The 57,671-nt window shown below is 40.7% G+C and carries 51 protein-coding genes, 1 pseudogene and 1 CRISPR repeat array (1 of these 53 running past the window's edge); of the genes and pseudogenes, 24 read left to right on the top strand and 28 right to left on the bottom strand.

Annotated features, from left to right (window positions below):
* Both V7K56_RS04870 and dndD read left to right on the top strand, forming a co-directional pair.
* Positions 1–98 carry the end of a hypothetical protein gene (locus V7K56_RS04870; RefSeq protein WP_334908151.1) on the top strand. It extends 157 nt beyond the left edge of the window, so the window shows 98 of its 255 coding nt (coding positions 158–255); its start codon lies off the left edge, out of view; the stop codon is at positions 96–98.
* A 112-nt stretch (positions 99–210) separates the two neighbouring features.
* Positions 211–2,199, top strand: coding sequence for a DNA sulfur modification protein DndD (dndD, locus tag V7K56_RS04865; protein WP_334908149.1), 1,989 nt, complete (start codon positions 211–213; stop codon positions 2,197–2,199).
* 26 nt (positions 2,200–2,225) lie between these two features.
* Here the strand turns inward: dndD and brxL are convergent, their stop codons facing one another.
* Genes brxL through V7K56_RS04840 form a run of 5 tightly spaced genes read right to left on the bottom strand, consistent with a single transcriptional unit; the run spans position 2,226 to position 11,108 of the window.
* A complete protein-coding gene (gene brxL / locus V7K56_RS04860; RefSeq protein WP_334908147.1) occupies positions 2,226–3,674 on the bottom strand; it encodes a BREX system Lon protease-like protein BrxL in 1,449 nt (482 codons plus the stop codon).
* On the bottom strand, positions 3,646–5,853 hold the full coding sequence (locus tag V7K56_RS04855) for a hypothetical protein (protein ID WP_334908145.1): 2,208 nt from the start codon (positions 5,851–5,853) through the stop codon (positions 3,646–3,648). The genes brxL and V7K56_RS04855 overlap by 29 nt, the downstream gene beginning before the upstream one ends.
* Positions 5,854–5,858: 5 nt before the next feature.
* A complete protein-coding gene (locus V7K56_RS04850; RefSeq protein WP_334908143.1) occupies positions 5,859–9,821 on the bottom strand; it encodes a hypothetical protein in 3,963 nt (1,320 codons plus the stop codon).
* A 32-nt stretch (positions 9,822–9,853) separates the two neighbouring features.
* A complete protein-coding gene (locus V7K56_RS04845) occupies positions 9,854–10,294 on the bottom strand; it encodes a hypothetical protein (protein WP_334908141.1) in 441 nt (146 codons plus the stop codon).
* Entirely contained in the window at positions 10,284–11,108 is an 825-nt protein-coding gene (locus tag V7K56_RS04840) for a DUF4007 family protein (RefSeq protein WP_334908139.1), read from the bottom strand. The genes V7K56_RS04845 and V7K56_RS04840 overlap by 11 nt, the downstream gene beginning before the upstream one ends.
* 229 nt (positions 11,109–11,337) lie before the next feature.
* Here V7K56_RS04840 and V7K56_RS04835 point away from each other — a divergent pair, with 229 nt between their 5' ends.
* Entirely contained in the window at positions 11,338–11,619 is a 282-nt protein-coding gene (locus V7K56_RS04835; RefSeq protein ID WP_334908137.1) for a hypothetical protein, read from the top strand.
* Between the two features lie 7 nt (positions 11,620–11,626).
* Here the strand turns inward: V7K56_RS04835 and V7K56_RS04830 are convergent, their stop codons facing one another.
* The 3 genes from V7K56_RS04830 to V7K56_RS04820 all read right to left on the bottom strand — a co-directional run bounded on the left by V7K56_RS04830 (position 11,627) and on the right by V7K56_RS04820 (position 14,009).
* Complete coding sequence (locus V7K56_RS04830) at positions 11,627–11,872, bottom strand: hypothetical protein (protein WP_334908135.1); 246 nt, start codon at positions 11,870–11,872, stop codon at positions 11,627–11,629.
* A gap of 221 nt (positions 11,873–12,093) precedes the next feature.
* Positions 12,094–13,773 (bottom strand): tetratricopeptide repeat protein, encoded by a 1,680-nt coding sequence (locus tag V7K56_RS04825; RefSeq protein ID WP_334908133.1) that lies wholly within the window; start codon positions 13,771–13,773, stop codon positions 12,094–12,096.
* 2 nt (positions 13,774–13,775) lie between these two features.
* Positions 13,776–14,009, bottom strand: a complete 234-nt coding sequence (locus V7K56_RS04820; RefSeq protein ID WP_334908131.1) for a hypothetical protein — start codon at positions 14,007–14,009, stop codon at positions 13,776–13,778.
* 873 nt (positions 14,010–14,882) lie between these two features.
* Here V7K56_RS04820 and V7K56_RS04815 point away from each other — a divergent pair.
* Positions 14,883–15,065: a CsbD family protein gene (locus V7K56_RS04815; protein ID WP_334908129.1), complete on the top strand. Its 183-nt coding sequence runs from the start codon at positions 14,883–14,885 to the stop codon at positions 15,063–15,065.
* Positions 15,066–15,736: 671 nt separating this feature from the next.
* Here the strand turns inward: V7K56_RS04815 and V7K56_RS04810 are convergent.
* A complete protein-coding gene (locus tag V7K56_RS04810; protein WP_334908127.1) occupies positions 15,737–16,831 on the bottom strand; it encodes a hybrid sensor histidine kinase/response regulator in 1,095 nt (364 codons plus the stop codon).
* Positions 16,832–17,505: 674 nt separating this feature from the next.
* Here V7K56_RS04810 and V7K56_RS04805 point away from each other — a divergent pair.
* From V7K56_RS04805 to V7K56_RS04790, 4 genes are all read left to right on the top strand, one after another.
* The gene (locus V7K56_RS04805; protein ID WP_334908125.1) at positions 17,506–18,225 is read left to right on the top strand and encodes a response regulator transcription factor; all 720 of its coding nucleotides are present in this window, start codon (positions 17,506–17,508) and stop codon (positions 18,223–18,225) included.
* Between the two features lie 118 nt (positions 18,226–18,343).
* Complete coding sequence (locus tag V7K56_RS04800; protein ID WP_334908123.1) at positions 18,344–18,532, top strand: hypothetical protein; 189 nt, start codon at positions 18,344–18,346, stop codon at positions 18,530–18,532.
* 229 nt (positions 18,533–18,761) lie between these two features.
* Positions 18,762–19,208, top strand: a complete 447-nt coding sequence (locus V7K56_RS04795; RefSeq protein ID WP_334908121.1) for a transposase family protein — start codon at positions 18,762–18,764, stop codon at positions 19,206–19,208.
* 112 nt (positions 19,209–19,320) lie between these two features.
* A complete protein-coding gene (locus V7K56_RS04790) occupies positions 19,321–19,911 on the top strand; it encodes an ISAs1 family transposase (protein WP_334908119.1) in 591 nt (196 codons plus the stop codon).
* A 390-nt stretch (positions 19,912–20,301) separates the two neighbouring features.
* Here V7K56_RS04790 and V7K56_RS04785 read toward each other — a convergent pair whose 3' ends face one another.
* The 4 genes from V7K56_RS04785 to V7K56_RS04770 form a co-directional block, all read right to left on the bottom strand.
* The gene (locus V7K56_RS04785) at positions 20,302–22,182 is read right to left on the bottom strand and encodes an ABC transporter ATP-binding protein (protein WP_334908117.1); all 1,881 of its coding nucleotides are present in this window, start codon (positions 22,180–22,182) and stop codon (positions 20,302–20,304) included.
* A gap of 111 nt (positions 22,183–22,293) precedes the next feature.
* Positions 22,294–23,292: an aldo/keto reductase gene (locus V7K56_RS04780; protein WP_334908115.1), complete on the bottom strand. Its 999-nt coding sequence runs from the start codon at positions 23,290–23,292 to the stop codon at positions 22,294–22,296.
* A 300-nt stretch (positions 23,293–23,592) separates the two neighbouring features.
* Positions 23,593–25,131, bottom strand: coding sequence for an amidohydrolase family protein (locus tag V7K56_RS04775; protein ID WP_334908113.1), 1,539 nt, complete (start codon positions 25,129–25,131; stop codon positions 23,593–23,595).
* 232 nt (positions 25,132–25,363) lie between these two features.
* A complete protein-coding gene (locus tag V7K56_RS04770) occupies positions 25,364–26,728 on the bottom strand; it encodes an LLM class flavin-dependent oxidoreductase (protein WP_334908111.1) in 1,365 nt (454 codons plus the stop codon).
* Positions 26,729–27,684: 956 nt separating this feature from the next.
* Here V7K56_RS04770 and V7K56_RS36935 point away from each other — a divergent pair.
* Positions 27,685–27,951, top strand: a complete 267-nt coding sequence (locus V7K56_RS36935; protein WP_442939912.1) for a pentapeptide repeat-containing protein — start codon at positions 27,685–27,687, stop codon at positions 27,949–27,951.
* Positions 27,952–28,066: 115 nt separating this feature from the next.
* Positions 28,067–32,584: a metallophosphoesterase gene (locus V7K56_RS04765; protein WP_334908109.1), complete on the top strand. Its 4,518-nt coding sequence runs from the start codon at positions 28,067–28,069 to the stop codon at positions 32,582–32,584.
* A gap of 119 nt (positions 32,585–32,703) precedes the next feature.
* Here the strand turns inward: V7K56_RS04765 and V7K56_RS04760 are convergent, their stop codons facing one another.
* Complete coding sequence (locus tag V7K56_RS04760; protein ID WP_334908107.1) at positions 32,704–33,453, bottom strand: sucrose-phosphate phosphatase; 750 nt, start codon at positions 33,451–33,453, stop codon at positions 32,704–32,706.
* Between the two features lie 183 nt (positions 33,454–33,636).
* On the opposite strand from V7K56_RS04760, the gene V7K56_RS04755 reads away from it, so the two are divergent.
* Both V7K56_RS04755 and V7K56_RS04750 read left to right on the top strand, forming a co-directional pair.
* Positions 33,637–35,463, top strand: coding sequence for a metallophosphoesterase (locus tag V7K56_RS04755; RefSeq protein WP_334908105.1), 1,827 nt, complete (start codon positions 33,637–33,639; stop codon positions 35,461–35,463).
* Between the two features lie 25 nt (positions 35,464–35,488).
* On the top strand, positions 35,489–35,641 hold the full coding sequence (locus tag V7K56_RS04750) for a hypothetical protein (RefSeq protein ID WP_334908103.1): 153 nt from the start codon (positions 35,489–35,491) through the stop codon (positions 35,639–35,641).
* Positions 35,642–36,035: 394 nt separating this feature from the next.
* Here V7K56_RS04750 and V7K56_RS04745 read toward each other — a convergent pair whose 3' ends face one another.
* The gene (locus V7K56_RS04745; protein ID WP_334908101.1) at positions 36,036–37,019 is read right to left on the bottom strand and encodes a CHAD domain-containing protein; all 984 of its coding nucleotides are present in this window, start codon (positions 37,017–37,019) and stop codon (positions 36,036–36,038) included.
* Between the two features lie 280 nt (positions 37,020–37,299).
* On the opposite strand from V7K56_RS04745, the gene V7K56_RS04740 reads away from it, so the two are divergent.
* A complete protein-coding gene (locus tag V7K56_RS04740) occupies positions 37,300–38,367 on the top strand; it encodes a DUF3616 domain-containing protein (RefSeq protein WP_334908099.1) in 1,068 nt (355 codons plus the stop codon).
* A gap of 68 nt (positions 38,368–38,435) precedes the next feature.
* Here the strand turns inward: V7K56_RS04740 and V7K56_RS04735 are convergent, their stop codons facing one another.
* Positions 38,436–38,840, bottom strand: coding sequence for an NIL domain-containing protein (locus V7K56_RS04735; protein WP_334908097.1), 405 nt, complete (start codon positions 38,838–38,840; stop codon positions 38,436–38,438).
* Positions 38,841–39,191: 351 nt separating this feature from the next.
* Between V7K56_RS04735 and V7K56_RS04730 the strand changes: the two genes are divergently transcribed.
* Positions 39,192–39,413: a hypothetical protein gene (locus V7K56_RS04730; RefSeq protein ID WP_334908095.1), complete on the top strand. Its 222-nt coding sequence runs from the start codon at positions 39,192–39,194 to the stop codon at positions 39,411–39,413.
* A 600-nt stretch (positions 39,414–40,013) separates the two neighbouring features.
* The gene (locus tag V7K56_RS04725) at positions 40,014–40,547 is read left to right on the top strand and encodes a sterol desaturase family protein (RefSeq protein ID WP_334908093.1); all 534 of its coding nucleotides are present in this window, start codon (positions 40,014–40,016) and stop codon (positions 40,545–40,547) included.
* Between the two features lie 307 nt (positions 40,548–40,854).
* Here the strand turns inward: V7K56_RS04725 and V7K56_RS04720 are convergent, their stop codons facing one another.
* Positions 40,855–41,157 carry a hypothetical protein gene (locus tag V7K56_RS04720; RefSeq protein WP_334908092.1) on the bottom strand — a complete coding sequence of 101 codons (303 nt, stop codon included), beginning with the start codon at positions 41,155–41,157 and terminating at the stop codon, positions 40,855–40,857.
* A 310-nt stretch (positions 41,158–41,467) separates the two neighbouring features.
* Positions 41,468–42,337: a 3-deoxy-7-phosphoheptulonate synthase gene (gene aroF, locus V7K56_RS04715; RefSeq protein ID WP_334908090.1), complete on the bottom strand. Its 870-nt coding sequence runs from the start codon at positions 42,335–42,337 to the stop codon at positions 41,468–41,470.
* A 778-nt stretch (positions 42,338–43,115) separates the two neighbouring features.
* Here aroF and V7K56_RS04710 point away from each other — a divergent pair.
* Positions 43,116–43,610 (top strand): hypothetical protein, encoded by a 495-nt coding sequence (locus V7K56_RS04710; protein WP_334908088.1) that lies wholly within the window; start codon positions 43,116–43,118, stop codon positions 43,608–43,610.
* A gap of 201 nt (positions 43,611–43,811) precedes the next feature.
* Complete coding sequence (locus V7K56_RS04705) at positions 43,812–44,483, top strand: pentapeptide repeat-containing protein (RefSeq protein ID WP_334908086.1); 672 nt, start codon at positions 43,812–43,814, stop codon at positions 44,481–44,483.
* Positions 44,484–44,922: 439 nt separating this feature from the next.
* On the opposite strand, the gene V7K56_RS04700 is transcribed toward V7K56_RS04705, so the two are convergent.
* The 4 genes from V7K56_RS04700 to V7K56_RS04685 are packed head-to-tail and all read right to left on the bottom strand — an operon-like array spanning position 44,923 to position 46,926.
* On the bottom strand, positions 44,923–45,834 hold the full coding sequence (locus V7K56_RS04700) for a metallophosphoesterase family protein (RefSeq protein WP_334908084.1): 912 nt from the start codon (positions 45,832–45,834) through the stop codon (positions 44,923–44,925).
* 14 nt (positions 45,835–45,848) lie between these two features.
* Entirely contained in the window at positions 45,849–46,256 is a 408-nt protein-coding gene (locus V7K56_RS04695) for a cupredoxin domain-containing protein (protein WP_334908082.1), read from the bottom strand.
* A complete protein-coding gene (locus V7K56_RS04690; RefSeq protein ID WP_334908080.1) occupies positions 46,253–46,543 on the bottom strand; it encodes a peptidase in 291 nt (96 codons plus the stop codon). The genes V7K56_RS04695 and V7K56_RS04690 overlap by 4 nt, the downstream gene beginning before the upstream one ends.
* A gap of 26 nt (positions 46,544–46,569) precedes the next feature.
* Positions 46,570–46,926 carry a hypothetical protein gene (locus V7K56_RS04685; RefSeq protein ID WP_334908078.1) on the bottom strand — a complete coding sequence of 119 codons (357 nt, stop codon included), beginning with the start codon at positions 46,924–46,926 and terminating at the stop codon, positions 46,570–46,572.
* 580 nt (positions 46,927–47,506) lie between these two features.
* On the opposite strand from V7K56_RS04685, the gene V7K56_RS04680 reads away from it, so the two are divergent.
* From V7K56_RS04680 to V7K56_RS04665, 4 genes are all read left to right on the top strand, one after another.
* Positions 47,507–48,178 carry a sigma-70 family RNA polymerase sigma factor gene (locus V7K56_RS04680; protein WP_334908076.1) on the top strand — a complete coding sequence of 224 codons (672 nt, stop codon included), beginning with the start codon at positions 47,507–47,509 and terminating at the stop codon, positions 48,176–48,178.
* Between the two features lie 4 nt (positions 48,179–48,182).
* On the top strand, positions 48,183–48,914 hold the full coding sequence (locus V7K56_RS04675; RefSeq protein WP_334908074.1) for an anti-sigma factor: 732 nt from the start codon (positions 48,183–48,185) through the stop codon (positions 48,912–48,914).
* A 143-nt stretch (positions 48,915–49,057) separates the two neighbouring features.
* Entirely contained in the window at positions 49,058–49,912 is an 855-nt protein-coding gene (locus tag V7K56_RS04670) for a DUF72 domain-containing protein (RefSeq protein WP_334908072.1), read from the top strand.
* 83 nt (positions 49,913–49,995) lie between these two features.
* The gene (locus V7K56_RS04665; RefSeq protein WP_334908070.1) at positions 49,996–50,436 is read left to right on the top strand and encodes a hypothetical protein; all 441 of its coding nucleotides are present in this window, start codon (positions 49,996–49,998) and stop codon (positions 50,434–50,436) included.
* Positions 50,437–50,553: 117 nt separating this feature from the next.
* Here the strand turns inward: V7K56_RS04665 and V7K56_RS04660 are convergent, their stop codons facing one another.
* The 4 genes from V7K56_RS04660 to V7K56_RS04645 form a co-directional block, all read right to left on the bottom strand.
* A complete protein-coding gene (locus V7K56_RS04660) occupies positions 50,554–50,961 on the bottom strand; it encodes a VOC family protein (protein WP_334908068.1) in 408 nt (135 codons plus the stop codon).
* 92 nt (positions 50,962–51,053) lie between these two features.
* The gene (locus V7K56_RS04655) at positions 51,054–51,464 is read right to left on the bottom strand and encodes a VOC family protein (RefSeq protein ID WP_334908066.1); all 411 of its coding nucleotides are present in this window, start codon (positions 51,462–51,464) and stop codon (positions 51,054–51,056) included.
* 152 nt (positions 51,465–51,616) lie between these two features.
* Positions 51,617–52,060 (bottom strand): YybH family protein, encoded by a 444-nt coding sequence (locus tag V7K56_RS04650; protein WP_334908064.1) that lies wholly within the window; start codon positions 52,058–52,060, stop codon positions 51,617–51,619.
* Between the two features lie 35 nt (positions 52,061–52,095).
* A complete protein-coding gene (locus V7K56_RS04645; protein ID WP_334908063.1) occupies positions 52,096–52,455 on the bottom strand; it encodes a YciI family protein in 360 nt (119 codons plus the stop codon).
* Positions 52,456–52,603: 148 nt separating this feature from the next.
* On the opposite strand from V7K56_RS04645, the gene V7K56_RS04640 reads away from it, so the two are divergent.
* On the top strand, positions 52,604–53,902 hold the full coding sequence (locus V7K56_RS04640) for an RNA polymerase sigma factor (protein ID WP_334908061.1): 1,299 nt from the start codon (positions 52,604–52,606) through the stop codon (positions 53,900–53,902).
* Positions 53,850–54,368 (top strand): CRISPR-associated endonuclease Cas2, encoded by a 519-nt coding sequence (cas2, locus tag V7K56_RS04635; RefSeq protein ID WP_334908059.1) that lies wholly within the window; start codon positions 53,850–53,852, stop codon positions 54,366–54,368. Before V7K56_RS04640 ends, cas2 begins: the two co-directional genes overlap by 53 nt.
* 221 nt (positions 54,369–54,589) lie before the next feature.
* Positions 54,590–55,363: direct repeats of the CRISPR family, unit length 37 nt; unit sequence GTTTCCAAAGCCTATTACCCCGCAAGGGGATTGAAAC.
* Between the two features lie 166 nt (positions 55,364–55,529).
* On the opposite strand, the gene V7K56_RS04630 is transcribed toward cas2, so the two are convergent.
* Both V7K56_RS04630 and V7K56_RS04625 read right to left on the bottom strand, forming a co-directional pair.
* Positions 55,530–55,802, bottom strand: coding sequence for a XisI protein (locus V7K56_RS04630; protein ID WP_442939919.1), 273 nt, complete (start codon positions 55,800–55,802; stop codon positions 55,530–55,532).
* Positions 55,803–55,858: 56 nt separating this feature from the next.
* A pseudogene (locus V7K56_RS04625) lies at positions 55,859–56,269 on the bottom strand (XisH family protein).
* A 415-nt stretch (positions 56,270–56,684) separates the two neighbouring features.
* On the opposite strand from V7K56_RS04625, the gene V7K56_RS04620 reads away from it, so the two are divergent.
* Positions 56,685–57,440, top strand: a complete 756-nt coding sequence (locus tag V7K56_RS04620) for a hypothetical protein (protein ID WP_334908056.1) — start codon at positions 56,685–56,687, stop codon at positions 57,438–57,440.
* Positions 57,441–57,671: the final 231 nt, after the last annotated feature.

Raw genomic sequence — 57,671 nt, 5'->3', positions numbered from 1 at the left:
TGGGTTTTGCTCAAGTTAATGAATGGAGTCCTTTATTACCTAGTCCCAACCCTGGAGAAGTGATGAGTATCTTAACTAGGCACATTATGACAACGTGACTGTAATTCAACTAGTAAAAAATATGGTAGGGTGGGCAATGCACACCCTATAAAAATAACGGAACAATGTTGGGTGAATTCCATTGGCCATATATTTTATTCTTAAATATCAATGATATTTCTTGAACTTGTACTACAAAACTTTGGCCCTTACTCTGGAAGACAAGTAATCAATCTTGACCCAAGAAAAGATGAATATCTGCGCCCAATTATCCTTTTAGGTGGAATGAATGGCGGGGGAAAAACTACACTGATGGATGCTATTCGCCTAGCTCTTTATGGACATCGCGCTCAATGTTCTACCCGTGGTAATTTGAGTTATAACGATTTTTTGAACCAATGTGTTAATAGTAAAGCTAATCCTGCCGAAAAAACTCGGATTGAATTAGTTTTTGAACACATAGAAGATGATAAACCAGTAAAATATCGGATTGTCAGAACTTGGGAAAAAAATCCTAAAGATGGTAAAGATTCTTTGGGAATTTTAGGCGATGATGATACTTGGCCTGTTGATTCTTTGGTAAATACTTGGGATGACTATATAGAAAATCTGTTACCGTTAGGAATTTCTAATTTATTTCTCTTTGATGGTGAACAAGTAAGAAACCTTGCAGAACAGGAATCACCACCACTAATTGTAATTGAAGCTATTCGTGGACTTTTAGGGCTAGAATTATCTGACCGTTTAGCAGTTGATTTGGAGATTTTAGTCAACCGTAAACGTAAAGAAATGGCTGACAATAAAGATTTAGCGAATATAGAAGAAATTGAAAAAAGGTTAACGCAGCAGCAAGAAGATTACCTAGTTATAGAAGAAAAATTAGCCCATTTCAAAAATCAACTTGAAGAATTAGAAACCATACAGCGAGAAGTTTTAGATAAATTCGTTTCAGAAGGAGGTAAAATCGCTGCCGAACGCAATCAACTAGAACAACAACAAAAAGAGAAAACTGCCGCAGCAGAAAACATTCGGCAGTCAATGTGTGAATTAGCTGCTGATGTGTTACCTTTAAAGCTAATTTCTAATTTACTGAATCAAGTACAAGCACAGGGAGCAAATGAATTTCGTTATCAACAAGTACAGTTAGCTAGAGATGTTTTACTTGAACGAGACAAACGCTTACTCAACTGGCTAAGTGAATTAGCGATCGCTTATGACAAAGTTGATAAAATTAACTCTTTTTTAGCTAACGATATTGATAATTTATATACAGCCAACTCCCAATCAGAATTACCCTGGTTATTAACTGATGAGGAAAGTTTGAGTCAATTAGATAATGTCAGATATTATTTGCAAAATGCTTTAAATACTACCAAAGAAAAATTAAATGTTCTCAAAAATTTAGAAGAAGAAATTATCAATTTAGCAAGACAAGTACAAACAGCAGCAGAACCAGAAGCCTATAAAAAGCTGCGTGAAGCTGTAGAAGAAGCACAAAATCAAGTTTCTGAAGCTAAAGTAAATTATGAGATAACTCGCCAGAAGTTAGCTGAGTTAGCAACTGCACTTGATAAGACCAAAAAAGAATTACAAGAATATACTGTAGAAAATATTGAACGTAAAAATAAAGATCATATTATTACCTCTGCGGCGAAAGTTCAAGAAACACTCAAGATTTTCCGGGAAAAACTAACCCTCAGAAAGCTCAATAAATTAGAGGAAGAAGTTAAAAATTGCTTCCTTTATCTCCTCCACAAATCAGACTTAGTGCATCGCATCACCATTGATACCAATAGTTTTGGACTTTTCCTGTATGATTTCAATGGTCAACCCGTCCCCAAACATCGCCTCTCTGCTGGCGAAAAACAACTACTTGCGATCGCTTTCCTCTGGGGTTTAGCAAAAGTCTCTGGACACCGCCTACCAGTAGCTATCGATACACCATTAGGTAGACTAGACTCCTCTCACCGCAGTAACTTAGTTGAACGTTACTTTCCATCCGCCAGTCACCAAGTCATTTTGTTATCTACGGATACTGAGATTGGCAAGAAAGAAGTTGAAACACTGCGAGAAAACGAAGCGATCGCTCGTGAATATCTGCTCAAATACGACTCCTCCACCCGCCAAACAACAGTAGTAGAAAATCAATATTTTTGGTAATTCTTTTGGTGAGATAGATATAGTATTTACTTTGTCTCCACATAAATTTCTCTACCAAACTGCCTGAATTCATCATCTAGATAATATAGCGAATTTCGGATTGCTTGGCGTAGTTTACAAGCAGGTTCCAGGCAATCGCGCTCGTAGTCCATTAATGTTAGTTCTAAATGAGGATAGAGAATTTTTAGAAAACCTGATGCTGATTTTAAAATAGCATTTTGGTCACGAATAGTTACATTTTTGGCAAATTTAGTATGCTGTTCTACGTAGAACATGAAGCGATTGTCTTGGCGTAGAGATAGCAAAACTTCACCAAAAAAATCCATTTTTAAACCAACTTGAGAAGCTGCCATTTGTCTTTGAAACTTCGGAATTTTCCAACCGGGGACAATACCAGATAATCGGTCTAACAATGCAGTTTCAGCAAAAAACTTGGGGAGATTAGCAATTAAATTATCTTCATTGCGTGGTTCTAATTGATCGTCTAATTCAATATTAGCTAGCATCACTAACCCGCAGTCACTAGAAATATCTGCAAAACCAGAGCGATTATAACGACCGCTAGCAAGATAATTTTTGAGTGGGCCAATGACCTCTTCAGGATTATCGAAGGTTAAACTTTGAACTTCATCTAGAACCACAACTTCATGACGACCGAGTAACCCAACTTCTTTAGTTCTCCCATTGATAAACAATTGAGCAGGAGTAACTTTACCACCACTAATTAAAGTAACTTTACTACTGATATTTTCAAAAAAGAAGCTTTTGCCAGTACCTTTAGGAGCTAGTTCTATTATGTGATAATTAGCTTCCACTAATGGTAATAACCTAGCTAATATCCATGTTTTAGCTTCCTGCTGATAACTAGGATGCTGAGGGTTAAAACCCATTGAGCAAAATATTAAATCCCGCCATTGTTGTGTATTGAATTTTGCCCGGCATTCGCTGTAGCCTTGTAAATCAACTTGTGAACATTGAAATGGTTCAAAATCCATCACTTCCACTTTGCCATCAGGAAGCATAGCTAGAGTAACTTTGCCCCAAATTCCTTGGCGTAAAAGTTTTTTATAACGTTCGACAATATCAGTCGCAATGCTACATTCAGTCAAATTTAATACAGGGATTTGTGCCAATGGTTCAGGAATTACTCTTCCTCCCTGTTCTAATTTAATCCGTACCTGCATTAAAGCAATGAGTTTTCGGATTTCCCCTTGAGTGAGGTCAAAAATAATTTCATTCCGGTCATCTTTACGTGGAAAGGCTTTTTTAATAAAGCTATTGATTTTCTCTAATTCTATTGATGTAAGTGTTCCTGAACCGGGCACTATTTTATCTAATAACCATTCAGCCACAAAACTAGGCACGCCAATAGAACTTAATCCACTAGATGGTAGTCTAGTTTTATCAATACAGAGATTTCCGAAAACCTCACGAACCAAATCATTATTATAGGTTGTTGCTTCCCAAGAATTCATCTATATCAAATCCACTACTATATATTTGGTTAATAATAATTTTTGAGTTAGGAGTGAGGGCAGTGCTTTCAATTTCAGCGCAGGCAAATCTAAAAGTTAATTTGCCAGTTAAAGATAGGTTATTTCCCGGAGAATTTGGAGGCAATGTGGGTACTTCGGGAAATACTACCTGAAAACTGAAACGCTGATTAGCAGGAATTTCCTGTTCTAATAGTTTTCCCTGCTGAAAATCTGGTAATTCATGAATATATACGCAAAGGTCTGTTAGGGGTACTGAGTTAGGATTCTCAATAGTAATTTCCAGTTCTCCTGTCTGTCTGGGTTTGCCTTCACCAAAGCAAAAAACCAGCACAGGAAGACGTTGGATCGATTTTCGCAGAATAGATACGCCGACCACAACTTCTTCAGGAAATAGCCCACCGTGAGAACCGATAATTTTTTTATTGCTAGTGTAGCTAAAAGAACTTAAGCTAGCGGAGCCTTTGACAATACTAATATCGTGGGGAAGACTGTAGCGATCGCCTTCTAAAACCACAAACCTGCTATCATCAGTTTTACCAATAGCCATTCTCCCCTTGGGTTCTAGTTCTGAGGGGCAGTGGGTGATTTTTTCGGAAGTACCCATCATTTGACCGTGGTCGCTGGCAATAACGATTCTTAGTGCATCTGGATTAGGGTATTGTTGCAAACAGTAATCAATTTTCTTGGCAATGCCTTCTAGGGTGTGCGGACGGTCAAGTTGGTAAAGGCTTTGCCAGTCTTTTTGACTGTGATAAAGACTATCGAAGATATCTGTATCCCAACAATACAACTTAGAAGTCTTTTTTCTCAAAGCGCTGTAAAGTTTGTCAACTTGTCTATCTGTATAACGTTTGCCCATGCCCATTTTCACAAAAGCTTTGCCAGCATCAGCAACCCAAGTAGAATCACTGGGCAATAATTGAGCATATAAGCTCCATTTGGCATACTCTGTCTTAGTAGGCAGGATACTAAACCGAGGCTCAAGGGCAGTTTCTACAGCAAGTTTGTAATTATTTGTTAGTAAAGACAAAAGTTCTAGATGATCTAACCATCCTAAGCCATCGACCACAACCCAAAAGACAGGACTTTCTTGGCAAAGATTTTGCACTTTTGCTGCAACACTGTAGTTGAGGTAGGAATTTTCTACTGAGTCTACCTGCATCTGAGGGTAGTGCTGAAGCATCCACTCGACAAAGCTATCCGCCAAACTATCACTAATTCTTGGTGCAGAGGAAGGTTGCTTAATAACTTCCCAGGCACGGAAGGGTAGGTAATCTTTTGTTGCCCAAGCTAAAGCTTGCTGAGGAGTAGCATCTAAAGCCAGGGGTTGAGGTGGATGTTGGTTAAGACTTAATTCTTGCTTCTGCTGATAGTTAAGATAGGGGGTAACTTTGATTTCCCTGGCTTGATTAATCCAGTTAGGTCGATTGCCAAAAACCTTGTAAGCACAATTTGCAATTCGCTCCATACCTACTTGGTTGGCAGGCGTTAGGGTATCCAAAACTTTACCTTCGGTGCGGGATATAAGTTGTTCCCAGTAGCTGTCAAACTCTTGTCTGAGGAAGTCGGGAATTGGCAAGGGATACTTGCCGATGTCATTGAAGACTGGTTCTGCTATGCCTAACCAGCGACGCAGGAACAATAATTTATCTTCAGTCTGGTAATAGTTTGTTAACTCATGTTCCTGGAACTGCTGCTGCCAAACTCGCTCTAGGGGTTTGTACTCTTCTGGAACTAAAATTGACAACCAAGCGGCGAGATGTGAGATGGAGGCTTGGGCAAACCATATCTGTCCGTTACTGTTAGTGATGTTGTCTGCCAAAAAGTGGGCAATGGAGTTGTCTTGGGGATAAGAATCTAACTTAGTAGCCAGAATCAGTAGTTGCTCGTCAGTCCAGTCATGGGGTAACGGTACAGTGGCAAACAATTGCCCTAGTATGTAGCGGGGATGTTGCTTAATCTCCGTGATTTCCTCAGTTCTATTCCACGATCGCAGCCAAGTTTCTGCCCATTTGCATAATCGCTGACCTCTTACCCAGCAAGGATCAGTACTGACACCAAAGAACTGTATCCATTCCACCTCTGTTGTAATTCGGATATAGCCGGAGGGAATATCGTACAATCCAGTAGGGTCTAATATCATATGTTTATCACTCATCCCTATTACTCCTCCGTCTTTTCTGAGAGAATGTGCCCTAACCTCTCGTACACATTTTGTTGCTCTAAACGCGGAAGTTGCCGTAACAGTACGAAAATTTGATTGATTATATCCTTACAACTGGCAATAGAATCACTTTGTTGATAGCGAATTTCTAGACTTTGTATCTGCTCTAGGTCATGCTTTAAACTCTGGATTTGTGGTTGTAGTTGTTGATAGTCTTCGTAGTCAGCCGAATCTTGAAAGACAATATCAAGTTTGGCATATTCTGTATTAAGAACATCTAATTCTGTGAGACTGTTTACTGATTGTAGTTGAGTGTGAAGATTTGCCAAACTATAACGATCGCTAGTGATTTTTTTTTGAATTGACTGCACAATTTCAGTAACTTCATACTGAAATTTATCAGGATAATTGAAGCGAGATTGTAAATTTGCAATTTCTTGAAGCGCTGCTTGAGAAAGATAAATAGTTTTAATTTTTGTTGCAGAATTACGAATATTCTGGATAATTTGTGTATCTTCAGCTTGCTTTTGTTCTTCTTCTGCCTGCTGCCTAATATCTGTTAATCTGATGTTGCTGGTATGGAGGGCATTTTGCAAACTCTCAATTAAGTGGGGAGGCAAGTCTGCAATTTGGGTAATCTGGTCAATAATTCCTTGAATCTCAATTTTATAAGTATTGCAAGCTTGTTCGCTAGATAGTGACTCAGCACGCTTGTTTTCTGCTGCTACAAGTTGGTCAATTTTCTTACTGACAGTTTGAAATGCTTGAGAGAAGCGATCGCATTGTTGTTGCGTTGGTAAAATTAAGTTGTTTGGCGATCGCTTCCGCAGTTGGGGGTAAAGTGGTAAAAGTGCTGCCAATTGTGCCTCACGAGGTAAGTTTTCCACAGCTTGCACTGGTTGAAACCACTTGTCAATTTCAGCAACCGCAGCACTCACCTGCTTTCTATTCTTAGTTAATTCTTCTTTTTCTAACTCATCCGGTTCATTAGACTCTAAAAAAGCAGTAACTGCCTCTAGATACTGCTGCGCCTCATCGTAATAGTTTATTAGCGATACTGAAATTGGCCTTTCTGCTTGTTGGCGACGAATCAGTTTGGACTTTTGTTTAACAATCCAGTCATCAACAAATGCGGTGGGATTTTGGAGAATATCAGTATTACCCCAGTCTTTTAAGGATTGTGTTTTCAACGTCACATTTAATCTTTTGGAACTAAGTTCGATATAGCCCTTGAGAGATACTTCTTTACGGTGGATTGCTAGCCATCCTGCTAGCAAAATGGTAAAGTTATATTCGCTATAACCAAACGGTGGAGTAGAGAGGACTTGCCAAATTTTATCCAGGTCAATAACTTTTTGTGGCAAACCTTCTAAATCAGTCATTTCAGAAATTTCGTCCCAAGCAGCGCGGATTTTTTCATGAGTTGGTTCTTGAACGATATATTTATCAGATGTTTTCTTGAATAGACCCCATAACTTGACAAAAATCTGGTCAATAACAGTACTGTAAGAACGGTCAGGTAGCGTCTGTTGACTGAGATTATCTTCTATAAAGATTTGTTTGGCAGTCCAGCCGACAATTTTTTTACCTGTGAGATGTCCTGAACGCATTTTATCGATTTCATCCACAGGAGGAACGAAGGAATATAAATCTTGTAAAAGTACACTGATTACCCGTTGCGCTTTGCGTTGTTCAGCAGATGGGATTTTATCGATTCCTACACAATGATAAGTACAATCATTTAATAACCTCTTTAACCGTGTGTTTATTTCTTCTTGCCAACGCTGAAGAAGTTGTTTATAAGCTGTTCCAAATAATCTTTTGTCAGCAGCGTCGGTTTCGTCTAGAACTTTTATTTTCAGAATTACACGGGCTAAATTTCCGGTTTCTTCTGTAGGAATGGCAACGGCAATGCGATTTTTAATTGGTGATTTAGACAAATAATTAGATATAGTATTACGAAATACTTGCAACTCTTCTTGAGTCTCTGCTAGGACATAAGCTAAAATTCCCCTTTCTTTGGTGTCTCTGATAGTACGATTGTTCTCTAGCGCTCTAATAAATTCATCAATACTATATATCTTTAATTCAAACCGCCAATCTTCACTTACTAATTTATTATTTTTAACAAAATGTGTAGCAGTCATTGTATCATTAGACGGATATTGTTTAAGAATACTAATCTGCCCACAGTAAGTAACAACATCATTAATTGATGTTGTCTGATATTTTATTTTTTCTTCAATTTCTTCTTGAATCCCTGTAGGGTTAGTTCCTTCCCAGAAACGATAAAGCTTAATTTCTGGTCGGTAGTAAATTAAGTCTCTTTCCTTTTCTAGTTTATCTAGTGCTGTCTGGAGTTTTAATTTAGTTAAACCAGTCAAAGCTACCAGAATTTCTTGATGATCTTCCCGGTCGGACTTGGTAAGGTTTTCTCCACTAGCTTCATATAAAAATAATGCTTTTATAACAATTAATTCATCAGGGTTCTCAGCACCTGCAACCAACTCTACAGCTTTTTTATAATTGGTATAAACAGGGTAGTTAGAAAAGTTTTCAATAAAGGTATCTACTAAAGCAATGGGATAAATGTAATTAAGTTTTCCGACATTTTCTAGAGGTTGAATTGCGATAAAATTTTTGACATAGCCTTTTATAAACTGAATAGCAGTCCGATCTTGGGTAAAATCAAGGTTACACAGCAGATATGCTGTAAGAGGATGGAGGGGAAAACAACCCTCGGATAAGTGGGTATAAAATTCTTCAAAAGACCAGCCTTTATTTTTATAAATTTTAATTCTTCGCTCGAAAGCTGTTTCAGCTTCTCTCCTCAGAGTGTTATGCCATTGGGAACGAAATGTTTGCCAAGTAGATGCATTTTTTACCAACAATAAATTCTCTATAACCAGTTCCAAGCTAGAAGTAGGGTTATCGTAGGTAGTGCCATCTTTTGGTGCAAGGCGAGTTGCTATCTTTTGGTACTCTGGTATAGCATTTGCAGAAATCCCCAATGCCCTACCAGGATGAATTTGGGTAAAACTTAGTAGAGCAATTTTTCCTTTGTAGTTTTCGCAAATGTTTGTAATGTTTTGTAGTGCAGTGCCCCCAGCACCTATGTCATCTGCTGCCCAAGATTTCAGATAGTAATTTAGCTCATCAAATAAAATTAAAATCCCCTGGAAATGGGCATTTTGTCCAGTGCAATAATTTTTTAACAAGTCTTCTATAATTACTTCAATATTTATATCGGCAGTAAAATCAGGAGTAAATCCCGTGATTTGAAAGGCAACTTTTTTAACAGACGATAGAACGCCAGAGTTATTTTCTCTGAGTAAGCGAATGAGAGAATTTAAATCACCATCAGGATTACTAATATTTTGTAAATATTGTTCTGCCTTTGCCCTATTCTCTGGATTCAAACTTTCTAAGTAGCGTAGAGGTTCACTGCATATATGTTGTGCTAAGGAATCCTGAATACCTGCTTCTTCCAAATTTTTGACGAGTTGTTGCAAGAATTGCTTCCTAATGTCACCGCCTTGATCACCACTAAGACAGATAACCAAATGTTGGTGGCGTTGATTTTGTTTAAAAAGCTTCAATCCTTCAGAGATAGCTTGATTTTTGGCAGATGTCGCTTTTTCTACTTGTGACAAAATCCCTTGTACTTCCTGACTGTGGAAGGGTTTTTTGAAAAAATTGGCTACAGCGATCGCAAAATGAGACTTACCCTTACCATATTGTTGAATCATCAAATGGATATTCGGCTGATTTGGACTATGATAGCTACGGCGCACCGCATCCAAAATACCAACCGTCGATAACTCAGGTTTTGTTGAGTCGTAATTAAAGATAAAACTCTCACACAGACGCAAATTCTTCTCTAAATCATCCAACATCCCAAAGTTGACAGAACTAGCAATACTACCCTTTTCGTTGATTTCAACAAGTTGGTTGAGGAGCATAATCAATTAAAATAGCAAATGCAAGGTGATAATTATCCTGAAGGAATACGCTTAATACGCTCTGATGACCAATTTTTGGGTGCTAGTTGCTGGGGTAGCAGTATCCACAAAAGTTTTTCTAGCTTGCGAGTCTCTTCCAGTTGCTTCCAAAAAAGGGTAATATGACTGCCAGATGTAACCTGTAAATAAGTGATCAGACAATCTAACCCTTCTAGTAAAACAACCTGCTTGCTAACTCCAGAACACATTAACTTGATCGCATCCAATTCCAGATCCAAATTATGATGAAGCGTGAGAAAGTTTTCTCCCAGATGAATCCTTTGTAACAAATTTTTTCGGTAGTTGACCCGTTGAGCATTATTGTCAAAAGCGATACGTACTAGTTCGTTTTCGTCAGGTGTGTCCCACAGTAGCAAGTGAATTCTGTCATCGGGTCTGGCATTTCGCAACAGGAAATCAGCTTTATCCGTCATAGGCCTTTTCCAGTAGTGCCAAAGGTTCATCCCAGCGCGGAATCACTTGGAAAGGAGGTACTGCCCGTCGCTGTTCGATGATCCCGTAAGCTTCTAGTGCATTTAGCTGTTCCTGTAGTGCGTCTGCTTTGATCCCCAGTACAGCAGCAATTCCCATTTTCTGGTTCAAGATGGACTCAGTAAGAACTGAACCTTCGCCTTTAAAGTCACGTTCCCACAGCTTGGCTAGGAAATATCCCACCAGGTAAGAGTTAGGTAAGTGGGCATTTCCAGTAACATATTTATCCTCTTGTTGAGTGATAAACTTGCAGGATGCTAAAGCTTGAAACTCAGTGTATGCCCGCAAGATAAATTTGATTCTGTCAGCAATCACTTTGCTTTTTTCTTCAAACTCTGAACCAATATGATACAATAATTCCTCGCTAGTAAATTTACTATAACCAGGCAAGAACTTATATATAAAGTAAGACCATCCACCCCAATCAGCAGGATTTTCTGGTGTTTGTTGTAGTCCTTGATCACCAAAACTTAAATAAAAGTGCATCAACCAGTCTGTAATATTTGACTCCAAACCGGAGTCTAGTCGCAAGACAATTTCCCCTTCCCGACTGGGGCGATTATTCTTAATTAACCCTGCACGTACTGCCCAACTTTTTACTCGTCCTACTTTGCCATTACCTAAACTTGTTTTCTCCATCAAATTAGGCAAGCTATCATTTAAGCCTTTTTCTTGGGCAGAAGCATGAAAAAGTCTATTTATTTCGTCTTTTTTTAGGGCAAAAGAGCCATTAAAATGTAATTGCAATTTAGCCATAATATATTTTTAAAATGCGAAGTTTAATTAAATACATTTTCCTGGTATTAGTTAAATTTACAAAATATGTATGAGATATTTACTGCCAGAATTTAGATAACTATTAAATTGTATATTATTAACTAACCCAAGTTGCGGGTTATCTACCTCTGGATATTTCGTACTCAAAAAGTCGTGCGATGCCTTCGGTTTTTGCTAGCCTACGCTTACGACAAAGTATGCAGTGGCGATGAAAAGTGCTAAATCAGTTCCTCCTATCTTTTGTCTAGCTACAAAATCAAAAGTTATTGAATTTAAATTTGCTCCTAAGCAAGCAATCAGCTTATACCATTTCTTTGTGAGACTGCGCCAAATCCTTTTAACTTCTTTCTTTGTGTTCTTTGCGCGGCAGTTGCTTCAAGTCGGGGAACCCGCCCAACGCACTGCCTTGTCTTTGCGGTTCGTTTTTCTTTCTTGTACTTATGGTTTAGCGCATCTTCATACAGAATTGGTATTAGTATTTGAAGGATGACAAAATATCAATGGATAAAACCTGTCCCTAGCTGTATTAGTGCTTTTTCTACCCCATCTCGGAGTCTGTCGCGTACCCGTGCGCCCTGTTGCAGTGCTTCTTGGTGGTAATATTCCAGCAAGCACTTATCCGCATCGTCCATATCTTCAGGCAAACGGGAACGGTAAAATAACCGATAAAATAGCCCAAACTCGGCAAAGTTCTCACCGTTGAGAATCTGTTCTTCAAATTCGATATATAGCAGTCGAAGCATAGGTTAGGACTATGTTGGTTGCTGAAATCTTTGATAATACTGAGTAGAAACTCAGCACTTTGCTATAAGTCAGACGCGTCATCAATGAAGAGTCGCGCAGTAACCGCCAGCGAAAACCGTTAGTTGTGATCGCCTCTTTTTTAGGATACAACGAGGCAAGAAAACACGCCCTAGCCTCTTTTTTTGGAAAAGGGGAGTAAGTGGCGTAATATCATGTTTGACTAATTAACCCAAGTTGCAATGTTAAATTGCCTAATATCACCTTTCCAAGCTGTCTCCAATTCAGCTTTGACAACTTGAGCGGCCTCATCTTTGCCTAGTGCCTGCAAACTTGTCTGCAAGCCAAATAGAGAACGTCCATTATGGGGATATTTTTTTAAATCGGCACGAAAGACTTTCTCAGCTTCTCTATAGTCACCCTTAGCTAAAAGCACATCACCCAAAGATTCCCGCGTCGGAAAATACCAGTCTGGTGGTTCCACGTAATCGAGGGCATCTTCTGCTGCCACCGCTTTTTCTAGCAATAAAATGGCAGATTCATAATCATGCTTTTCTCTGGCAATTTTAGCGTCTAGAACTTTTGAGGCAATGTCTAAAATGCGACTAGCAAAACTGAATCCAATGGTTGCTTTGGTGGAAATTCCCTGTTTGGCAGCCAGTAATGCCCGACTTTCACTTGCTGCATCTTCAAGTTTGCCTGTAGCTGCGCTTGCCATACCGCGAGCAAAATGCCAAAGTGCTGTGGTAGTGGGCAATTTAGCTTTGGGAGCAGGAGTTTTTAAGATGGCATCCCAATCACTAAAGCGTGTCTGAATCAGCATTTTGCTGCCGAGGAATCCCTCAAGCATTGGTGCATACGGGTCAATTGCAGTAGCATTTGCGACTAGTTTATCTGCGGATTTAAGAGCATCTTCATATCTTCCTGCCATGCTGCTGGCCACCATGAGAAAATGTAGGTTGTGGTTGTAATACATCATGGGGTAAGTGCCCTGGACTTGATATTTTTTGATGTAAATATCATCTTGAGCGATCGCCTGCTCATTTGCCTGCATTGCCCCTTCATAATCTCCCACACGAAAATAAATATGAGCAGGCATGTGTACCAAGTGTCCCGCCGCTGGCGCTAGAGTTCCGAGTCGCTTAGCACTCACAAGGGCCCGTTCTGGAGAAGATGAGGCTTCCACTGCATGGATATAGTAATGATTAGCTCCTGCATGATTCGGGTTACGTTTGAGAACTGATTCTAAAACAGCCACAATTTCTTCTGTATCTGGCTGTGGCTTACCATCTTTAGTCCAATGCTGCCAAGGATGCAGATCCATCAGGCTTTCTGCATAAAGTGTCGCTGCATCCAAATCATCAGGATAGCGCTTGACTAGGTTTCCCATTGCTTTTGCGTAGTCTACCGCTAGTTGATACAAATCAGCACTGGCATCTTGAGAGTAACGTTTTGCTAAGGCGGTAATGTAGTCTCGTTCTTGGGTGGAAGCTTGGGTAGAAAGTGCCAAAGCTTTCTGTACCGCTTGGTAAGCAGCTAATTCCCGATTGGGGTCTATTTCTGAATTAATGTTGGGCCCCAAGGCTAAAGCAACACCCCAATATGTGATCGCTAAATGCGGATCGAGTTTGGCAGCGTATTGAAAAGAACGCACTGCCTCATCATGATTGAAAGCGTAAATTAAATTTAATCCCTGATCGAAAAAGTCTTGGGCTTGAGGATTAGAAGTAGAAACTGGATGCTGGATTGTGCCAAGTCCAGATATTAAGTTGTATGGCTGTTTTACTTCAGCGTAGACGTGTTGGTGTAGGCTCTTGTCGAGAAGCAGCTTGTTGTCAGATATCGCCGCAATAAAAGCTACTAAAGAGAATATAAGCACCCAAATTAGAAATAAATACTTCATGATTATTTTTCTTCAAGCTCTTTTTTAATATTCAAATGCCACAGTTTTTCTAAATAAGCAACTTGTCGGCAAAAAACAGCAGCTCGGTGTTTCTTATATAAATTAAACCCTACAAATATAATTATTGGAATCAAGACAGAACATCCAATGAAAATATTAACAGATGAATCAGTTTGCATCCTATAGTTTATATATTGGGAGTTGGGAGTTGGTTGAGTACTAAAATTTGATTGCATAAATATCTTCATAAATACTACAAGTAAGAAGCTATAAATAAACGTGGATAATTGTTCCTGCTGTCTTTGAGCAGAAATTAGTCACAAGTTCTATGAGGTACTTCAAAGCCACTGCTTAGACTTCTCTATGCCTTCTTGCACTAGCTAAACTATTCTTCAGTTAAAACCTGAAAAATTATGTTGATTTCTGCTAATTTTTGTGACAAAATCCTTGTTCTACAAGCTACTACTCCTAAAGTATTTACTGAAATTTAAACTATTTTTGGTGTTAGTTATTTCTAATACTTGCTTAAGTAGTTAAAGTTGCAGAAGTAATATACAGCAGATTGCAAGTTCATAAGTGAGTGTTAAGAAAGATGTGACTAATGTATAACCAAGCTATCGGGCACTCTCCCCGATAGGGCAGGTGGCAATACTTTTCGCTTTGTGCATTTTTAATTCGGAATAGGGTTTTGGGAAAAGGTTATTGGGTTTTGGTTAAAGGTTTTTTCTTTCACCTTTTCCCATTAACCGAGAAGTATTGGGGCGGATGGGTAGTGTACTAGACTTAGATAAAGAGCACTGTATTTACCATATCCAGTGGTAATAAGCCAAATTGCGGTTTATTATCATGGCTGTCTACCTGAAGTTAGAAATGATTTTGTCTGAAGATAGAACAATAAAATGATCCTTTCCCTCTTTTGGATATTACTTAAATTTCCAAAGATGAATCTTAAAGTGAAATAACTATGTACAATGGACACAAATATTTGTCATAAAAACATCGTCAGATAGAAGAATTAAAAGTTTTCTAGAAGTAATCTATAAACATTACAGCGCTTTTCGAGCAAGCAAGAAGTAATTAACACTTAACATACTTGAGGAACAAAAAATATGAGTATCGAAGATAAAGCAAAAGCTTTTGCTAAAAACGTCGAAGGAAAAGTACAAGAGGCTATTGGCGAAATAACTGGCGATCCTAAAGATAAAGCTGAAGGTAAAGCTAAACAAACTGAAGCCCAAGTCCGTCATACCGCTGAAAATATCAAAGATGAAGTTAAAAAGACTTTAGAATAGTACAGCACGATCAAGGTTTTCCTCGCTGTAACAAGTTGCTCAAGTAACTAGTACCGCAAGGCAAAATTCTTGCATTCAAAATTAAAACAGGTATACAGCATAAGCGTTTCGTTGATTTGGAATTGGTGGTTTACCAAAGCAGAATAAAGATGTCAGTTGCTAGAATTCAGTTGGGGAATTCTGTACGAGTGGCGAATGAATAAACGGCGTTTTTGCACCCCCGCTAAATTAAAAATTTAGCGGTCTACAATAATTTGGCGGTCTACAATTAGTGGTGGGTCTGAATTCCGCCACTATGAAAGTTCTAACTCCTGAATTCTGACTTCTGAATTCTTTTTCAATTTTATACAGAATTGGTATAAAATTTTCAGGTATTTTTTTCGCAATAGCGATCGCAAAACATTTTCTCAATCTATTACTGATTTTTTAAAAAGTGCTAATTCATAATTAATATTCTATTTACCTATCTTTTAACAGACATCCCAACATCACAAGGTAACTCTACTTATTCTATTGTACAGACAGCGTTATTAGGATTAAGCTTTATCGCTACTGTGACTATAGGATCAATTGCCTAGTACAATTTTAAACGTCCTGTAAGTTAGGAAGATAAAGAGCGTCCTGATATTGTTCCAGAAATTGATCGGTAATAATTCTTTGTCTGCTTACTTTTAGTTTTCGTCAGCTAAAGGTAGATGTATAGTAAATGTACTACCCTTGCCTGGTTCAGATGTCACATCGATTGTGCCTTGATGTGCTTCGATAATGCAGCGAGATAAATATAGCCCCAAACCACTACCAGAACGTTGGTGTTTCCCTTGACGAAATCGCTCGAATAATATTGCTTGATCTGGTTTAGAAATTCCTGGTCCTGTATCTTGGATATCAATATTCACAGCTACCGGAGTAAGATAGCAATGAATATTTACAGAACCTTTGTCTGTAAATTTGATTGCATTACCGATGATATTTGTCAAAACTCGTCGCAGTTCTATGCGATCGCCCATAATGGTGCTTGCAATTTCACCTCGATCAATGTTTACAGCTAATCCTTTTTCTTCAGCTAAAGGAGTTAATTCTTGGGAAACTTCACTAACTAATTCCTGAATATTGCAGGGAGAAATTTTTAAAGTTTTACAGCCCGCTTCATGACGATAAACTTCTAACAAGGTATTTACCATTTCCAGCAGGTCTTGATTGCTGCCAATCATGGTATCAATTATCTCTTGCAATTGTGGCGAAACATTGCAAAACCTGCCTTCCAGCAATAATTTTAATACGCGGTTGGAGGCTACTAGCGGTATACGTAAATCGTGAGTAAAACGCGAGACAAAATCTGCCCGGAGGTTCGCCATCTGATCTCGTTCATCGATACTATGCTTGAGGCGCAGGAGCGATCGCACTCGCGCATGTAGTTCATCAGGATCAAATGGTTTGCGAATGAAGTCATCTGCACCAGCGTCGAGTCCTTCAACAACGCTAGACTCATAGTGAGCCGTAAGCAGCAGAATCGGAATAAATGGCAACGCCTGATTCCGTCGGATGCGCCGAGTAAATTCATAACCATCTAACTCCGGCATCATCACATCTAAGAGAATTATGTCTGGCGGTGACTCTTCAACCATAGCCAGAGCAATCTTACTATCTTCTACCAAGCTAATTTCATAGTCCTCATCTTCTAGGACTGCTTCTAAGACCAGTAGATTGTCAAAAATATCATCGACAACGAGAATTTTATCTTTTTTGACAGTTTTAGGTAAAGACATGGCTAAATAAAAAAAGAAGTGCTTGGCTATCCCTAGCAAATCTAGTAATAGCTTACTTCACCAACGCTGAGATTATTAAGGATTCACATTTTCTTTTAGAGTTTCCTAAATAAAATACCTCTTGCCTACGTAATTATACTGCTTTTTTCTCCTTAATGTGTTTTTTTATAAGTATTTAGCCATCTGAATTATCCAACTAATATCAGTGCTTGGGTGTTATGGTGACTTTTTCTGTGCATAATCCTAGTTAAAGTAAGGGTAACTACTTAATAGTTACTTACTTCTGCTTGCTACCAAATTTTTAATGAAAAATTATTTCCCATAAAATATCAGGTTAATGTATAAAAATATTTTTTGATAAATTACAGCAGCTTTCAAGTAGATGAGGTAAAAAGTGCAAGACTCACGCAGTATCAGACAAAAAGAGTTTCTACTTCCTGCCTCCTGCCTCAAAACCTGTAGCTTTGTACTTCATGTAAAAGAAAACTGCTGTATATTGTCATATCGGAACTCTTGCCTTAAAAAAGCTTACGAGATAAGGTTATCTATGTCCAATGGTAGATGAAGTTCACGGAATAATACCAAACGCATTGCTTTTTGTATAAGATCCCGAATAGAAGAACGAGATTATTTTAATCTGTACTTTAGATAAATAACAGTAAAATTAAGCAACTATGAATGAAATCAAAATCCTTGTGATTGAAGATCACAACTTGACAAGAATCGGCTTGCGGTCTGCCTTACAAACCCAGGCAGAGTTTAACATTGTTGGCGAAGCAGCCAATGCAGCCGACGGCATTAAGCTTCTGAAAACTCTCAAGCCAGATGTTGCGACTATTGATATTGGTTTGCCTGACATGGATGGTATTGAGCTAACACGCATATTTAGGCAATATCAGGCAGAGAATGAGGACTACACAACAAAGCTGCTAATTTTAACGATGCAAAATAGCGAACAAGCAGTTTTAGCAGCATTTGCAGCAGGTGCAGATTCTTATTGCATGAAGGATATAGAAACAGAGAAACTAGTTGAGGCTGTGCAAATGACTTATGCAGGTAGCTCATGGATCGATCCAGCGATCGCAGACCTCGTACTACAACAAATACGTCAAGATTTCTCCGATGGCAACAGAGCCGCATCTGGAAAAAGAGTTTTGATTGAAGGTATTGACCCGGATGTTGAGAAAAGTATAGTTAGCTATCCTTTAACTCATAGAGAGATGGATGTTTTAGAATTGATTGTCGCTGGTTGTGACAATGCAGAAATTGCTAAAAGGCTCTATTTAACAGTCGGTACTGTTAAAACTCATGTTCGAGGTATTCTCAATAAACTCTGTGTTGCTGACCGGACACAAGCTGCTGTCCGTGCTTTGCGGGCGGGATTAGTACCGTGAGCAAGTAAGTAACCATCATCAACTGCGTAGACAAGAACACTTAACAAATAAAAATATTTTTTTCCCAGTCTCCAGTGAATTGTTTTTCGGTCAAAGCAGTTAACTGGGACAAAAATTTATGAAGAAATTGTTACAAAGTTTAGGGTTTGACTTTTTGATCTTAGCTTTTTGCGATCGCATCCTTGATGATATGCGAACTGACAAGTCAGCGCTTCGCTATCGCCCGTGGTTGATTACAAGTGAAGTGCGATCACATCTGTATTTTATTTCCTTGGTGGTAAAGTTCCCCCGTCACCTGCATCAGTAGACTTACAATAGACATTCAAGTCGATTTTGAGGATGTAGAAAATAACAATAGTAGCGATCAATGACGTATGCATATATGCCTAACCAAGATATACAGCATTTTGCATCTAAATGAAGTACATTCTTTACCCCCCTTAATCCCACGCCACTTGCTACAACGGAGGGAACCTCCGCAACGCAGTGGCTTCCCTTTATAAGGCAGGGCTGTTTCATTCCCTAAAAGATGTAAAATGACAAGCGTCGAGGGGATGAAAACAATGGGTGCAAATCTGATTGAACAACTACGGCAAGTAAAAGATTTTCGAGTCAAAGATGGGCAAAGACATCAATTGTGGATGGTATTGCTGTTTGTGATTATGGGAACAATGAGCGGCTACGTAGGATATCGTGCATGGGGAGACTTTGTAAAACGTCATCGTCGTGTATTAATTGATAAATTCAGAATTGAAAAACATGGCGTGCCATCAACCTCGACAATCCGTCGGATACTAATAGGAGTAGACTTTGATATTCTTGCCAAAATATTTAATCAGTGGGCGCAAAACTACGTTCATGTGGATACATCCGAGTGGTTTGGAATTGATGGTAAAAGTATCAAAGGAACTGTACAAGACTACAAAAACGAGTATCAAAATTTTGTGAGTATGTATCGGTATTTACTGAAGAAAGAGGGCTAGTCCTAAGTCTGAGCAAATTGGAGAACAAGCAAGGTAGTGAAATTAGCACAGTTCAAAATCTAATTGCGCTGTTAGATATTCAGGGTGTTGTTTTCAGTTTAGATGCTCTACATTGCCAAAAAAAACCTGCAAGCTAATTATTGATAGTGGCAATGACTATGCGATCGCTCTTAAAGCAAACCAAAAGAACTTGCATCGCCAAATTCAACATACTACGGATAATTCCAAGCCAACCAGTAGGCACATTGCAGCAGAAAGAACTCGAAACAGATTTACAAAACGCACTCTAGAAGTTTTTCATGATTTAACGGGTATCAGCCAAGAATGGACTGGCTTAAAATCATTGATTAAGCTCGAAAGAATTGGTACTCGTGCTGGCATTGCATATCACCAAGTTGCATACTACATTACTAGCCTAGTAAAATCTGCGGCTGATTTTGCCAAAGGTATTCGCGGACATTGGGGGATTGAGAATCGTCTTCATTGGGGAGGCAGCGCCGTGGGCGGGTTTCCCGACTTGAGGCGACTGCCGTTTAAGGATGTGATTTTTAATGAAGATCATTCGACTATACGTAAGGGGAATGCCCCTGCAAATCTATCGGTACTCCGAACGATGCCTTCGGCAAGGCTTCGCCAACGCACTCAATATTTGGCGCCGAAATGGTTATTCCTCCATCACCTCAGCCCAGATATTTACCTCTAATGATATTGACAAACTCTTATCCTTTGTGGAATGAAACAGCCCTGCCCTTAGAAAGGGGGTAAATAAGAAATCTTGTTCCCTCCCCTTAACAAGGGGAGGGTTAGGGTGGGGTAAAACTAACGCCCCTTAACAAGGGGAGGGTTAGGGTGGGGTAAAACTAACGCGAAAACCAAATGAGTAAACTATTTCAGACTTGTGTATACACCGTAGCCAATACATACGGGGAGGGTTAGAGAGGGGTATTAGGCATAACGCACCATCTGAAGACTTTGGTGCGTTACGCTACGCGATAACACACCCTACTTCAATCACATTACTTTAGTTTTATGGACTCTTTCCGGGACAATTCTTGAATTGAATTTGCAAATAAATCTCAAGTAGCGGCAAATGTCAAGCGATTATTCCCTGTTCGACGTTATCTGTGCCAGTGCGAACCTCGCGTATGGGTTCCTCGTCAAGATTTTCCGGTAGAAATCCACCTGCTTGCATTTTCCATAATCTGTAATAAGCACCACCCAGTGCCAGCAGTTTAGCGTGGGGGCCATCTTCGATAATGCGACCTTTGTCGAACACCAAAATCCTATCTAGATGGACGATGGTAGATAGTCGATGAGCTACCACAATGACCGTTTTCCCATTCATTGCTAAGTCAAGGGTATCTTGGATCGCTTTTTCAGTGATTGAATCGAGGCTGGAGGTGGCTTCATCTAAAATCAGAATCGGCGCATCTTTGAGAATTACACGAGCGATCGCAATTCGTTGTCTCTGCCCTCCAGATAACTTGACACCACGTTCGCCTACCAGAGAATTGTAACCATCCTGACTTTGGATGATAAAATCGTGAGCATGAGCTTTTCGTGAAGCTTCTATTACTTCCTCATCGGTTGCATCCAAGCGTCCGTAACGAATATTTTCCAGCAAAGTGCGATGGAACAGAGACGGATCTTGGGGAATCAAACTGATTTGAGCGTGTAGGGCATCCTGAGTCATGTCTCGAATATCGATCCCATCAATAGTAATCTCTCCAGATTGGGGATCGAACAAACGCAGAATCAGATTGACAAAGGTGGATTTTCCAGAACCAGAGAAGCCCACCAGTCCAACACGCTGTCCCGGTTGGATGGAAACAGAAAGGTTGGTGAAAACTTTCTTCTCATCCGAGTAGTTGAAATTCACTCGTCGAAACTCAATCTTACCTTGGGTAATTGAGTGGGCGATTGCGCGATCGCGATCAATTAACTCGTGCGGTTGAATGATGATAAAGACACCATTGGCGACATTACCGACATGTTCAAAAAATTCCAGAAAACGGCGGCTCAAATTCCGGGCTTCACTAATGATCAACAGCGACAGGCTGGTTGCGACGACGAAATCAGCAGTAGCAATCTTTCCTTGACTCCAGAGAGTGAGTGAGTAATATAGGGTGCTGATTTTCAGAATAGCAGCTGAGATGAACTGAAACCAGCGAATTCGCTCCGAATACCAATTGGATTTTCTTACCAGTTTGATTTCGCGCCCTAATTGCTCATTCAAATAACGTCGTTCAAAACCCAAGCGAGCAAATAATCGGCTACTAGTAAGATTTGTTACCGCGTCTACAATGATACCAGTTGTCTCACTTCTGGCGGCTGCGGCTTTCCGGGAGTAAAATCGGCAGCGAGTTGCCAGCCAGAACGAAATACTGATAAAGAGAACTGCCCATATTCCCACAAGTGCAGCTAGCGGAGGATAGGCGCGATACAGTATCGTTGTGGCGACGGTATACACAACAATTACTGGCATAAATTCAGTAATCATCATTTGCATCGTCTGGGTAACACCTAGAGAAGTTTCGCTAATTCGATGTGCCAATGCCCCAGAAAAACTACTGCTTAAGTAGCGATGCGAATGGTGCTGTAAGTAGGCATATAGCGATCGCACAATGTGTTGTCGGTGGATTGGATGGAGAATCGTATGCAAAAGTCCAGCCGATCGCCCGAATACCACTTCACCCACACTCAAGCCGATGAATAACATTAGGGGTTGCCTCATCGCATCAAAAATGGGCTTGCTGTCGCCCGTTGATCGCGTTACACCTCGAACGATCTCGCCAATGGCATAAGGCAACATAATGCCACAGGTTGCGTGTATAATCTCCAAGATAACTGCTAGCACATACCACCAGCGAAACTGGTTAACGAAATAGCAAATGAACCGAAATGGAGTTGATGGCAAATCTGGTGCATCAGCAGCACGTTGAAAGTATTTGGATTGTCTGGTCTTTTTTGTCATGAAAGTTCCGGTTTGCAAACGTCTAATACCAATTCGTAATGACGCTCCGACATCGCTAGTGCTGCGCTAACGTAATTCGTAATTATGAAAATCATTTTTTATAAATAGAAACTAACGCAGGGAATCTCCCCTGCGGTATTCGGCGGTTATGTCGTCTAACTTTTGTTTCAAATTGTCCTCAAGTTTTAGTTCTACAGCCTTGAGGTTGTCAGTAAGTTGTTCTGGACGGCTAGCACCAATAATGGGGGCAGTGATAATGGGATTAGATAAAACCCAAGCTACCGCCAAGGTGGTGAGGGAAAATCCAGCGAGATCCGCTACTGTGCGTAAAGCTTCGACAGTATTAAACTCGCGATCATGCCAGTAACGATCTTGATAACATTCTGCGGCAGCACCTAGCGTAAAACGCGTACCTGAAGTGGGGCCTTGAGCAAGAATGTGTTTGCCAGTGAGCAGACCGCCTGCCAAGGGATTGTAGGAAATTACACCCAATCCCTCTTCTTTCGCCAGAGGCAACAGTTCTCGCTCAATTTCGCGGAATAATAGGTTGTAGCGGGGTTGAATTGAGATGAACCTGGTTAAATTGCGCGTCTGGGCACGACCCAAGGCACGGGCGAGTCGGTAAGCTAAGAAGTTGGAAACCCCGATGTAGCGCGCCTTGCCAGTACGAACCACTGTATCCAATGCTTCCAGAGTTTCATCAAGGGGGGTGGAGGCATCGTCAGAGTGCAACTGATACAAGTCGATATAATCGGTTCCCAGCCGCCGCAGAGAAGCATCGATCGCATCCAAAATATGTTTCCGCGAAGCCCCCCGATCCCAAGGTGCAGGGCCAACTCGACCGACGCACTTGGTAGCCAAGATAAAATGTTCGCGTTTGCCTTTGAGCCAGCGCCCAACAATTTCTTCGGTGCGTCCGGCAGTGGCAAGCTCGCCGCCGAGGGGATAAACGTCGGCTGTATCTAAAAAGTTGATCCCACCATCGGCGGCGGTGTCGAGGATGTGCCTGGAAGTTTCTTCGTCGGTCTGCAAACCAAAGGTCATGGTGCCGAGACAGAGGCGCGAAACGGTCAATCCAGTTTTACCGAGATTAGTAGTTGGTAAGGTCATAGAGATGTTGTTAATTGAGAAAGTGGGGAAATTTTTAAATAGAATGCGACGTGCGTTCCGCCCCGCTTCTCTACGAGACGTTACGCGTAGCTTGCTTCCCTGGAGGGGTACGCTAACGCAAAACTAAAACCCTATGCGATATATCAACTCAGCCATAATTAGCCAAAAAAAATAACGATGTCGGTATTTTTGAGGCAGAGAGGCAGAAAGACAGGGTGCAAGGGGGAGAATGAGTAATTAATTTACCTCTTTCCCCTTCTGCTCCCTGCCCCCTGCTCCCTTGCTTATTCATCTCGCCTTTTACGCCACCACTAAACTCTTGTCCACTTGTTTAAATTCGGTCTTACCTACTTTAGATTCAATCGCTGTACCTTTGAAGAATTCGGGGTTAGCTTGGGTGTAAAACTTGTAGGGATTAGCGAATACATAGGACTTAAAGTCGGCTTCGGTCAGGACGCCTTCTTGCACAAGATCCCAGCTTTCAGCCAAGGGGGAAGTCAAGTCTGGGACATCCCAGTGACCAACATCAGAGGAATAGATGGCGTTGATCTTGACTCCTAAGGGATTGGCTTTGTCATTGAATGCCGTAGCGATCGTACGATCGTCAGACTCAGAACCAAAGAAGAAACTGTTCACCCAGCGATCGCGGATGTCTTCAATGGTTTCAATACCTGCTGCGGCAAAATCGTCCAATTCGCTATCAATGGGTGCACGGCTATAACGGCTGAATGAAGCTCCCAGTACAGTCTTGGTCAATTCATCTTTATTGAGGGAATGTCCTTGAGTAATTTCTGCACCGTAGCGCTCAAATATTTCAAACAACTCATCGGCATTTGTCAACGCTGGATTATAGTTTTGCAGTGCTTTGACATTGCGCTTGGAGAACCGATCTACCAAATGAATGTAGACGCGGGCACCCCAATCTGCACCACCTTCCAGCATTGCTACACGCAACTGCGGAAAACGCTTAGTAACACCGCCGAAGAACAGCGCCTTCGCAAATGCTTCCGAACCATCGGCAAAGTGACCGATATGGTTGTTCATGTAATTACTGATGGAGGAACGACCAGTCCAGCCCTGACTGCCGTAATGGGTGGTGACAGGTACTCCCAGTTCCACAACTTTGGCCCAGAAGGGATCGTAGTCGTATTCACTATCTAATCCGTAGAAGTCGATATAAGAAGCATACTTGGCGATTTCGGGGAATTTATCAGCTGGATATTTATCAGCGATCGCTTTGATTGGTCGTTTCACACCACCAGTGATATTAATTACCTTTAAGCCCAGTGTTTTAACAGCAAACTCTAGCTCCTCAATGCCTTCTTGAGGAGTAGTTAATGGAATGCCAGCTACCGGTGTCAAGCGATCGCTATATTTCCGATAAATATCAGCATGATAGTGATTAACCGCACGTTGCAATGCCTGACGATTCTCTGGACTAGCTCCAGCCGGTGCTAAAACATTATTCGGAAACAGCACTGAATAGTCTGACCCTTGCTCCGCCTGACGCTCATAGAGGAGTCTGGGGAGGGTGTAAGTAGCCAGATCCAGTGTGTTTTTGGTAACTCTGGCCCACCAAGGCGATCGGATTGTCCGATTATATTGACGTTCTTCAGGGGTTTGTTGATACCAGTCTTTACCGTTGCTCTTGGAGTTAAGACGTGAGGCTTCCGTCTTACGTAACTCATCTACAAGTTTCGCACCACCGTACTTAGCTATGTAATCCTCAAAAGCTGGGGTGAAATCATTGGTGTGAACGTCGGTGTCGATTACTGGATAATCAAGGGTTGCTCTGATTGCAGCAGAGCGTGAGGTCTTCAATCGGCTATATTCAGTCATGTTTTTTCCTTGCCTATGGCACAAAAATTACAGGGTTTTTTCAGTATTCAATGCTGTTATTAACAAATACATTTCCCGTAGAGACGGTGATTTATCGCGTCTCTCCACAATTCTCAAATTCTTTAGGGCGGCGATCTACAGAAGGTACGGATTAAAAGGTATGGCTTAAGCATCCATGAAAAATTCATTTACACTACAGCACTATAAGCACAGTGCAGATATGAAAAGTTATTTATGCCAACACCAATCTTTCATCTAGTTGTTTAGCGGCAAAACGATTGGTCGGACGACGCAATCCCAGGTTTTCACGCAAGGTACTACCTTCGTATTCAGTACGGAACAGTCCACGTTTTTGAAGGACGGGAACGACTAGGTTAACGAAGTCATCTAATCCTGTGGGAAGGATTGGTGGCATGATATTAAAGCCATCTGCTGCACCGTTGTTGAACCATTCTTCTAACTGGTCGGCAATGGTTTCAGGAGTACCGAGTATGGTGCGATGTCCTCGTGCAGTAGCAAGAGAGAGATATAACTGGCGCAGCGTGAGAGTGCCACGAGTAGCTAAATCTTTGACTAGTTTGAGACGACTTTTGTTAGTGTTGGTGTCGCTGGGTAGTTCAGGAGCTACATCATCTAAAGAATATTTCGACAGATCCACACCTTTGTAATAGTTCTTTAAAATCCCCCAAGCCACATCGGGATGGATTAACGATTGCAGAAATTCGTATTTCTCTTGAGCATCTGATTCGGTACGACCAATGATTGGAAAAGCGCCAGGCATAATTTTGAGATCGTCTGGCGATCGCCCATATTGTGCTAGCCTACCTTTGATATCAGCATAAAATTCCTGAGCATCAGCTAAGATTTGATTAGCAGTGAAAATTGCTTCAGCAGTGCGTGCGGCTAAGTCCCGTCCCGATTCGGAGGCTCCAGCCTGAACAATCACCGGGTAGCCTTGAGGCGGACGACCAACGTTTAAAGGGCCTTTTACAGAGAAATATTTGCCCTTGTGGTTCAATGTATGCAGTTTGTCTGGATCGAAATAAATACCAGACTCTTTGTCACGAATGAAAGCATCGTCTTCCCAACTATCCCATAGACCTTTCACCACTTCCACAAACTCTTCAGCTCGTTCATAACGCTGGCTGTGTTCCGGGTGATGCTCAAGGCCGAAATTACGTGCAGCATTCTCATTGCCTGTTGTGACTACATTCCATCCGGCCCGGCCCTTACTTAAGTAGTCTAGGGAAGCAAACTTACGTGCTAGGGTGTAGGGTTCTTCATAAGTGGTCGAAGCCGTGGAAATGAAGCCGATGTTTTGGGTTACAGAAGACAAGGCCGAGAAGAGGGTGACAGGCTCAAAATGGGCAATTTTACCATTGCGATGCTGAGTTTCTGGAGCGCCACCCCAGACTCCTGGACTGTCCGCTAAGAAAACTGCATCGAATAAGCCGCGTTCGGCAGTTTGAGTAATTTCTTTGTAATGCTCGAAATTCAGTCCAGCATTTGCTTGTGAATCAGGGTGTCGCCAAGCAGAAACATGGTGTCCGGTAGCTTGAATAAATGCACCTAAACGAATTTTGCGTGTTGTATTCATGCTTTTTTATTTTCTTAAAATTGCCTTAGCAGTAGCTCTATGATTGGTATCGCTGATTTGTATATATTTGAATAGCACGAAGAAAAAGTGAAACCTCGCCTTTATCAGGGTGTAGGGGATAGGGTGTTGGGTGTAGTGCTAAGAGACTTTGCATTTGAGAGTATGAAACCTAGCTCTACTCTTCTTATATTCCCTACACCCCAAAAGCAGTAATCTCAAGGGTTAGCACTTTTATTCGTGCCATTGGTATGGCTACGTCAGTACTGAATGTAATTATGGAATGCTCTCTAGCAACTAAGCTTACCGTTCAGTTACCTAGATAATTGCTCAAAAATCAAATAACCAAAGAGGGTTAATAGCACAGCAGAATCCCTAATTCTGCTGCTTGGTGCTCGAATTACCATAAATTTATCTAGTAATTTTACCCAGCAGATATGAGCATATACGATAAATACGAAAAAAGATGTGCTGGCAATCACAATCTTATGAAATACTAATTATTAGTTTCTCGAATATTAAGTATTACAAAATATTTGTTTGCGGAGTATATAGTTATCCCGGATTTCTCACAAAGGTTGAAGAAACAGGGGTTAAAAACTGCCAAAATCTATATTGCACAAGTATTTCAGCAGTTTAAGCATCACCCCCAATCAAATGGATTGTATACCGGAACAGTTCATATTTGATTTTATTACTAAAAATTTGATATTCCGTGTTTATCAATCTTATGTGTTTTTCTCTATCTTGCAATTATTCGGTTTTTACTTAGACATGCTCACGATTTGGAAGTATTTTGATGGTGTATTAATTAAATTATTCTAAATTTGGCTAACTCAAGTGTTTTTTTCTCACTTGTGAGAAATCCGGGTGACACTACAGAAAGAAATGCACTTGAAAGCGTTGTAAAAGCGGGATTTTTTGTGGTATATCTGTATTCAAAATAAATACAAATTTAGATGCTGCACCCAAGCATGAGTCAGGACAACTCCTGTCAAAATCTTTGTGGGTACTTTTTCAAAGGACAAAATCTTGAGGTGGCAAACTTTAGTGGCGCAGATATTTGCAGTGCAAATTTTACTGAGGCTAACCTAACAAAGGTGCAAACTTTAATCATATTTAAGCAGGACTCAAAAGCGTTAGGCTATTTTTTTAGTCTATGTTTCGTGTTTGCTATTTGTAATTTCAGCATTTGTCTTAGCCTTCGCTGGAGCCTTAATAGCTGATATATTTGTAAGTCCAAATGTTTATTATCAAAAAACAAAAAAACTCTGAAATACAGTATAAACACCCGCAAAATAAGAATTTAAAGCATTATTTACTCTGGATAAGGAACTCTACATGACAAAAGCAGACAATCAAATTCGCATTCTCCATCTGTCTGACATTCATTTGGGAACTAGTGCCCAAGCACAACAATACTTTACTCAACTTGCTGGCGACCTCACCCAAAATCTTCACCTCAAGCAGCTTAACTACTTGGTAATTTCTGGGGATATTACAAACCGCTCAACACAACAAGAGTACGAAGCTGCCTTTGAACTGGTTGATAAACTGGTGAAACGTTATCGACTCGTCTCCAATCAAATTATTATTGTTCCTGGAAACCATGACCTAAATTGGAAATTATCAGAAGCGGCTTATCTTCATTCCTGGGCTGACACACGCCCCAATCCCTTACCCGAAGGTAGATACATTGACCTTGGCAGATGGGGAGCGCTAATTTGTAATGAAGATGAGTATCAGAAACGTTTTAGTTATTTTAATGATTACTTCTACAAAAGAATATTTGGTGAGTCTTATCCTTTAGAGTACGATCGCCAAGCCATTCTACACCCTTGCCCAGAAGATAAAATCCTCTTTCTGGCTTTAAATTCTTGTTGGGAAATCGATCATGAATACAAAAATCGCTCTGGTATTCATCCAAATGCGATCGCCAATGCTCTCGACAAAATTTTAACTGAAAACTACAACGGCTGGCTGAAAATTGCAGTTTGGCATCATCCAGTTAATGGTTTTCAGTCAATGAAAAACATAGGTTTTCTGGAACAATTGGCGGTTAATGGTTTCCAGCTTGGCATTCACGGCCATATCCACGAAGCAAAGGATGAAAATTTTAAATATGATACTGGGCGTGGTCTGCGGATTATTGCTGCTGGAACTTTTGGCGCACCTGCAAAAGAACAGGTAACGGGGATACCACTTCAGTACAATTTGCTGACTCTCAATCCAGAAAGTGGGGTGCTGACAGTAGAGACACGCAAGAAGGAAAAAGTTGATGGTGCTTGGTCTGCGGATGCTCGCTGGGGTGACAAGAATCAACCTATGCCAAACTATACCATTGAATTACAGTATAGTGGGAACAGTTTTACCAATGTTGAAGCTGGCGATGTTACAGAAATTTCTGGTTCTACAATTCCCCTATCGTCACCGATTAAGAATATCTCACCAAATACGGAGCCAATAGAAGAAACAGTAGAAGCTCCTCCTTATGGAGAGTTGTTTTTCGGACGCACACAAGAATTAGAAGATTTAGAAAAATATATTCTTCAAGCTAAATGTCGCTTAGTTAGTTTAGTGGGGATGACAGGAATTGGTAAAACTACTCTGACTCTAGAGCTTAAAAATAGAGTTAAGAATAATTTTAAGTATATTATTTGGAAAAATCTCCGAATAGCTTACTCTTTTCATACTTTGCTAGATGACATAATTAGATTTTTCTCTCCTCATTCACAACCCGTTTATGAAAACATTAATCAGAGAATTCAGTATTCTATTAGTTACTTACAAAAAAACAAATGTTTGTTAATCTTGGATGACGTTACAGAAATTATCAATACTCAAGACGAAGAAGACTATTACAGAAAGGACTGGCAAGAGTTTGGTAAATTTATTGAAGAAGTAATCTTAACTCCGCATGATAGTTGTTTACTTTTAACTAGTCATAAAGATATCAGAGAATTAAACAACCATCAATTACCTTCAAGTTACTATAAAATTTTTCCAGTTAATGGCTTAAAAGTCCAAGATGTCAAATCAGGATTTTATCCAGAAATCTATTGTGAATCTGAAGACGAAGAATTTTATTGGCAAGATTTAACTGAATATTGTGGAGGCAATCCAGTTGCACTCAATATTGTCAAAAAAATAATTTTTGATACTTATGATGGGAAAATTGCCAGTTTTTTTGAAAAATATATTGACTATAGAGAAAGGCATAGCACTACTTCAAATTATCCTATATACATAGAAAATGATTTTCATCTTCAAGACTTGCCACCGAGAATTTCTCAACTTTTAGAGTATGAAATTAATCGCTTAAACCAATGTGATAATCAACTGGTATATGAATTTGCTATCCAGAATGAACCAATCAGCAAGGAAAAAATTAAAATTCGAGATAATCTAGAAAATTTAACATTAATTAATCATGAAGGTTCAATTGTGTCTCTTGTGCCAATGGTAAGAGATTATATTTTAAATCGTTTAATCAATACTATTATTGATGAAATTTGCAATCCCGATCGCAAACCAGAATTAATTAATAAATATCCTATATTTCACCAATCGGACGCCAAAGAATATATTAAAGAAGTACAAAAGCTTCGTATATTTGAGCCGATAAAAAAAGGAATACTTAAAAACCTTGGTGGAACAAAACCAGTCAAAGAACGTTTCAAAGCTATGCTATCAAAGTGGTCAGAGCAAAGACCACAAACTGGTTATATGGGCGGCAATCTTCTGAATTTGTTGTTACTCTTAGAAACAGATTTAACAGGTGAAGATTTCTCTAATATACCGATTTGGAATGCAGATTTAAAAAATGCAGAGTTACATAAAGTAAATTTTACTAATTCAGATTTATTAAATTCAACGTTTGCAGAAACCTTGAGTTCCATTCACTCTATTAGTTGCAGCCCCAATGGCAAGTATTTTGCAGCAGGAGATGCTAACGGTAACATTCGATTGTGGGAGACTCAAAACTATCAGCTTGAATTATTTAGCGATGACGAAAGTCACAGCCATCAAGTTTGGTCAGTAGTTTTCAGTCCTGATGGAGAAAATCTAGCTAGTGCAGGAGAAGATAATACTATAAGAATCTGGAATGTTAAATCAAGAAAGAAAATTAAGGAAATAAAAGATAATCAATGCATTTACTCTGTGATATTTTTAGATGCAAATATTTTAGTAAGTGCAGGAGAAAAACATATAGCTCTATGGAATCTAGCTACAGGGGATTGCTATAAAAAAATACCAATTGATCATGTATACTCTGTGGTCTTTATTAATCGTCATACCTTAGTTAGTGGTAGTCACGATGGAAGTGTATGCTTATGGGATATTAGTGATATTAATAATCCTCAGCATTTGCATATTTGGCAAGAACACAAAAAAGCAGTGCGTTGTGTTGCGTTCAGTCCCAATAGTCAGATGATTGCTAGTGGTAGTGAAGATGGAACCATCCGATTATGGAAGAGAAATCTCGATCAATCCTACAAAACTTTAAGCATTGACCAAATAAAGCAAGTATGGACTATTTCTTTTAGTCTAGATGGTGAAACTCTTGCTAGTGGTAGTAGCGATAAAAATCCTAGTGGAATTGATGAGCATCATAATATCAGATTGTGGAATATTGAAAGTGGTAAATTCTCAAAAATATTAGGCCCGTATAAGAACGGGCATAAAAATCAGTTACGCTCTGTAGCTTTCTGTACTCATCCCGAACATTTACTGATTAGTGGTGCTGATGACCATGCTATTAAAGTATGGGATGTAAAAACTGGTAAATGTCAAAAAACTATACAAGGCTACACTAATAGAATTTGGTCAGTCGCATTTAGTCCTGATGCTAAACTACTTGTTAGTGGAAGTGAAGATAATAAGATTCGCCTCTGGAATATTCAAGAAGGAGAATGGGATCGACAATCTCCAATAACATTTTCCAAACATACAGATTGGGTTTGGTCAGTAGTTTTTAGTCCCACTGGAAATAGAGTTGCTAGTGCCAGTGAAGACAATACAATCCGCCTATGGCGATTACAAAACGATAAATGGCAAGAAGAGGCTAAGGATAATTTAAAGAAAGAGCATACCGATAGAGTTAGAACATTAGCTTTTAGTCCAGATGGCAAAAAGTTAGCTAGTGGTGGTAACGATCGCCGGATAATTTTATGGGATGTTGAAACAGGTAAAGTTATCAAAGATTTGGATGAATCCTGTAATGGTCATACTAACCGTGTATTATCACTGTCTTTCAGTCCTAATCAAACATTGATTGCCAGTAGCAGTCGTGACAAAACTATTCGATTGTGGAATTATGAAACTCATGAAGTAAAAATTTTGGGAGAGCATGACAATCAGGTGCATTCGATTGCTTTTAGTCCCAATGGTAATTACTTAATTAGTGGAGGTTTCGATCATAAACTGAAATTATGGGATGTCCGAGCAAAAGAATGCATTCATACTTTTGATGGATATGACGGACATAAAGATAGGATACTAACTGTTGCTTTTCATCCAGATGGTTTAGTTTTTGCCAGTAGCGGACATGATAAAACTATCAGTTTATGGACTCTTGAAACAAAACAGCGTATTCGGATTTTAAAAGACCATGAAACTGCTCATGAAACTGCTCATGAAGCTGCTGTAGAATCTTTGATGTTTAGTCCGAAAGGAGGAATTTTAATTAGTAGTAGTCAAGACCAAACTATCAAAACTTGGGATATTTTCACAGGTAAGCTTCTTGATAAGATAGAACCACCCGATAGTAAGCCTTATCAAGGCATGAAAATTGCTCGGAGCAAGAATTTAAATGAAGCTCAAAAAGCTACACTTATAGCTTTGGGAGCAGTGGATTAAATAAATCGGAAGTATGGTTTTATAGTGGGGATTTAAACCCTAATATAAAACAAATAACTTATAATCTATGAGGACTCAAACCCTATTTTTGTGTTCAAGAAATTGCAAATCTAGACTTTTTAAATAAATTTAAAGTATTGCAAACCTTCTAAAATGCCAGCAGCATAATAGCTTTTCGCCAGATAACGATAATCTTTTAAGTTGGAATTATACCATTCAAGTAATTCCGGACGAGCATTACCAACGATGATTCCTCGTTCTTCTCCTATTTTAAATAAAGCTATATCGTTTCCTGAATCTCCACATACAACTGTTGTATGTGGGTTAATGTTCCATTTCTGCTGTAAAAATTTGATGGCTAAACCTTTATCACCATAAAGAGGCAAAATATCAAGGTCTTTGCTACCACTATAGATTAAATTGAATTTTAAATTATGCTTCTTTAAAGCAGATTGTAGCTGAGGTAAAACTTCTACAGCAGCTTTCTCTGTGAGATTATAGCTGATCTTAAAAGGACGTTGTTCTGACTGTTGTTGCAGAACTAGTTCCTCAAATTTTTCGGAAATTTCAGAAATTAAGTTACGATTCCAGCCATCAGATAATCTTTCTGACCACTTTTGGTCGGGAGCTTCATAATTAGAATCAAAGTAGATTTCAGTCCCGACTGAGGTGACAAGTGCGTTTGGTTCAAGAAGCGATTGTTCTTTTGCTAATTTCTTATATAATTTCAGCGATCGCCCAGTTGCATATACTATTTTTGTGCCATATTTTTGGCGATGCTTGTCTAGTTCGTAATTCAATTCCTTTAAAGCTTTTTCATCACCGACCAGTGTGTAGTCTAAATCAGTCACAAACAAAAATGGACTCATATATATTCAAAATACTAATATTTGATGGAACTTTAGGAGAATTTAGTTGGTATTTTTATTGTGTAAAAAACACGCAACCAACATAACTTTAAATTATGAGAATGACACTACAGATCGATGATGGTAGAAGAAAGTCAAATTTGTCTAATATTATATACCTTTTTGCTATAAAAGCAATTACTTATGGAACTGGGCTTTGATGATACCATTCTCAAATACTTTGATACAGAACTATACATGAGCAATGCAGACAACCAAATCCGTATCCTCCACCTCTCTGACATTCACTTGGGAACCAGCGCGCAAGCACAACGATATTTTACTCAACTTGCTAGTGATCTCACCCTGAATATTCGCCTCAAGCAGCTTAACTACTTGGTAATTTCTGGGGATATTACAAACCGCTCAACTCAGGAAGAGTACGAAGCTGCCTTTGAACTGGTTGATAAACTGGTAAAACGTTACGGACTCGCCCCTAATCGGATTATTATTGTTCCTGGTAATCACGACCTCAACTGGGAATTATCAGAAACTGCTTATACATTTGTTCCCAAAGGCAGACTTCCCAACCCATTACCAAAAGGAAAATATATTGATGCTGGCAGCGCGGGTGCATTAATATGCAATGAAGATGAGTATAAAAAACGATTTGAATATTTCAGCGATCGCTTTTATAAAAGAATTTACAATCAACCTTATCCCCAAGAATACGACCAGCAAGGCATTCTACACCCTTGCCTAGAAGATAAAATTCTCTTTGTGGCTTTTAATTCTTGTTGGGAAATTGATCACGAATATCGCGATCGCTCCAGCATACACCCAAATGCAATCGCCAATGCCCTTGACCAAATTCTTACAGGAAACTACGATGACTGGCTGAAAATTGCGGTTTGGCATCATCCAGTCAATAGTTCCGAGTCCATGAAAAATGTTGCGTTTTTAGAGCAATTAGCAGTTAACGGTTTTCAGCTTGGCATTCACGGACATATTCACGAAGCCAAAGATGAAAATTTCCAGTACGATACTGGGCGTGGTCTGCGGATTATTGCTGCTGGAACTTTTGGCACACCTGCAAAAGAACAGGTAACGGGTATACCACTTCAGTACAATCTCCTCACACTCGCTCCAGAAAGTGGGATGCTGACGGTAGAGACACGCAAGAAGGAAAAAATCGATGGTGCTTGGTCTGCGGATGCCCGTTGGGGTGATAAAAATAATCCAGTGCCAAGGTATACTATCGAGTTACGATATGGAAGTAAAACTGGTAATTATTCCAGTCAACTAAAAGCTTCAACGCCAGATAATCGTCCCAATCCTCAACAAAGTATTTTTGGCAATACACAAGTTGGTGGGAACATAACTGTTGGTCATATTACGCAAATATCCGGTTCTGGCACACCAAGTCAAGCTACAAACTCACCTGAAAACCTACCTTCAAAGCGCACTATTTTAATGCTGGCATCCAGCCCTGTGAATACAGCAAGATTGCGTTTGGATCTAGAAGCTCGGGAAATTAATGAGGGTTTGCGAAGGGCACAGCAGCGAGAACAGTTTATCTTGGAACAAAAATGGGCTGTTCGTCCTGATGATTTGCGTCGCGCACTTCTAGATTTTAATCCCCAAATCGTTCACTTTTGCGGACATGGTGTTGGACAGCAGGGGTTGGTGTTAGACAACGATGCGGGAGAGATGCAGTTCGTTTCGACTAACGCATTAGCAAGCCTGTTTAAATTATTTGCTAATCGAGGCGTAGAATGCATTGTGCTAAACGCCTGCTATGCCGAAGTACAAGCAGAGGCAATTTCTCAGCATATTAATTATGTAGTGGGGATGAGTGATGAGATTAAAGATAATGCAGCTATTAAATTTGCAGTCGGCTTTTACGATGCGCTTGGTGCTGGATGGTCGTATGAAGATGCTTATGAAATGGGTTGTAGCGCGATTGCTTTGGAAGGAATTTCACAAGAACTGATTCCTGTTTTAAAAAAAAGACCAATTAACAATAGCTAACTCTGCACTTTGAGTAAGAACTACTATGAGTAATAACGAAAATTATAAAACTAAATATGATTTCACCAAAGCTGATGTAAATAACGTTGTTGATACGACTCAATCTGGTAGTCAGCAAAACTATAACAAATTAGTAACAGAGTCATTCTCAATGGCTCTGTTAGGGCAGGATTGTTAGAAGCACCTGGAACTTTTTCAAGCTAGGCACTCCCTGGACAAATTGAGCAGGGAGCAATGCTAGAAAGCACTATTAGACTAATTTCAGATTTGATTTAGTCGAAGAAAACCGTATTGTACAAATTCTCTAAAACAGTAGACCTCTTGCATAAGTCGAATAGATCCCCCTTTATCCCTCGATATATTGGGGGGATACTTGAAATATTGCCCCCTCCCCTTGACAAGGGGAGCCACTGCGTTGGGCGGCTCTGCCGACTTGAAGCAAGTGGCGTGAGGGTTGGGGAGGGGTGATTCAAGGATTTTTGCAAGAGGTCTAGTGTTTATCTTTTGTCTCTATAAGCTCCTATTCAATTGTCTGTTCGTTAGTCCAATCCTTTCTCAATAAAGAGTAACTTTTAACTGATTACTCCTGAAAGCGGGTGCAGTATTGTTAAATGAAAACTATGTCTAGTTTCAGTTTTCAGATACCGTTCTTGCAAAGGTTGCCACTGCTGCCACGACTGGTAACGATTTTCAGTTAATAAATTAGCAAGGGTGGGCAACTCTGTCTGAATTTCTGACTTGTATACATCTGCAAGCCAGTCAGTTAAAACGGCACTATCTTGCATCGTACCCAAAATTTCTTGGATATTTTTCACTTCTGTAATATAAGCTTCGTAAGATTCGCTATATAAGTCAGTAAATAACTCCATTTGATAGCGTATACGTTTAGCTTCTTTTCGTAAACTATGAAGATTTTCACCTTCTGCTGTCAATTGTTTTCCTATCTTTTTTTGTTTCCAGTTTTTCTGGATCTTCACTTCTGATTCTACAATTTCAGTACCAACTAGCCAACCTGGATGCAATAAGAAGTTACTCACTTCTGGTAAAAGTAAGTCTGGTAGTACTTGCTGAATGGAAACAGATGCCAAAGGTTGATAAGTAGGTTTCTCTAACCACTTATCCAATGCGTCTTTTAAAGACTTGTAAGATTCATCGTTTAATGTTTTCTGCACACTTGATTGTACATTTTCACGTTGTTTCGCCAAAGCTGTAAAAGCTGTTTGTAGAGATTCCTGCTCTTTGCGGGGTAAGTTTAGTTTGTAATTGTTTTCCAAACTTTCTTTGAGTACGTCTAAATCTCGCAGATTACCAAGACGACGGGCTATTTTACCAATATTTTTATCGCTGACTGGTTTCGACACATCCACTGCTAGCCCAAAACGAGTTACCGCTGTCCGTAAGCGGCGCATTCCCACTCGCATTTGGTGCAGCGCTTCTGGATCTTCATCTTTCTTTACTGATTTTTCCCACTTCAAGGTTTTCTTAAAGTGTTTTTCAATCGCTTGGTAGGCGTAGTCACCGAGAGTTTTTACTGTAGGTTGTGTATCTAATTTCATAATTGGTCTGAATGATTACCTCATGAGGTTATTGCATAATAACAATGTTGTTTAAAAAATTGCATCTACTTTTAATATTTTTTATTCCATAAGGATTGTCAGGTATGCTTATGAATATTGATAGTTGCATACTCTTCTATAAATATGCAATATTTGTCAAAGGTCGTTCATACTGTCAATTTGATATGAGCTATAGTTTTGAGATAAAATTTTTTAGGAGATTGAATCACATCTTATAATAGCATGTCTAGCGTTTTTGTAACTCTCAATATGATTTAAAATGCCAAACCTACATTTACTAAATCAAGTTTCATTGACTTTTGTAGATTCTTTTCAAGAACATAGAGAAGACTTATCAGCAGTACTGCTAACACATCATAAGTATTTATGGTTGGGGTCAGATGAAACCTCAACTATTGAGCGTCTCTCTTTGGTTGATACTGATAAATTTACAGATCATCAACAATTTCGTGTAGCAGAATTTATTAATTTGCCTGCACCAGAAGAGGAAGAAATTGATATAGAAGGACTGGCTTACGCTGAGAATTACTTATGGTTTGTTGGTTCTCACAGTTACAAACGCAAAAAATTCAAACCTGAAAATACAGATGCCAAAAACTTTAAAAGGCTAGCAAAAATTGAATCGGAACCTAACCGTTATGTCTTAGGACGGATTCCTCTAATAGACGGTAAGCTATTCTCATCTTGCCCACACCCCCAAAAACCAGATGTGCAATTGAATGCTGCTAAATTAGAGCTGACTAATCAGGGTAACTTGCTGATGACAGCTTTAGCAAATGACGACCATTTAGGCTTGTTTATTCAGGCAGGAATTCCCGGAAAGGATAATGGCTTTGATATTGAAGGAACAGGCATTTATCAAAACCGTGTCTTTCTGGGTTTGCGGGGCCCTGTATTGCGGGGTTGGGCTGTAATGCTGGAAATAGAGTTAGAAGATTCTACTCCTGGACTGATGAAACTAAAGCAAATTGGGGAATTGAAGGAGTTATATAAAAAGCATTTTATCTGGTTGAATGGTTTGGGAATTCGGGATTTGTATGTAGATGATCAAGATTTGTTGATTTTAGCTGGGCCAACGATGGATTTAGATGGGCCCGTGCAAGTTTATCGTTGGGTAAATGGTGTGAATTTGCAAGAAAATGTCTTCAGCAATCCCGATTTTGTGCAAGATATTCCTTATGGAAATCGAGAAGAACACGCTGAGGGAATGACGATGTTTCAGGATGTAGCTGGTATACCTTCGTTATTGATAGTTTATGACTCTCCAGCAAAAAGTAGGCTGGTGGGTGATGGTGGTGTAATCGCAGATGTGTTTAAGTTGGGTTAACTTCAATTTTAGATTTGGGATTGCTGAGAAAGTTGGATGGGCAATCCTCCGTGGTGTATGCGGTGATCTTAAATGTTAGTAGAGATTGCTTGTACGGGACAGGTGGGGATACACTGTTCGCAGACGATACAGCGCGAGCGCGTGAATGTCAACTTGTATGTCTCTGGCTGGAGGGTGAGGGCTTCGGTAGGACAAACCCCAGTACACAAGCCACAGTGGACACACACATCCTCGTCGATCGCAATTTCGCCTAATGTAGAAGAAACATTAATATTACGCGATCGCATCCACTCGATCGCCGCATCTAATTGATCGATGTCTCCCGATAATTCCACTACCAGTTTGCCAATTTGATTTGGGGCAACTTGGGCGCGGATAATATTAGCGGCAACGTTGAACTCTTTGGCCAGTAAGTAAGTAACTGGCATTTGCACGGCGCGTTTCGGGAAGGTGAGTGTTACTCGTTTTTTCACAGATTTAGCAGAGGGTTTTTTCTGTTGTAGCGTATTGAGAGTTTTATCAGTCCTTTTCTACGGTAAGTTGCACGAACGAGCAAGGCAAGAAAAGGACACTGCTCCTACCTCAACATACATAGCACCATTTCCAAAAATCTTTGCAATACATAACTGTAGAGGCGTACAGCTAGCTGTACCAGTTTAAATACAGATTTGCGATCCAGCCAAAGATGCACATACCTTGGGGGGATATTTAAGTACTTTTGGCTTACCTCTTGGATCAAAATTGGCACGCAATATCGAACTTTTACTGAGTTATAGTCAAACCCTGAGTCAATCTGAGATTACCTCGAAAGTTGGGTAAAGTTATTGCGTCGGGAAATTGACGCAAACGAAGCAGCAACAATCTCTCCATTACCAACCCCACAGATTTTAGAAACAGTCACGCAATCGCTGCAAAATGACCCATATACAGAAACTAAAATATTGGTTGTGGATGACGAGCCGCAAATTCAGGCATTTTTACAAACCTTACTTAGTCCTTGGAGACTAAAGGCGATCGCTCTTGAAGATCCGCGTCAGTTCTGGTAAATCTTGGAAATTGTTAAAGAACACAATGGGTAAAAATCAATTCAATTGTTGTTGAAATACATAATATAAACGAACGGCTTAAATAAATTGTAACTTCGTTGCAAAATTAGCTATTTACCACAATTTAAGTTGACCAAGAACCTTTTTTTAGGAATAGTAATAACTTATATTTATACATACACTAAAATTAGTTTAGTTTTTATTAATAAAACTTAATATATATTTGCGGAACTACTTGATGTTGTAAAATAAGCAGTGGATTTTGTCGATTAACAAATTAAATCGTAATTTGCTTATTTTTGGTAATGAAGACCAAAACAATTGGACATAATCAGCATTTTCATTTCACCGAATTAATATTACGGATGGGTCTAATTGACGAACCACTCATTTTGGTATTATTGCTTTTTCTTCTTCGGTATCACTCTTGCCCGATACTTTCTGATTGCTGGTGGAGTATACTTGCTCTTTTATTTAGTTCTGGGGAAGTCTCTCGCTAACAAGAGTTTGCGTTTGAAACCGTTGATGAATTGTTCCATAAAAAAGGATATTGAATTATCAGTAATATCCACAATAGTTTTTGCTATTTCTGGAGCGTTTATGATCTCAGAATATAATTTGGGAGCAACGCTGTTATATGCTGATATCTGGAAATACGGACTGTGGTATTTAATAGTTAGCTTTATTGCAGTGCTAATTCTTCAGGATACTTACTTTTATTTTATCCATCGGATGTTTCACCAGCCTCTAATTTTTAGATGGATGCATTATGGACACCACCGTTCAGGCGAGCCAACACCTTGGAGTTCCTCTGCCTTCGACTTGCCAGAAGCGATCGTACAAGCACTTTTCTTTGTAGGTGTAAGCTTCATAGTTCCGCTGCATTTTGTCACCTTAGTTGCCGCGCTTATAACTATGACAGTATGGGCAGTGTTTACCCATCTCGGATTTGAGCTATTTCCCTCCTCATCTAAAAGTTACTGGATTGGAAGGTGGCTTATTGGTTCTATGCATCATTCCATACATCATCGTAAGTATAAAGTACACTACGGTTTGTATTTTACGTTCTGGGACAAACTGCTTGGTACTGAAGATCCTAATTATGAAAACATAACCCATACAAGGGAGTTTTAACTATAGCAGTCTTAAATCATTTGTGAAATATTTTTGGAGTTGGCTGTCATTAGTCATTTGTTCTCTCTTACAAAGTTCTGAGCGGAGGAAACCTCCGCTCAACGCCAGTGACGCTCCTGCGTCGCTACCGCTTCGCTAACGCTCAAGTCGGGAAACCCTGACTGTGCGACTGGCTCGGCTTTGCGCTTTGTTATTTGCAATTTACTTAGGACAAATGACCAAGGACGACCATAATAAAAATTTTCACAATCTCATTTAAGATTGCTATAGCAGCACCGATTAAACTAGCGAAATTCTAGAGTACTGACTATTTAATTTTTGTCGAATTCTCAAGCTTGTTTGGATTCACCCAACGATTGATAAATTCGTTGTTATGTTTGTAAACCTTGATTTGTACTTGCTTGGAACTTAACTTGACTATTTCGGCCGGAATTCTTTGGACATCGCCAGAATCTGTGCGGGGTTTGTAAAGCCAAATGACTTTTTGCCCAACTTGAAAGTTGTTAGGATTGCTAGTTAAAGAAGGCGTACTTTCTGCCCAAGAGGGGAAAACAACTGCTAAGTTGATCAAAAGTACTAATACCACTAGAGTGATTTGAAAAAGTTTCATAATCATCGTACTTGTCTTAGGTTTGATAGGGCAATCAATCGTTAGACTAAAACTTTTTTAGGTAATTTAGTAAAAGTTAAAATATCTACTGATTTCAGGATAAAACGACTTGTAAAATAAAATCAAATAGTCTTATTTGTTAAAACGATAATTTAGATTTATATATAGAAGATTGTGTTGCAAAAATACGTTTGAGAACAAATGGAATAGCTGAATTAACAAGTTTATTTTATGAGAGCGATCGCTGTTTGTTCTTAAGCCAAAAGAAATATTTTGACTGAGATATTCAAGCGATCGCCTTCTGTGAAATTTAAGCAGCCCAAAAAATTGGGGCAGGTGACAAACCCGCCCCGACATCTGATATACTGCGCCCAACAGCTGTGGCTACAGGCTTTAAACTATTAACTAAATGCACCATATCTTCTAAAGAAAGTGCTTGACGGGCATCAGAAACAGATTTTTCTGGTTCTGGGTGACATTCAATAATTAATCCGTCTGCACCGCAAGCGATTGCAGCTCTAGCTACAGGTGCGACCAACTCCCGTTTGCCGACAGCATGAGAAGGATCTACAATTACAGGCAAGTGAGTTATTTGCTTGAGTGCTGCCACTGCCCCTAAATCTAAAACGTTACGGGTGTAATCATCGAAACTGCGGATACCTCTTTCGCACAACACCACATTAGGATTCCCGTGACTAAGGATATATTCAGCAGCCATGACAAACTCTTCAATAGTCGCTGCTAAACCACGTTTGAGCAGTATTGGTTTACCAGCTTGTCCCAAAGCTTTGAGCAAATCAAAGTTTTGCATATTACGGCTACCAACTTGAAGCATATCAGCATGGGTGGCGACTACTTCAATTTGGGAAATTGACATCACCTCCGTGACAACTGGCATATTGTAATGCGATCGCACCCTGGCTAAAATCTCTAATCCTGACTCTCCCATACCTTGGAAAGCGTAGGGAGATGTGCGGGGTTTGTAGACACCGCCACGCAACGCCTGTACTGATGCAATAGATAGCTTTTGGGCAACTATCTCCATTTGTTCTAAGCTTTCAACAGTGCAGGGACCGCCGATAATTACCAGTTCTTTACCGCCGAAAGCGACTTCTTTCGAGATTTTAACGATTGTCTGGTGATTTAAATGGGATTGTGCAGCAAGTTTGGCATTAATCATGGTTATATTCTCCTGAAAAATTAAGTATTGGGAATTGGGCATTGGGCATTGGGTATTGGGGATTAGGATAAGAGTTATTTTCCAGTCCCCAGTCCCCAATCTCCGATAACAACAAAAAAGCCCGAAACCTTTAAAAGTTCCGGGCGCGTTCTGATTCATTGGCATGACGCTATCTACCCGGAATTTATTCTGGGCCAAAAGTAAAAGCCATAAAACCAGCAACTGAAATGAGTCATGACAATGAAATTCTCCTTAAAAAACAAAAACCGCAGAGTTTGCTCTGCGGTTCACCGGGCGGTTTCCATTAGGAAACTTAATTCACTCCCGGTGAACCACCCTAAACCAAAAATAAAAATAAGAATTTGTGTTAAGCATTTGCGGGGTTTTTGCTGGAAAACTTAAGAAATATACCTATGTAAAGTAACCCTAGCAGGAAGAGTGGGCTTTGTCAAGACCTGCACAAACTATAAAAAAGCGATAGACTCAGTACAACTCTGGGGATTAAGACTAATAACGCTTTGCACAATTCAAAATCACACCCTGTTCTGATTGTACTAGTCGCTTATTTGCATGGACAAAAAAAGCGGCTTGTCATTAAACATTACGATAGTTAGATAACCTCAGAAGAAAAAGCCAGGATTGAAAAGTTAAAATATATAATTCTCCTGACTTATGATTTCATCTTACGAAAGCTGATTGCAGGGAATTGACAACCCCCATACATTATTACCCAAGTCCTGATTAACCAGATCAATTTTTTAGGATTATCAGTCTCATTATGCCCAGTTCCAAAATCTTAACCCAATCTTTCGACTATTATGGAGCTTATCCTTGCCCAGTCTGTCGAATAGGTAAGATTTCTCACATGCCATTGATGGAAGCTATGGCTTGTGACTTTTGCCAAGAGATTTTTACAGTCAACTTAGAACAACAGCAAATTAAGATGCCTTCTAGGCAACCACCTTTAACTTGGCGTTGGAATGGATTTAGTTGGACAGAAGGCCAGTTGGAAGGTGTGGAATTAAGTTGGGGTTATGGACTAGCAGCAGCAATTTTTATAATTTTTCCCACTACTCTAATTGGCATAGTAGCTTACTATTTTCCTGCTAATCTGAAGGAACCCATTACCTGGATGCCATATATTTGGACAATATTAACCTTCTTATCACATTTATCAATTATTGTTTGGATTTATATTGAAGTCTATCAGATTCCAATTGCAGCATATTTTAGAGCGATCGCTCGATGGAGAAATGGAGAGATGGGGAGATGAGAGAGTTGAAAAGCAGGGGAGCAGGGGACAAGGGGACAAGGGGACAAGGGGGAATTATTGAACAAATCTCTCCCAAGTCTTCCCCCTCTTCTTTGTCTACCTTGTCTCTTCTTCATGCCCAATGCCCCATAATCCATAACAAATAATGCAGCGTATGGCTCCATCACTCATAATTAAGTTGATTGTCCACCAAAATATCGTATGAGCGATCTGGAGCGGTACTATAGAGTTTTGGAATTAGAGCCTGGAGCAACACTTGAAGAAGTGAACCAGGCTTACAAAGATTTAGTCTTTGTTTGGCATCCCGATCGCATTCCCAAAGACAATCTCCGTTTACAGCAGAAAGCACAAGATAAGCTGAAAGCTATAAATGAAGCTCGTGAAAAGTTGCGTTCTCTAAAAACCAAACCTCAAACCACACATCAAACTACATATCAAACCACACATCACTCACCGTCACCTCAACAGGAAAAACCATCTCAACCAACCCAGAAACCACCAAAGCAAAACCCAGATTTAAGCGGCAAAGACTACAGTCGGGCAAATTTGAGCAATAAAGACTTATCTGGCAGAAATCTGAGTTATGCCAATTTGAGTGGTGCTAATCTCAGTGATACTTTTATGCACAAAGTCAACCTCAGAGGTGCAAATTTATCTGAAGCAAATTTATTTCGGGCAAACCTACTTTTAGCCGATCTCAGAGAAGCGAATTTACGCGCGGCTAATTTGATTGGAGCGGATCTCAGTGGGGCCGACTTGCGAGGAGCCGACTTGACGGGAGCGCGGATTCGCTCTGGTGAGCGTCTTCTGGTTAAATTAGTTGGTACTAACTTAGCAGGGGCAATTATGCCTGATGGTTCAATTTATCAATAAGTGAGGTTGCGCTGTGATACAGAGTGCATAAATTACTCACATGAACAAGCAAACAGGCATATATATTGAGAGCTTAACTGTGCTTTAGCGTAATTTACTGCTAGCAATTCCCGTTTTGATATCGGGTTTGATCTCGCACAGGTATAGCGAAGTGCTGTTAGCGTCAGCGGGGCGTTTAGCCCGCCCGTGCTGAGTAAAAACCTAGTTTTGTTAAGGCTTTGAGCGCTCAACACTGTCCTAACCTATGTGACTACGGCTATAATAAACACAACGTCTGTTTTTGCAAATACTCCTCTAAGAACCAAAATGAAAGGATTAAAAGCATTAACAATAATACTGGTGTTATAAGCAGCAATACACGTACCTTCCGAAAGCGCCCAGAATGCGGTGAAATGGGCGACTAAGGGCGCTGGCACCAGACATTTGTTGAACTATATTTCTACCCCAAAGTATGTTGGTCAACTCTAGCATTCTTCCCAAAAATTACCTCAACTGTGCGGAATCCAAGCACCGCCAATAGATTATTTTCAGAAAGCTTGACAGGAGCAGGTTGCTCACCGTGACCAGGAGCAGGTAGAGGATAGGCAGTCGCCGCAGCAGTGTGGAAACGAATATTGCCTTCGCTGTGTTCAATCACTTGATGGATGTGTCCTGTTAACACTGTTACCGATGCAAAACGAGATAGCAGAGAAAGCAACAAAGCCGAATCAGCAGTTGCCCATCCCCATTTGGGATAAAGACCATACAAGGGAATATGGCTGAAAACAACTAAAGGCGTATCCTGTTTTTGCGCTGTCAAATCTTTTGCTAGTAAATCCAATTGCGCTTGACCTAGTTTGCCCGTACCGGTTGCCCCAAAGTCCAGCACATTGGTCAAGGAAACAAAGTGTATTCCTGCCTGATCCCAAACTTGTAAGCCTTCTCTGACATCCTTGCGTTTAAAAGCTTCTTCGTAGGCTTTGCCGCGATCGCCAATTGTATCGTGTTCCCCTGGTAGGGTAAACAGTGGGACTTTCAATTGGTCAAGCAGTTGTTTGGCTTGATCGAATTCTTCTGGTTTAGATAAGTGGGAGATGTCTCCTGTGTGGATGACAAAGGCGGGTGGAGTGGGTAAAGCATTGATTGCATTGATCGCTTTCTGGAGCGTATCGGTCACATGTTCATTTGCAGGTTTTTTGAAACCGATATGCGTATCGCTAATTTGAACGAAGGAAAACGGTAAAGCCGTAGACGATTTCTGAGCATTTGGTTCTCCCACCTGACAAGCAGTGAGTAAGCCATTTGCACCAACAGCCCAAACAATGCCAAGTCCTGTCCAGCCTACGTGTTCAATAAATTTTCTGCGTTGCATTGGTATTCCTCTGGTTAGTTTTTCTTTTGTGTTACCGTCAGCGTCCCTTTCATAAAGGGATGAACTGAGCAAATATAAGGATAGGTTCCGGGTTTGGTGGCGGTGTAGTTCCAAGTTTGATTGGTATCCAGCGCTTTAGAGTTGAAAGCACCATCCGTAGAGGTAGCCGTATGGGGTTCTTCATCAACATTGATAAACTGAACAGTTTTACCAACAGCGATCGCTAAATTCGCTGGCTCAAATTTGAAATTACGAATTTTGACCGTAGCATCGGCAGTTTGTTGGCTAGTTTGGGGTCGATCTTTGATCGCCGTTGGTTGGCTAGTCGTTGCCTTCGGGTTCGGACTACAGGATGACAACGACAACAGGACAACTAACAAGGCACTGGCGATCATTATGCAAAAATAAGAAATGTATTTCATGAGCCTTTTCCTATCCGCTTTGGTTGATGGCGTTTAGCAAACAGTCCGGTCATGCTCAATCCGGTAGCTACTAAGCCAATTAGACTTAGCCCATTCAAAACTGGCACAATGGCATCGAGTTTGAAGATTTGGAAGGTGTGAACAGTAATTAAAAATGCAGCAAGCTCTTGTTGATGTAACCATGTATCAGCGATGGCAATGCTAATGCCAGTCACAGCAGTAAAGAGTAATGGCAAACAAAAGAGTGTGGCAATTAGCCGATGGTACTTGCGAAATGTGTTTTTCATCGTATTAATTGAGCAACGCCAGTTTTTTAGTCTGCTGTAAATCCTTGCAGTTGATTTTCCAAGTTATGGCGATAGCCTTGATCGTTAAGCGTTTGCTCAGATAGTCGATTTGCTTTGACAGCAGCTTGAATAATGTCTTGAGCCGTAATTGTTTCAGAGGCGATCGCATTGAGCAATGCACCACTGCTGGGAATACCTTGGTCTTTTAAGTAGCTTTGATACGCCAGCTCAGCCAGATTAAAAGGCCTGAGTTGGTTTGCTCTGGGTTGATTTGCTACGTAGGTATTGAGGCTGGTTGATGAGGTTTGGGTCTGCGCCGCAGCAGGTAAAATGGCGGCAAACAAAAGCAGTGTTGTTAACGGTACAGAAATAGAGCGTTGCATAGAATTACCCCTAAAATCGGTTGTTTGGCTACAGCGGTTTTACTGACCTTCAATGCTTAGATACAGCACAAACTTTCAGGCAAATTGGTTGAATCCAAACTGCCAAAGGTGCAAAATTATGACATCCCAAAGAAGGACGTTACAAATTGACGACATAAATTTCGTCGGGACATTGCAGTGCAATGCCCAGTTGTAAAAGCTGTAGGAGTGAACAGGTAAGCAATTAGCGTGATTTCAGAAATTTAGTTGCAACTTATGCCTGAAAAAAATGCTAACTGGGTTACACAATTCTCTCTACCTTTAAAACGACTGAGAACCAATTTTGGATTCAAATTCTTCAAATACTTTGCTAGACTGCTGTTCGCAGTTCGTTCGGTTTGAGCGATAGAAATAGCAATGGACAATTAAGCCTAATTGTTCTGTCCCACATTCTTAAATATTGGCATCCCCACATTCTTGCATCTCCCCATCCTTGCGTCTGCTTATCGTTTCTACAAAATTTTGACGCTAGGCTGATCCAATTAGCTTCACTAATCGTTTTAAAGATGAAAGTAAGTTTGCTCTATGCTTAAAAGAAGTTGTGAAATCAGGATTAGCACTCACATTGCAAGATGCATTAGGCATTTTTGCAGAGATAGCCTCAGTCTGTTCACCTGAATTTATGGATCTAAGTTCTCCCGATCGCCATTCATCAGAACCGTCATCCTCCAGCGATGCCGCACTCCTGGATGGTCTGAAGGCAAAGCAATCGACGGCGTTAGGGTGTCTCTATGATCGCTACGGCAGTGTGGTATATGGAGTGGCGCTGAAAGTGTTGCAAAGCCAGCCGGAAGCTGAAGACCTGACCCAAGAAATTTTTTTGTCGTTATGGCAGCGCCCGGTTGACCCAGCTCGTCACGGACATTTGATGCGTTACCTGATTGCCATGACTCGCTCACGGGCAATCGACAAACTGCGATCGCGCAATCGCATCCTTAATTTGGTGCAACGTTGGGGGCAGAACGTCACGACTGCAACCCCCGTGTATACTCCGTTTGAGCAGGCTGTTTTCAATGAGCGATCGCAGCTTGTGCGGCAGGCATTGAGCCAGCTTAGTGATCAGCAACGACAGGTAATCGAACTGGCGTATGATGCCGGACTGAGCCAATCAGAAATTGCCCAACAACTGCATAAACCCCTGGGAAGCGTGAAAAGCTGGACTCGTCAGGGACTCCTGAAACTGAAGCAACTTTTACAACACTCCATTGACTAAGGTTATGACTGAACCTCTTACTCCTGAAGCAATCGAAATCTTGGCAGCAGGCTATGTTTTGGGAGACCTTGATCGCGCCGAAGTAGAAGTTTTCGAGCAACTGCTGGCAGAAAATCCAGTATTAGTGGCAGAAGTAAAGCGGCTTCAGGCAACCTTAGACCAGGTTGTTTACAGCTTAAACAGCGTTGAACCGCCTCATAATCTCCAAGGAGCTATCCTAGCTGCCGCTACCACGATCCAACCCTCAGAGCAAAAACCGTCTCGGCTTTGCTGGCAGCTCATCATGGGTAGTGTCGCGGCACTCCTGATTCTGTATTTAGGAGTAGATAACTATCGTTTGCGACAGGATTACCGCATGGCTGGTGACATTAATACCTTACTGCAACAGTCCCAGACGCAACTTTTCTCTCTCAAGGCTGTGAATGCCTCAAATACTGCTGCGGGTAGCTTTGTTGTGAATCTAGGACAACGGCAGGGAATTCTAGCAGTGCAAAATCTGGAGGCTCCACCCATAGGTAAAGTCTATCGACTTTGGGCGATCGCTGATGGCGAAAAAATTCCTTGTGGCACTGTGAAAATTAATCCCCAGGGAAAGGTGCTAGATAAATTCTCAATGCCTGCCGACTTTTATGACACAGGTATCTCTGGATTATTCGTGACGTTGGAATCGTCTGAAACTAGCCGTTATCCCACTGGAACTATCGTGATGCAGAGTAACTCATCTACCAATATCTAGCCTCAACAACTGTGCAGATAAGTTATTATGCGATTTTAACAATCGCCAGTATCCTTTAACAAGTTAGAAATCTGACCTAGCTTTATCCAGCCCTACAACTTACCTGTAAAATTGAATATGATACATCAAGGCTTTTAGGCACTGTGAACTTTTTTATCGGTTGTGCTGTTTGGGCATATAAAGGTTGGGTAGGCGAACTCTATCCCCAAGGTACTCGCACTGCCGATTTTCTCCATCTCTACAGTCGTCACTTCACGACTGTAGAAGGTAACACCACCTTTTATGCCGTACCCAACCAAGAAACTGTAACCCGTTGGGCTGCCGAAACACCAGCAGGTTTTGAATTTTGTCTAAAATTACCGCGAGATATTACCCATCAAGGATTGCTACAACCTTATATTCCGACTGCTTTAAAATTTTTGGAAGGGATGCGCCCTTTAGGTAAACATCTTGGCCCAATGTTTGCCCAGTTACCACCTAGCTATGCACCTGCATTACTTGACGATTTGTCTAACTTTCTGGAAGCTTGGCCGCGTACAGAAGCACCCCTAGCAGTGGAAGTTCGGCATCCCGACTGGTTTAGGGAACCCCATGCTAGTAATTTGACGGCGCTTTTAGAAAAGTTAGGTGTCGGACGAGTACTGTTAGACTCGCGCCCCATTTATACTGGAGATGATGACCCCCAATTACAATCGGAACGGCGCAAACCGAAATTACCGTTGCAATTGAGTGTGACAGCATCTTTTACTCTGATTCGGTTTATTTCTCATCCGAATTTATCAGTGAATCAGCCATTTATGGAAGAGTGGGTAAGGCAGATTCAGCAATGGTTACAGATAGGAGTGCGAATTTATTTCTTTGTCCATTGTCCAATAGAAGCGCGATCGCCCAATACAGCCCGTCACTTCCAACAGCTATTGGAACAAAGTGGTACACTAATTCCACCCCTACCTTGGAATAACCTTGAGCATCCCCCCAATCAACTTAGTTTATGGTGAGCGTATTTAGTAGATAATTGGTATTGTCATACTTTTCTGTTAAAGCAAATTTTTTCAGAGCAGTTTCACCAAAGGAGGTTGAGATGAGTCGTCTTCTTTATGAAAATTCAGTCTCATATAAAGGATATCTCATCATTCCATTTATTTTTGGGAAGGCGGATAATTACGAGATTTATTCGTATAAATTGTTATTTGAGATTGGCCACAAAAGCCAATTTCATAAAGCAGAAAATCCAGCAGGAATCTATGGAAGTGGTGTTAGTAACATCATTGATATTGCTAAAGAGCATATCAATCAAAATTCAGAGTTTGTTGATTGCGGAGATAGTTTTAAATCTCGCTACATTTATCGGAACAATTTAATTATCATCTTCCAAGAAGGAGATAAATATTTTTATGACCATTACCCACCAGAATTATTGAATAATATTGCAGCTCCAAAGTTATTCAAATCTGAATATGAATGTCTGAATTGGATTAAGCAAGGGTTTAATGGGCGACACTTGCGGCAAAGAGCTATTTGAAGAAGGTAGGAGTATTTGCATTTGTGTATTACAGCTATAGCGGTTCTCATTCAGATACGATATGACGTTGTACTACATCTGAATGGGAACTGCTATAATTCTTCAAACATTAAATTTTCAACCTTGACTTATTGAGCTTGGCTCCATGTAGATAATTTCCCAAATGTGGCCATCTAAGTCAGCAAATCCATGTCCATACATAAAACCATGATCTTGCGGTTCATTGTAGGTTGTTCCACCAGCGGCAACAGCTTTGCGAACTATTTCATCAACTTGTTCTCGGCTATCAGAAGATAAACACACAAGCACTTCTGTGCTTTTTGTGGCATCACAAATTTCTTTGGGAGTAAAGGTCTTAAACTTCTCATGGGTCAAGAGCATGACGAAAATGTTTTCGGACACAATCATACAGGTGGCAGTTTCGTCAGTGAATTGAGAATTAAACTCAAAGCCGAGTTGAGTAAAGAACTCGATCGATTGATTGAGGTTTTTAACTGGTAGATTAACGAAAATTTGAGTACTCATAGGTTCTTCTTTTGAATTATTGCACAGTGAAAGATTGGCGAAAAAGCGCTGAGGTTTTACAGGGAAGATGCCCATAAGCACCTCCCCACAAGTCAAGCAGTTTTCTGGCAGTTGACCATCCACGGAATACCGAATTGATCGACCAACATACCAAAGCGGACAGACCAAAAGGTTTGATCGATTGGCATCTTCACTTTTCCGTTTTCTGCCAGGGTATGAAAGATGCGTTCTGCCTCCGCTGGTTCGTCAACGCTGATTTGCACGTAAAAGCCTTGGGGTGTTTCAAAATATCCAAGCGGACTGTCAGATCCCATCAAGAGGCGATCGCCCAGATCGAGGCAGACGTGCATGATTTTGTCATGCCATTCGGCAGGTATATGCTCGGCTGAGGGTGCATCTTTGTGGGTCAGCATCATGACAATTTTGCCGCCAAGACAGTGTTCGTAGAACTTGAACGCTGCCTCACAGTTGCCGTTGAACATGAGATAAGGATTAAGTTTCATGGCGTTGGCTCAGTAGATTGGGATATGGGTCAATACGGTTCAGCTAAGGGAGACAAGGGAGAGGGGGGAGACAAGGGAGAAATTTTTCCTTGTCCTCCTTGTCCCCCAAGTCTCAAGCGTGAAGAGAAGATGCTTAACCCAAGCGGATTGGGCTATGGATTGAGCGTGAATACAGCTTGAGAAGTCTCTGGATTGAATGGAACCGAGAGATGTTCGTGTAATATCTGCCATTCACCTTGATTTTTCTGGCAGACAGCGGTAACGCGCATCCACGTCTGCATTGCTGGATGGTCTTGGGCTCCTGTGAACCGAAATAGCCAATGTGCAACCGCTAAGTCTTCACTGACAGTAATTTTGAGGTCTCGTGTTTCAATCTCAAAGCTGTCAGGGAAGTAAGGCAAACATTCTGACCACACTTGACCCCAAGCATCCTTTCCTTGGGTTTGGAAAGGAGGTTTAACATCGAAGACAATAACTTCATTGGCATAACGGGACATAATTTGCTCAACATCCTTGGTGCAGATGGCACGTTGTTGCTCGGCAATTAGTTGCCGAATCTGAACTTCATTAGTTGCGATCGTGCTTTTGGTTGTCATCGTCATCTCTCCTTTTGGGTTGAGGTTGAGTGCAGTTACAAATTCTCTGGCAAGCCAGCAACTTCAATCACAGGTCGAATTTCAACGGTACCGACGTGTGCACTTGGAATCCGGGCGGCGATCGCGATCGCTTCGTCGAGATCCTGAGCATTAATCAGAAAAAAACCGCCCAATTGTTCGCGGGTTTCTGCGAACGGCCCGTCAGTTACTAGCGGTTTGCCGTCGCGCATCCGAACGCTGGTTGCAGTTGCCACAGGGTGGAGCGGGGCGGTTGCGAGATACTGTCCCTTCGAGTTGAGTTGTTGTGCCAGTTGTGCGGATTCTAGATAACAATGTTCCCGTTCCGTTTGGCTGAGGGCATTTTCCTCCAGGTAAATCAGCAGCAAATATTTCATCGGGTTGCCTCCTTTATTTCCCGTTATTACTTGCCTTCTTTAGTTAGTCGAACGGTGCTGCCTCAAATCGACACTCCACCAAAAATTTTTATCGTTTAGTACGATCAAGGTATACCTCCCTTGTTCCCCTTCTTTAGTTAGTCGAACGGTGCTGCCTCAAATCGACACCTCGCCAAAAATTTTTATGTCAGGTATAATCCCAAACGCAAAAACAGACGTAAACCAAGCGATCGCCTTTCTTTACCGGGCTGAATGGGGGCGGATCGTCGCCATCCTCATCCGGTTGGTGGGGGATTTCGATGTGGCTGAAGAAGCGGCACAGGAAGCCTTTATAGCCGCCGTGAATCAATGGCAGTCTAGCGGTGTGCCCGATCTTCCGCGTGCGTGGATCGTCAAAACAGCCCGATACAAAGCCATTGATCGCCTCCGACGACGGACACGACTGACGGAAAAATTGGAATGGTACGCCGCCTCTGGGTTAATTCCAACCCGCGAGGAGCCAACTTACGACACAGACGAAATTCCAGACGAGCGGCTGCGGCTGATCTTTACTTGCTGCCACCCAGCACTGGCGATTGAGGCGCAGGTTGCTTTGACGCTGCGGCTGCTGGGCGGACTTGAAACAGATGAAATTGCGCGGGCGTTTCTCGTACCCACGGCAACGATGGCGCAACGGCTGGTGCGTGCCAAGCGCAAGATTCGGGATGCAGGTATTCCCTATAAAGTGCCGGACACAACCGATCTGTCTGTGCGGGTAGACGCCGTGCTGACAGCGATCTATCTGATTTTCAATGAAGGCTACGCGACGACTAGGGGCGAGACGATGGTGAGGGCTGACCTCTGCACAGAAGCAATTCGGCTGGGTCGCCTCGTAAGGACGTTGATGGCACCGCAACCGCCCTCAGAAGTAACTGCACTCTTTGCGTTGATGTTGCTGCACGACTCCCGACGCGATGCCCGTTTGGATGAGGTGGGCGATCTGGTGTTGCTCGAAGATCAGGATCGTCGTCGCTGGAATCAACAACAGATTGCTGAAGCGCTACCGCTTGTTGAAGAGGCATTGCGGGGCGAGATTGGTTCGTTTGCAGTGCAAGCAGCGATCGCGGCACTACATTGTCAGGCAGCACAAGCAGAAGAAACAGACTGGTTACAAATTGTTCGCCTCTACGATTTGCTCGAGGGCTTGCAGCCCTCGCCGATTGTATCGCTGAACCGGGCGGTGGCGATCTCAATGATAGAGACTCCTCAGACGGCCCTCGAACTCATTGATGGGCTTGCTCTCCAACTTAACGACTACCATCTATTTCACGCTACCCGTGCCGAGATGCTGCGCCGTATCGGAGCCTCAGCGTCAGCCGCACAGAGCTACGCGATCGCGCTCATGCTAGTCAGTAATGACAGCGAACGCCGCTTTCTGGAGCGTCGGTTGCGCGAAGTTCAGCCCTAATGTCCAGGATCACCAAAGAAGAAGGAACACTCCCAGAAGGAGAGATGCTGATTCATCAGCAACAGTGGGTTTGGAGCGATCGCTTGAAGATTGCGATGGTCAGCTTGTGCCAGTTGAATATAAAAAAGGGAAGATGGCACAGCACCTTAACGACCATTTTCAACTTTGTGCGGCTGCTTTGTGTATAGAAGAATGTACCGGACGCTGCCTTGCTTATGGTGAGATTTTTTATCATGCTAACCACAGAAGACAGACAGTAGCATTTACACCTCAACTACAACAAATGACTGTTTTTGAGTGTTTTTTAACAACGATACAATTTGCGACACTCCAAACCAAGATAGAAAAACTGGTTAAGCCTGAAGAGGATTTAGTACGATTGTATGTACTTGATGCGGGCGCAATCAAACGAACAATAACATACGGGTCTGAAATTCCTCGACAAGAGCAAACAATAGTTTTATGATTATGTAATCAGCTTGATGAGATGGCAAATCGAAGCGAGGGCTAAAACCCTGGGGGATCTGCCAAAATCGCCAGAACCTTGACAAGTAAATAATTACAGCGTTTCAATAATTCGGAAAGTTGCAAATCACTTGCAATAAGAGCGGCTGAAAATGACCTTTTTTTTCGAGCCGTCAAAAACCTTCCCAGGAAACCTGCTCTGTAACAGTTTCAGATGGAGCGGTTTCCAAAGCCTATTACCCCGCAAGGGGATTGAAACCTTTAATACTAGGGCTTTCCGGCAAAGTAGTTATTAGTTTCCAAAGCCTATTACCCCGCAAGGGGATTGAAACCAGAAGTTTCCGGGCTGACTCAGCAGGGGTTTTTGAGTTTCCAAAGCCTATTACCCCGCAAGGGGATTGAAACAATGTCATTAAGCTTAAGGTATGAGTCCAGAGACAGTCCCATGTTTCCAAAGCCTATTACCCCGCAAGGGGATTGAAACTGGCGATCGCCTAAAGATGAACGACTCTCACATAGGGTTTCCAAAGCCTATTACCCCGCAAGGGGATTGAAACAGGCAACTGCTTTTTGACTTCTAGTGTTGGCAAAAGTTTCCAAAGCCTATTACCCCGCAAGGGGATTGAAACCATTCAGTAGCGCAGTGCAATAAAAGTTGTACTAATGTTTCCAAAGCCTATTACCCCGCAAGGGGATTGAAACTATCGCGAGCAACAAGATAAACTCGACAGCAAAATGTTTCCAAAGCCTATTACCCCGCAAGGGGATTGAAACAAGCAACTCAGCCAGCAGATACAAGATTTAGCATTCGTTTCCAAAGCATATTACCCCGCAAGGGGACTGAAACCGGACAAGCGATCACTCCAACGTAAATGGGCAATAGTTTCCAAAGTCTATTACCCCGCAAGGGGACTGAAACATGTTGGAAGTGCCGGGGATTAAGATGGAGCAGCTGTAGGGTTTCCAAAGCCTATTACCCCGCAGGGGGACTGAAACACCGCTTTCATTTCACGATACGAAGGCAATTTGCACGGTTTCCAAAACTTATTACCCCGCAAGCCGGAAATTTCTTTGGACGAGAGGCATTTGTGGAACAGTTGGTAATAATAAGAAAATTGTAATCACGTAGTGGCTCTTTTTGAGCATCACCCTACAATATTTATCAACTTCCAAACTCAGTAAACTGACGCACATAAGGTTCGTGAAACGCCAAAATAATATCTTGCTTGGGTACTCCCATCTCAACCAATCGATTGGCAATTCCTTCTTCTGTACCATCATGTTGAATCCAAATTTTCCCATCTTTAATATCGAGATGTAAAATACAGCCAAAATCGCGTTTATTTCCCCGCCAACCGACATAAAGTAATTGATAGTGGTCTTGCTGTTCGTCGAAAATTGTTTGCACCTCATATTCTTCGTAATTGCGTGACATCGAAGCTCGTTTTTGTCGCTCGGAAAGAATATGTCGAATATATTGCCGATATTGTTCTACAGCCATTGACTAATAACCTCCTTTTCTACATCGTAAATCATCAATCGCAATTGATACTTTTCAACCGCCGATGCAATAAATTTACGTTGAAAAAAAGTTTCATAAATCGGGAGGCGAACAGCTAAATAAAGTCGGCGTTTTGGTTCAATTTTATCTGATGCATCTCGATAGTTTAAAAACTATCCTAAGGCTGTATAAAATTCTGAAACATTCGATGGGCTAATAAAACTTTTAATTTCTACCGCTATTTTTTGTCCTTATCGTTCTGCTGCTAAAAGTTGCTCTGCTGCTAAATCAATCTCAAAATCTACATCATCCACATTGATTTCATAAGGATCAGCCGTAATCTTCCAGCCATCTTTTTCTAAAGCATTTCTGACAATATTATGAAATCTATCTTTTGCCATAGGAGTTCATTACACTAAAAATTAGGCTGGTTAAAGGTAGATAATACACAATATTCGCTTTAACTCCCATTTTAAGTTAGGGGTTAGTTTGGCAGTAACGTCTAAAGATGTGCAAGCGATACCTAAGGCACACTTCGCGATCGCTCGTCACTCTGTAATCTCATACTATAAAAGTAATATTCAAACATTTTCTCAAAATATGCGTAAAAACTCCCCAGCTTATTCGTAGAAGGGTTTAAAGACGGTTGGGAAGGAATCACCATGTGTCGATAAAAGTCCATGTACGGTATATTTTACCGTTTATCTCGGTTGGTTGCGATTCCTGCGGAAAGCTGACGCTAACACCATGATTTGCTTTGCGATCGCGATTTCCACAAATCAAATGACCATTTACCCATACAGTATTTATGTATCTATGATGACAACAAAATACCAAACTTTCGAGGTGCAGCAGGAGATGTCGATAGGTGATGAATTAGACTTGCAGTTGCGTCAGCTAGTCTACGCAGCGCAGCAGCATCCCGCAAAAAGTGCAGAACGACGGAAAATATTAAATCAATTGATTGGCAAAATTCAAAATTCGGGGAAGTTAACAAGGTTTTCCAAATATCGACATGTGCTTAATTTTGAAGATATTTATAGCGAAGCGGAAGCAAACACCTATCTCGAAATTTGCAACACAATTGAAGATTATTGTCCAGAACATCCCGTTATGGCTTGGGTAAATCAATTATTTTATTGGCGATTTCATGATGTTAAAAGGAAGTACAGAAATCAACAATCCAAAATATTATCCCTTGATGAGTTAGATGATTGTAAAAGTGACTTGGATAAACCTATTAGTAAAGAATTATCTAGAGTGGAGAAAAAAATATTTGAATTGGCAAAGGAACGCAAAGATAAAACCATTCTGATTAATGGTGATGAAATTGAAGTATCAGCAGTAAGGACTTTCATAACAAATGACCCAGAGGTGATTTTGCAAAATAATTACATTGGCAAAGATAAAAATGCCAATTTACAGAAAGTGATATTGATGGGATTTGATGAAAAAACTTGGGAAGAGATATCAAAACAATTAGGTCATCCTATTGCCAGACTTTCCGAACTATATCAACACAGTGCCAAAAAGCGTAAACTTCTCGATTATTTTCGTAAATACCTACAGTAAATCGTTAATTGATTGAACTAGCGACTCACAAACAATCACACTTGCACAACTATATCCAATGAAAATCATGAACTTTAAGCACGAACAAACATCTTTCACAATTCCTCTAATGGGACTTTATAAATTTCTAAGCCCAAATATAGCAATCGCCAAGGTAATTAGGACACTAGGTTCAAGACAAACTCGATTGCATCTCGTAGACAATCAAACTTGTCAAGTTGTTTGCGGATA

This window comes from Nostoc sp., from assembly GCF_036917535.1.
Classification (GTDB): domain Bacteria; phylum Cyanobacteriota; class Cyanobacteriia; order Cyanobacteriales; family Nostocaceae; genus Nostoc.
This window is presented reverse-complemented; position numbering and strand designations above follow the sequence as displayed.

Coding starts and splice junctions, on each gene's coding strand:
- V7K56_RS04745 (WP_334908101.1), bottom strand. CDS start 37,019: ATGAAATTAGATACACAACCTACAGTAAAAACTCTCGGTGACTACGCC.
- V7K56_RS04815 (WP_334908129.1), top strand. CDS start 14,883: ATGAGTATCGAAGATAAAGCAAAAGCTTTTGCTAAAAACGTCGAAGGA.
- V7K56_RS04840 (WP_334908139.1), bottom strand. CDS start 11,108: ATGGCTAAATTGCAATTACATTTTAATGGCTCTTTTGCCCTAAAAAAA.
- V7K56_RS04665 (WP_334908070.1), top strand. CDS start 49,996: ATGAGTCGTCTTCTTTATGAAAATTCAGTCTCATATAAAGGATATCTC.
- cas2 (WP_334908059.1), top strand. CDS start 53,850: ATGACAGCGAACGCCGCTTTCTGGAGCGTCGGTTGCGCGAAGTTCAGC.
- V7K56_RS04755 (WP_334908105.1), top strand. CDS start 33,637: ATGGAACTGGGCTTTGATGATACCATTCTCAAATACTTTGATACAGAA.
- V7K56_RS04845 (WP_334908141.1), bottom strand. CDS start 10,294: ATGACGGATAAAGCTGATTTCCTGTTGCGAAATGCCAGACCCGATGAC.
- V7K56_RS04800 (WP_334908123.1), top strand. CDS start 18,344: ATGAAGAAATTGTTACAAAGTTTAGGGTTTGACTTTTTGATCTTAGCT.
- V7K56_RS04830 (WP_334908135.1), bottom strand. CDS start 11,872: ATGCTTCGACTGCTATATATCGAATTTGAAGAACAGATTCTCAACGGT.
- V7K56_RS04685 (WP_334908078.1), bottom strand. CDS start 46,926: ATGCAACGCTCTATTTCTGTACCGTTAACAACACTGCTTTTGTTTGCC.
- V7K56_RS04650 (WP_334908064.1), bottom strand. CDS start 52,060: ATGACAACCAAAAGCACGATCGCAACTAATGAAGTTCAGATTCGGCAA.
- V7K56_RS04705 (WP_334908086.1), top strand. CDS start 43,812: ATGAGCGATCTGGAGCGGTACTATAGAGTTTTGGAATTAGAGCCTGGA.
- V7K56_RS04675 (WP_334908074.1), top strand. CDS start 48,183: ATGACTGAACCTCTTACTCCTGAAGCAATCGAAATCTTGGCAGCAGGC.
- V7K56_RS04720 (WP_334908092.1), bottom strand. CDS start 41,157: ATGAAACTTTTTCAAATCACTCTAGTGGTATTAGTACTTTTGATCAAC.
- V7K56_RS04700 (WP_334908084.1), bottom strand. CDS start 45,834: ATGCAACGCAGAAAATTTATTGAACACGTAGGCTGGACAGGACTTGGC.
- V7K56_RS04620 (WP_334908056.1), top strand. CDS start 56,685: ATGATGACAACAAAATACCAAACTTTCGAGGTGCAGCAGGAGATGTCG.
- dndD (WP_334908149.1), top strand. CDS start 211: ATGATATTTCTTGAACTTGTACTACAAAACTTTGGCCCTTACTCTGGA.
- V7K56_RS04850 (WP_334908143.1), bottom strand. CDS start 9,821: ATGCTCCTCAACCAACTTGTTGAAATCAACGAAAAGGGTAGTATTGCT.
- V7K56_RS04810 (WP_334908127.1), bottom strand. CDS start 16,831: ATGTCTTTACCTAAAACTGTCAAAAAAGATAAAATTCTCGTTGTCGAT.
- V7K56_RS04740 (WP_334908099.1), top strand. CDS start 37,300: ATGCCAAACCTACATTTACTAAATCAAGTTTCATTGACTTTTGTAGAT.
- V7K56_RS04725 (WP_334908093.1), top strand. CDS start 40,014: ATGATCTCAGAATATAATTTGGGAGCAACGCTGTTATATGCTGATATC.
- V7K56_RS04710 (WP_334908088.1), top strand. CDS start 43,116: ATGCCCAGTTCCAAAATCTTAACCCAATCTTTCGACTATTATGGAGCT.
- V7K56_RS04835 (WP_334908137.1), top strand. CDS start 11,338: ATGAAAAGTGCTAAATCAGTTCCTCCTATCTTTTGTCTAGCTACAAAA.
- V7K56_RS04825 (WP_334908133.1), bottom strand. CDS start 13,773: ATGAAGTATTTATTTCTAATTTGGGTGCTTATATTCTCTTTAGTAGCT.
- V7K56_RS04690 (WP_334908080.1), bottom strand. CDS start 46,543: ATGAAAAACACATTTCGCAAGTACCATCGGCTAATTGCCACACTCTTT.
- V7K56_RS36935 (WP_442939912.1), top strand. CDS start 27,685: ATGCTGCACCCAAGCATGAGTCAGGACAACTCCTGTCAAAATCTTTGT.
- V7K56_RS04785 (WP_334908117.1), bottom strand. CDS start 22,182: ATGACAAAAAAGACCAGACAATCCAAATACTTTCAACGTGCTGCTGAT.
- V7K56_RS04770 (WP_334908111.1), bottom strand. CDS start 26,728: ATGAATACAACACGCAAAATTCGTTTAGGTGCATTTATTCAAGCTACC.
- V7K56_RS04630 (WP_442939919.1), bottom strand. CDS start 55,802: ATGTCACGCAATTACGAAGAATATGAGGTGCAAACAATTTTCGACGAA.
- V7K56_RS04805 (WP_334908125.1), top strand. CDS start 17,506: ATGAATGAAATCAAAATCCTTGTGATTGAAGATCACAACTTGACAAGA.
- V7K56_RS04760 (WP_334908107.1), bottom strand. CDS start 33,453: ATGAGTCCATTTTTGTTTGTGACTGATTTAGACTACACACTGGTCGGT.
- V7K56_RS04645 (WP_334908063.1), bottom strand. CDS start 52,455: ATGAAATATTTGCTGCTGATTTACCTGGAGGAAAATGCCCTCAGCCAA.
- V7K56_RS04855 (WP_334908145.1), bottom strand. CDS start 5,853: ATGAGTGATAAACATATGATATTAGACCCTACTGGATTGTACGATATT.
- V7K56_RS04765 (WP_334908109.1), top strand. CDS start 28,067: ATGACAAAAGCAGACAATCAAATTCGCATTCTCCATCTGTCTGACATT.
- aroF (WP_334908090.1), bottom strand. CDS start 42,337: ATGATTAATGCCAAACTTGCTGCACAATCCCATTTAAATCACCAGACA.
- V7K56_RS04695 (WP_334908082.1), bottom strand. CDS start 46,256: ATGAAATACATTTCTTATTTTTGCATAATGATCGCCAGTGCCTTGTTA.
- brxL (WP_334908147.1), bottom strand. CDS start 3,674: ATGAATTCTTGGGAAGCAACAACCTATAATAATGATTTGGTTCGTGAG.
- V7K56_RS04655 (WP_334908066.1), bottom strand. CDS start 51,464: ATGAAACTTAATCCTTATCTCATGTTCAACGGCAACTGTGAGGCAGCG.
- V7K56_RS04750 (WP_334908103.1), top strand. CDS start 35,489: ATGAGTAATAACGAAAATTATAAAACTAAATATGATTTCACCAAAGCT.
- V7K56_RS04820 (WP_334908131.1), bottom strand. CDS start 14,009: ATGCAATCAAATTTTAGTACTCAACCAACTCCCAACTCCCAATATATA.
- V7K56_RS04780 (WP_334908115.1), bottom strand. CDS start 23,292: ATGACCTTACCAACTACTAATCTCGGTAAAACTGGATTGACCGTTTCG.
- V7K56_RS04795 (WP_334908121.1), top strand. CDS start 18,762: ATGACAAGCGTCGAGGGGATGAAAACAATGGGTGCAAATCTGATTGAA.
- V7K56_RS04775 (WP_334908113.1), bottom strand. CDS start 25,131: ATGACTGAATATAGCCGATTGAAGACCTCACGCTCTGCTGCAATCAGA.
- V7K56_RS04660 (WP_334908068.1), bottom strand. CDS start 50,961: ATGAGTACTCAAATTTTCGTTAATCTACCAGTTAAAAACCTCAATCAA.